Raw genomic sequence first — 57671 nt, forward strand, 5'->3', positions numbered from 1 at the left:
GCCGAGATGGCGCATCACCGCCGGGAGCATCAGCCCCTGCTCGCTGCGCGGCGCGACCTCGACGATGCCGAACAGCCGGCGCATGCGCTCATGATGCCGTTGCGCATCGCGCCCGGCATCCTCGTCGGCAAGGCGCCAGCGCTCGGTACGCGTGCGAATCTCCTGGAGATGCGATCTGGCATAGCCGACGAGGCACTGATCGCGTTCGTGGGTTGAGAGAAACAAGGGCTCCTCCGGGGCGGGAAGACCCAGCGTCCGGGCCATGGTGTCGGCAAGCAGGACATTGCCTTCCGCATCGACTTCACAAAGCGCGCACCCGAGATACAGGGAACTCATTTTACCCCTCCAACGCAACGAGTTACTCGTGCTGTCCACAAACTTATCCACAGGGTTAACGCACATCAACCAAAATATGCGGACGAGTCGTTCGAATTGTGGGGCGGGCCGTTGGATTGCAGAGCCGGGAAGGGCGGGCGAGGGCCTCCGACGCCTCAGGGAGAGCCCGGCCGTTAAAATGACGTTCATCGCAGAACCGGCATCGGCGACGGGGATCGGCTTGAACGGCGCGTGTGGGGCAACTAGAGGTGCGCCGAAAGCCCCCGCCCTTTCCCCGTTTAGGAGAGTTTCGCATGAACTTCGCTTCCAAGCTCGCGCTGGCCGCCGTGCTGTCGCTGGGCGCCACTGCGCTGACGGTGGCCCCTGCTGCCGCGCAGAAGAAGAAGGACGACAAGAACGCCCCGGCTGCGAACCAGCTTCAGGTCAGCGATGAATTCCGCAAGCCCGCCGCTGCCGCCGAAGCCGCGGTGAAGGCCAAGGACTGGGCGACCGCCGAACCGCAGATCACCGCTGCCGAAGCTGCGGCGAAGAATGACGACGAGAAATTCTTCGCAGCCTCGATGCGCCTGCAGCTCGAGCTCGGGCGCGGCAACGAGGCGGGCCAGATCGCGCCGCTGCAGGTGCTGGTGGCCAGCCCGCGCAGCGCGCCGGACGCAGTGGGCCCCTACAATGCGCGTCTGAACTTCCTGCTCGGCAAGGCCGCCGCGTCGCAGAAGAAGCATGCCGACGTCATCAACTACATGACCAAGGCGCGCCAGCTGGGCGAGAAGAACGTCGACATTCCGCTGATGCTGGCGAATTCCTACGCCGCCACCGGCAAGAATGCCGAGGCCGCCGCCGAAGCGCGCAATGCGATCGAATTTGCCAAATCGACGGGGCAGAAGGCGCCGGAGGCCTGGTATCAGTTCGCCATTCCGAAGGTGACCGCCACCGGCAATCGCGAGGCGACCTATGACTGGCTCGCTTATTATCTGAAGGACTATCCGGCAGTGAAGAACTGGCGCTGGGCGATCGAAGTGCTCGGCCAGGGCGCCAAGGGCTCGGATCGGGCCGCCAAGACCGAGCGCATCGACCTCTATCGTCTTCGCCGCATCACGAACTCGCTCGCCGATCGCGGCGACTATGCCGACTATGCCTATGCCGCCCAGTCCTCGGGCCTGCCCTGGGAAGCGATCTCGGTGATCGAGGAGGGGCGCAAGAACGGCAAGCTGCCGACGACCGACCCCGATGGCAACCGCACCTACACCGCGGCCCAGGCCGGTGTTAAGAGCAGCCCGTCGCTCGACGTCCTGGCCAAGCAGGGCGGTGCCGGCAATGCCGACGCGCTGCTCGCCGCCGGCGACAATGCGCGCGCGCTCGAGCTCTACGACGCTGCGCTGGCCAAGGGCGGTGCGGATGCCAATGAGATCAACCTGCACCGCGGCATCGCGCTGCAGCGTCTCGGCCGCAAGGAAGAGGCGAAGACGGCGTTCCAGGCGGTGAAGACCGGCCCGTACGTCAATGTCGCGCTGCTCTGGCAGGTCTCGCTCGAAACGCCGCCGCTCAGCTGAGCGCGGCTTCGCGCCGAACAGGGAAGGGGGCGGCAGCGATGCCGCCCCTTTTCGTATCAGGCGACCGGCACGCCGGGCAGCGCCTTGGAGGTTCGGATGGTGAGCGAGGTCTTCACATGCTCGACGTTCGGCGCCGGGGTGAGGCGCGTGGTCAGGATGTGCTGGAAGCTCTGCAGGTCGGGCGCGACGATCTTCAGGATGAAATCGATCTCGCCGTTGAGCATATGGCATTCGCGGACTTCGGGAATGTCGGCCATCATCTGTTCGAAGGCGCGCAGGTCTGCTTCCGCCTGGCTTTTCAGGCTCACCATGGCGAACACGGTAAGGTTGTAGCCCAGTGCGGCCGGATCGAGCGCGGCATGATAGCCGGTGATCGCTCCCTGCTGCTCCAGGGCCCGCACGCGCCTGAGGCAGGGAGGCGCCGTCAGCCCAACGCGTTCGGCAAGCTCGACATTGGTCATGCGGCCATTGTCCTGCAACAGGCCGAGGATCCGTACGTCGATATCGTCGAATCGCATTTATGTTCCTTCTATCTGTTGATTCGTTTCCGTGTGTTGCGTTTAGACATAATATTATTACGCCGCAACGCAATTGTCCCACAATGCGACGTGCCGAAATCGACAGTTCCGAACCGACGTTTCACGGGTTAAGGATTCCTTACGGCGCGTGTTGCTGCGCCGGGTAAAGGTGGGCACGCGTTGCGCTTCGACGATACATTGGAGACGGTGCTGGCCTCGGATCTGGGCACGCCTTATGGCGTCCAGTCCGCCTGGCGGCAGCTCGTCGACCTGATCGGTCGTCGCCGTGCCGTTGCGGGCAATCGTGCGATGGGCGTGCTCCGCACGATTCGCGAATCCGTGCCGCTGCCGGTGCGTGCCGCCAGCGCCCGCACCCTCGAGCATGCCGATCCGCCGCCGCCGCTCGTGCGCCTGTTCGCGCTCGACGAGCTGCAGGTGGCGCTGCCCGTGCTGCGCAGTGCGCGGATGAATTCGGCCGAGTGGATCCAGCTGCTGCCCGAACTCGCACCGGCTGCACGCGCGATATTGCGCAATCGGCGCGACCTCAGCCCGGCGGTGCGTCGCGCGCTGGAGAGTTTCGGCCCGATCGATTTCGTGCTGCCCGACGAGACGGTGAAGCAAGTCCCGGTCGAAACCGTGACCGCCGAGCCGGAAGTGATGGCCGAGGTGACGGCAATCGATTGGTCCGAGGTCGTCGACGCGCGCCCGGCCGAGCCGGTGCCGGCCGAGACTGAGGCGGTCGAGCATCTCGACCCAGCGAATGCGGACTCGCACGAATCCATGGCGGCAGCCGCGCCGGAGGCCGAGGGCAAGCCCCTGGTCTATTGGAGTTCCACCACTCCCCAGCGGTTGCCGGCGCACGAGGCGACCCTTGCCGCATTGCTGGGCCGGTTGCCCGTCGCCGCTCCAGTCGCCGAAGCGAGGGAGGGCTTGCCGGCCGAAGACCTCGATCCGGTCGACTCCGGGTTGGCGGAGCCGCAGGCCCATATCGGGCCCGTGCCGGTGCCCGAGCCCGAAGTCGCACCCGAAGCGGAGGCCCCTCCGCTGGTGGAGGACCTTTCCTTCGTCGCACTTGCCGGCCTGGCGCCGTCGATCACCGCTTCGGCGGCGCAAGTAGCTGAAGAGGCCGAAATTCCGATCCGCCCGGTCCAATCCGGGACAGACGAGTCAGCCGATTCCGCCGAAGCGATTGCGCTGCCGGAGGCAGGGGCGCAGGGTCCGGCCATGGAGTATAGCGATAGCCTGGTCGCAGAAGTGCGGCAGATTGCGGCAGAAGCCGCGGGCGACGACGACGGCACCTTCGAGATTGCCGACGTGGTGGCGCGGATCGACGCGTTCTGGCGCCATCGCGAGGAAACCGGCCCGCAGGACCCGCCCGCACCGCGCCCGGCCGACGACTTCCGTTTCGAGACCGATGCCAAGGGCATGATCCGCTGGGTCGACGGCGTCAGCCGTGCGCCGCTGATCGGCGTATCGCTCGATAGCCAGGCTGCTCCCGGCGTATCGGAGGCATCGCGCGTGGATGGTGTCGCCGCGGGGGCTTTCCGGCGCCGCGCCGGCTTCTCCAATGCCCGGCTTTCGGTGGAAGGCGAATCCGATGCTGCGGGGGACTGGCTGATCTCGGCCATCCCGGTCTTCGATCCCGGCAATGGCCGCTTCACCGGCTATCGCGGAACCGCGCGCCGGCCGCGAGTCGACGAACGCGCCGAGCCGGTGCGCACTGCGCCGGCGCCGGCGATGCCGGCCGATTCACTCCGCCAGCTCGTCCATGAACTGCGCACGCCGACCAATGCGATCGCGGGCTTTGCCGAGATGATCGAGGCGCAGATGCTCGGCCCCGTGGGCGATGCCTATCGCGACCGGGCCCAGGTGATCCGCTCCCAGGCGCGCGAACTGCTTGGCGCGATCGACGATCTCGATCTCGCCGCGCGGATCGACAGCGCGGCGCTTTCGCTCGTGCCCGGCCAGATCGCGTTGCGGCCGGTGCTCGCGACGATCGTCGACGACCTCGCGCCGCTTGCCGAATTGCGCGGCTCGGTGATCGCGCTGCCGATCGCCGATCTTTCGGTCACCGGCGATCGCCGCGCGGTCGAGCGATTGCTGGCGCGCCTCCTCGCAACGCTCGTTTCGGCCAGCGGGCACAGTGAACGGATCGGCGTACACATGGCGCTGGAGACTGCCGAGATGGTGTCGATCACCATCGATCGTCCCCAGGCCCTTGCCGACTATCCCGGCGATTCGGTGCTCGACATCGACGATGAGCGCGAGGACGCGACGCTGCTCGGCACCGGATTCGCGCTGCGGCTCGCCCGGAACCTCTCCCGCGAACTGGGCGGCACGCTCGTCATCGGCCGCGAAAGCTTGACTTTGCGGCTTCCGGCCGCCGTAAACGAGCAGGTGGGCCAGGCACATCTAAGCTGAAGTGGGGGGTGACGCTCCAGATCGCGGCGGTTACCGCGTGCCCGCGCCCGTTCCGGGTGCGCGCCTGCACTGGCCGGACGATTTCGGCACGCGCTTCACCATCTTCGTCGACACCGAGGAGGAGTTCGACTGGGGTGCGCCGCTCAGTTCCGATGCGGACGGGACCCGGCATATGGCCGCGCTGCCTGCGGTACATGCCCGCTTCGCCGCCGCGGGCGTGCCGCTCGCCTATCTGGTCGACTATCCGATCGCGACTTCGCCGCTCGCCATCGACGTGCTGCGCGAAGTCATGCAGGACGGGCGCTCGGCGATCGGTACCCAGCTCCATCCCTGGGTAAATCCCCCGCACCGGGAGGAAGTGAACGGATTCAACAGCTTCACGGGCAATCTCCCGATCGGCCTGCAGCGCGCCAAGCTGGCAGCGCTCACCGATGCCGTGGAGCGCGCCTTTGGGCGCCGTCCGCTCGTCTATCGCGCCGGCCGCTACGGGATCGGGCCGGAGACGCCGGCGCTGCTTGCCGAGCTCGGCTATCGGATCGATAGCTCGATGCGATCGGCCTATGATTATTCCGCGGAGGGCGGGCCCGATTTCCTTGCGGTGCCCAATCATGCGTTCCGCTTGGGCGAGCTGATCGAGCTGCCCTTCACCACGGTTTTCACCGGCCGCCTGCGGCGGGGCGGGGCGGGGCTGCATCGCAGCCTGGGCCGTTTCCCGCACGGGATCGGCATCGCGTCGCGCCTGGGTATGCTCTCGCGCGTGTCGCTCACACCCGAGGATATGCCGCTGGGCGAGGCCAGGGAGGCGATTCGCGTCGCGGTGGGCGAAGGGTTGCGGCTGCTCAACTTCGCCTTTCATTCGCCTTCGGTGGAGCCGGGCCACACGCCCTATGTGCGCACCGAGGCGGACCTGGCGGCATTCCTGCGCTGGTGGGACGAGGTGCTCGCCCTGCTCGACCGGCTGGGCGTGCGCGCCGCATCGGTTGATCAGATCGTCGCGGCGACTTGCGGCCCGGCCTGAGGTTCCGCTAGGGCCGGTTTGCTGGGGGCCTGTAGCTCAATTGGTTAGAGCTGGCCGCTCATAACGGCTAGGTTGCGGGTTCAAGTCCTGCCGGGCCCACCAGCGGCGGATCGCGGGCAATGGCGAAGCTATTGCCTTGTGTAGTTCGCAATCACGGCCTAGGGCCGCAATCCGCGTCGGGGAGTGGCGCAGCCCGGTAGCGCGCTTGCTTTGGGAGCAAGATGTCGCAGGTTCGAATCCTGTCTCCCCGACCATTTTCCGGTCCTCACCCCATATCGACTTCGATGGCGGCGCGTGCGGGCGCCGCGTCGGCCGTGCCGTCGAGCGCGCGTCGCAAGGCTTCGCGGTCGAGCCGGCCTTCCCAGCGCGCCACCACGATCGTCGCCACGGCGTTGCCGATGAAATTGGTGAGGCTGCGGCACTCGCTCATGAAGCGGTCGACGCCGAGGATCAGTGCCATGCCCGCCACGGGGATCGAGGGAACCACCATCAGGGTCGCGGCCAGTGTCGCGAAGCCCGCGCCGGTGACGCCCGCCGCGCCCTTGGACGTGAGCATGGCGGTGCCGAGCAGGATGAGTTGCTCGCCGAGCGAGAGGTGCACGCCGGTTGCCTGGGCGATGAACAGCGCAGCGAGCGTCATGTAGATGTTGGTGCCGTCGAGGTTGAACGAATAGCCGGCCGGCACCACCACGCCGACCACTTCCTTGTCGCAACCGGCGCGTTCCAGCTTGTCGATCAGCGCGGGGAGGGCGGCTTCGGAGGAGGAGGCGCCAAGGACGAGCAGCAGCTCGGCCTTTATGTAGCGGAGCAGCTTGAAGATCGAGAAGCCGGCCAGCCAGCCTACGATCCCGAGCACGCCGAGCACGAACAATGCCGAGGTGAAATAGAAGGTGCCGACGAGCCAGGCGAGATCCCGCAGCGATTCCACGCCATATTTGCCGATGGTGAAGGCCATCGCGCCGAACGCGCCCACGGGCGCCGCGCGCATCAGGATGGCGACGATGCGGAACACCATTTCAGATGCCTGTTCGAGCAGGTCGACCAGCGGGCGGGCGCGCTCGCCGATGCTGGCAAGCGCAATGCCGCACAGGATGGCGACGAACAGGACCTGGAGGATCGACCCCGCCGTGAGCGCCGAGACCAGCGTGGTCGGGATGATCGCCATCACGAAGCCTGTGATGCTGGTCTCATGGGCCTGCTTCTCGAAGCCGGCGACCTTGGCTTCGCTCAGGCCATGCGGATCGATGTGCATGCCCGCCCCGGGCTGGACGACATGCGCGACGATCAGGCCCAGAATCAGCGCCAGGGTGGAGAAGAACAGGAAATAGGCGAAGGCCTTCACGACCACGCGTCCGAGCGAGCCCAATTCGCGGGCGCCGGCAATGCCCGTCACCAGGGTAAGGAAGATCACGGGCGCGATGATCATCTTGACGAGGTTGACGAAGGCGAGGCCCAGCCATTCGAGCGATGCGCCCCAGGCAGGCCAGATCGCGCCGACCAGCATGCCCGCCGCGATGCCGATCAGCACCTGCACATAGAGCATCTGCCACCAGCGCTGCGGCTTGCCGGCCTGGCTCGTTGCTACTGCGCCCATTCTTCCTTCCCCTCGATCCGACCGGGCATAGCGGAGCGCGCGATTGCCCCCAACAGGAAAGGGCGCCCCCTTTCGGGAGCGCCCTTCCTATTCCTCGGTCCGGCCGGATGGCCGGCGCCGAACGGAGATCAGTGCGCGTTCGCCGTGGCGGCGTCGGCCTTGTTCTCTTCCACGTTCGCGGCGTTCTCGAGGGTCGCCTCGGCGGCGGCGTTGGTGGTGTTGTCGGCAGCAGCTTCGTACGCAGCGGCATTCGCCTCGTGCGAGTCGGCAACGTTCTCGGCGGTGGTGTTGGTGGTGCCGCCGTTGCAAGCCGCGAGCGACATCAGGCCGGCGGTCGCAGCAACAATGAGGATCTTCTTCATGTGGTGCTCCTAAAGGAACTCAAACGTTTCGCAACCGGCCCGATTGCCGTCGCGAACCGCTGGCATAGCGGTCGTTGCGTATGCGTCAATCGCAAATTCACCCGATGGCAAAATTTAGGACATTTTTTTGCCCAAATCTTGCCCATTGGCGGCCATCAATGAGCGAGGCCGCCATAGGGTTCCCTCACTCGCCGCCGCCCTTGGCGATCGGCCCGATATCCTCGGGCGCGTTCGCCGTCACCGCGAGCATTGCCGTCCAGGCTGCCACATTCTGGCGGAGCTGTTCCGGATCGATCTTGTCCAGCGTGTCGTCGGGCGTGTGGTGATAGTCGAAATAGCGCAGGCCCGACTGGCTGAGATCGATCACGCCCACGCCGGTGTTGATGATCGGTCCGACATCGGTGCCGCCATGCGCCGTGCCGCGGCCGCGCGAGATGCCGAGCGGGGCGAGGACGGTCGCCAGGCGATCGGCGATCGGCTTGGCGCCTTCGGGCAGGTTCACTTCGAACTTCCAGACGCGATCGGCGCCGAAATCCGATTCCTGGGCGAGCACATGGCGCTCGTTCGCATGCGCCTTGGCATAGGCCGCGCCGCCAAAGCCGCCGACTTCCTCCGCACCGAACCACACGACGCGGATCGTGCGCTTCGGCTGGCCCGCATCCATGATCCGCTTGGCGGCGGCGGTGGTTATCGCCACGCCCGCGGCGTCGTCGATCGCGCCGGTGCCGAGATCCCAGCTGTCGAGATGGCCGCCCACCACGATGATCCCCGCCGAAGGGTCGCTCCCCGGCACTTCGGCGATGACGTTGCCCGATTCCGCCTCGCCCTTGAACTCGGGGGTGACCAGCAGCCTGAGCCGCACCGGGCCGCGCCGGAGCAGCCGCTCCAGCTGGTCGGCATCGGGCAGCGAAAGCGCCGCGGCGGCGATCGGCTTCACGTCCTTGGCCCAGTTGGTCACGCCGGTGTGCGGATTGCGGTGGTGATCGGTGCCGATCGAGCGGATCAGCACGGCGACCGCGCCCTTGCTGGCGGCAAGGTTCGGCCCGGCCCGGCGGGCGCCGCCGAAATAGCCATATTGCGAGCCGTCCTGCGTGGGCGTCATCGTATTGCCGATATAGACGATCCGGCCCTTCACGGCCTCGGCCGGCGCGGCCTGGAGATCCGCGAGCGTGGGGAAGAAGGCGATGTCCGCCTCGACGCCCTTGGGCCCGGTCGAGCCCGAATTGCCGAGAGCGGCGAGAACGAGCTTCTGCGCCGAGGGGCCGACCACTTCTGCGGTCTCCGCGCCGCGCACCCAGAGCGGCATCCGGAAGGTCTCGATGCGCACGTTCCGGAAGCCGAGCGCAGTGAGCTTCTTCACTGCCCAGGCCCGGGCGCGGGTTTCCGCTTCGGTCGCCGCGAGGCGCTGGCCGATCTCGGTGGTGAGGCCTTCGGTGATCTCCCAGGCGAAATCGTCCTTGAGAGCCGCATCGCGCAGGGCCGCCGGATCGTGCGCGGCGCCCTGGGCCAGGGCGGGAAGGGGCAGGGCGAGGGCGGCGACGGCCGCGAGCAGGATGCGCTTGGTCATGGCGGCGGACGCTAGCCGCAGCCGAAACGTTCGGCAATGCGGCGCGGGTTTCCGCTGCGTTTCCGCGGCCGCGCCAGGCCGTTCCGCGGAGGCGACGGCAGGGGAAGCCCAGCATTGCAGGCGCATGACCGCTGCGTTGCCATTTCCGCGTCCCGTCGCTACATCGCGCCCGAACTTCCTGCATATCCAGACCTGCGAACGGAGACCGCCACGTGGCCGCCCAATACGCCTTCGTCATGAAGGACATGACCAAGACCTTCCCCGGCGCTCCCAAGCCGGTGCTGAACAACATTAACCTGCAATTCTACCAGGGTGCCAAGATCGGCATCGTCGGCCCGAACGGCGCCGGCAAGTCGACGCTGATGAAGATCATGGCGGGCATCGACAAGGACTTCTCGGGCGAGGCCTGGCCGGGCGAGCACATCACTGTCGGCTATCTGCCGCAGGAGCCGCAGCTCGATCCGACCAAGAACGTGCTGGAGAACGTCAAGGACGGTGCGCGCGAGGTGGCCGACATGGTCGATCGCTTCAACGCGATCTCGGCCGAGATGGGCGATCCCAAGGACGACACCGATTTCGACGCGCTGATGGAGGAGATGGGCGACCTCCAGACCAAGATCGACGCGGTCGATGGCTGGACGCTCGACAACCAGCTCGAGATCGCGATGGAAGCGCTGCGCTGCCCGCCGTCGGATTGGGAAGTCGCCAACCTTTCGGGCGGTGAGAAGCGCCGCATCGCGCTCACCCGGCTGCTGATCCAGAAGCCGGACATCCTGCTGCTCGACGAACCGACCAACCATCTCGACGCCGAGAGCGTCGAGTGGCTGGAGAATCACCTCAAGGAATATGCCGGCGCGGTGCTGATGATCACCCACGACCGCTATTTCCTGGATAACGTCGTCGGCTGGATCCTCGAGATCGATCGCGGCAAGTATTTCCCGTACGAGGGCAATTACTCGACCTATCTGGAGAAGAAGGCCAAGCGCCTGGAGCAGGAGGACCGCGAGGAATCCGGCCGCCAGAAGGCGATCAAGGACGAGCTCGAATGGATCCGCCAGGGTCCGAAGGGTCGCCAGACCAAGTCGAAGGCGCGTATCGCCAAGTTCGACCAGCTCGTGGCGAGTCAGGAGAACCGCAAGCCGAGCGGCGCCCAGATCGTCATCCAGGTGCCCGAGCGCCTGGGCGGCAAGGTGATCGAAGTGGAGAACATCTCCAAGGCTTACGGCGACAAGCTGTTGTTCGAGAATCTCTCGTTCACGCTGCCGGCCGGCGGCATCGTCGGCGTGATCGGCCCGAACGGCGCCGGCAAGTCCACGCTGTTCAAGCTGATCACCGGCCAGGAGACTCCGGACGAAGGCACGATCGAGATGGGCACCACCGTCCGCCTCGGCTATGTCGACCAGAGCCGCGATCACCTGGACGACAAGAAGAACGTCTGGGAGGAAATCTCGGATGGGCTCGACTACATGAAGATCAACGGGCACGACCAGTCGACCCGCGCCTATGTGGGCGCTTTCAACTTCAAGGGCGCCGACCAGCAGAAGAATGTCGGCAAGCTCTCTGGCGGCGAGCGCAACCGCGTGAACATCGCCAAGATGCTGAAGCGCGGCGGCAACGTGCTGCTGCTCGACGAGCCGACCAACGACCTCGACGTGGAAACGCTGGGCGCGCTGGAAGAGGCGATCGAGAATTTCGCGGGCTGCGCCGTGGTGATCAGCCACGATCGCTTCTTCCTCGATCGTCTGGCCACCCACATCCTCGCCTTCGAAGGCAACAGCCATGTCGAATGGTTCGAGGGCAATTTCGAAGCCTATGAGGAAGACAAGCGCCGCCGCCTGGGCGACGCTGCCGATCGCCCGACCGCGCTGGCCTATAAGAAGCTGACGCGCTGATCGCATATGCGCGCCAGCCGGGCGCGGTGGCCGATGCCGCCGCGCCCGGCTGGCGTTCTGCCCGGCGATTTTCCCCGCCCGCCATGCCGCACTTCGATTCGGCTCTATAAATTTCGTAATTTACGAAGTTTTGGAGTTGAATGATGACGTTGAAGCAGAAGCTGCTCGCCGCGCTGACGATGCTGGGCATCGTCCTCGGTGCGCTGATCGCGGGTTTTTCCTGGTCCGCGACCGCCAGCCGCGCGGCGCTCCATACGGTGCTCGCCGATCGGGTGATCCCGCTCAAGGACCTGAAGCTGGTCGCCGACAATTATGCGGTGCGCATCACCGATGCCGCGCACAAGGCGCGCAACGGCAATATCAGCTTCGCCCGGGCGGCGGCCGATATCGGGAAGGGCAAGGCCGATGTCGATGCGGCATGGAAACGCTATGCCGCGACCGACGCCACCGCGGAAGAAGAGGCGCTGGCGAGTGAGGCCGAGGGGGTGATCGCCAGGGCGGATGGGGGAGTCGTCCGGCTGGAGGGCATCCTGCGCGCCGGCGACCGGGCTGCGCTCGACCGGTTCGTCACCAACGAGCTCTATGCGGATGTCGATCCCGTCTCCGAAAAGGTCGGCAAGCTGGTCGACATGCAGATCAGCGTCGCCGGCGACGTCACCACCAGGGCGCTGGGCCTGGCGAATGTCGCCACCACCGTGGTGATCCTGCTTGGCCTGGTCGCGCTCGCGGTGCTGGGGGGTGCCTTCTACATCGTCAGCCGCAAGGTCGTCGCGCCGATCAAGGGCCTTGCCGAGGTGATCCACGGCCTTGCGCGCCAGAACGGTACGGCCAAGGTTCCGCATCTCGACCAGCATGACGAGATCGGCGACATCGCCCGCTCGGTCGATGCATTTCTGGAGGCGGTGATCGCCAAGGAGCGCGATGCCGCCGCCGCGGCGGCGGAGACGCAGAGGATCGTCACCACCGCGCTGGAGCAGGGCCTGTCGGCGCTCGCCGATGGCGACCTGACCGGTGAGATCCATGCCGAATTCCCGGAAAGCTATGCGGCACTGAAGGCGAACTTCAACAGCGCGCTCGCGGCTCTGCGGGTCCTGATCGCCACGGTGAGCGAAGGCGCCACGGCGATCCAGACGGGCTCGCGAGAGATCGCCCAGGCGTCGGAGGACCTGGCACGCCGTACCGAAGGCAATGCCGCGAGCATCGAGGAGACTTCGGCTGCGCTCGCCCAGATGGACGAGCGGCTGCGCGGCACCGCCGAGGCGGCGAACCAGACGGTGCGCAGTGCCGACGACGCGATCCGGGTGGTCGGCGACGGTCGTGCGCTTGCCGAGCAGGCCGTCACCGCGATGGGCCGGGTCAGCGAGAGCGCGCGCGGCATCGATGACGTGATCGAGGGCCTCGACAAGATCGCGTTCCAGACCCGCGTGCTCGCGATGAACGCGGCGGTGGAAGCGGGTCGCGCCGGCGAAGCCGGGCGTGGCTTTGCGGTGGTCGCCGATCTGGTCTCGGCGCTCGCGATGCGGGCCGAGGAAGAGGCGAAGCGGGCCCGCGAACAACTGACGCTCACCCAGGACGAAGTGGGCACCGCCGTGGGAGCCGTACAGCGCATGGACAGCGCGCTGGAGGCGATCTCGGGCGGCGTCGGCGCGGTGCACCGGCTGCTCGACGCGATGGCGGCGGACAACCAGGCTCAGTCGACCGCGATCACCCAGATCGTGACCGCAGTGAACGAGATGGACCAGTCGACTCAGCAAAATGCCGCGATGGTGGAGGAAACTTCGGCTGCTTCGCGGAACCTTGCCGAGGAAGTGGGCAATCTCGCCGATCAGGCGGGCCGCTTCCGCACCGGTGGCGCGGCCGGCACGGCGCGCCGCGGCCGGGTCGTCGAACTCCGCGGGGTCGCTGCCTGAAGCGCCATCGGGGATCGCGCCCGACTCAGAAGCGGCGCGCGATCCCCAGATAGATTTCCAGATCCGGGCTGGCGGCATTGAGCCCGGCGACGGCGCCGACGTCGAGCTGGAGATCGCGCCGCGGCTGCCATGCGAGGGACAGGCTGGCCAGCGCCTGGGTGGCGTGCCCGGCGGGATCCTGGTCGCGCACCGCCTGCAACTCGAGCGCGCTGCTCAGCGAGGCGGTGAGGACGGTGCTCAGGCCGATCGCGCTGCCATAGGCGAGGTGGCGTCCGCGCCGGTCGCCGTCCACCGCCGCGTCGACTTCGGGAGTGAGCGACAGGCCGAGCCTGTCGGTGAGGCTGTAGCTGAGCGGCACGATCAGGCCGGCGCCCCAGTCACCGGCTCCGATCGTCGCGCCGCCCATGGGCAGGGTGGCATAGGGCATCACCGCCACGGCGAAGCCCGAGCCGTCGGGGTGGGAGAGGTTGCGGCGCACCGCCAGGGTGAGATCGCCGGTGCCGCTGGCATGCGTGACCGTGCCGCTCGCCCGGTCGCGCGTGCGCACCGCGCCCAGCGCGGTCCAGCCGAGTTGCACTTCCATGTCCTGGGTCATGCCATAGCGGACCAGCAGGTCGCCGAAGGTCCAGCTGTCGGTGCGCTGGGCGGAATCGCGTTCGAGCGACCAATCGATCGCGCCGCTCTCGATCACGAGATGTCCCCGGTCCACCGTGCAGGCGGGGGTATCGAGCCCCGGGCGGTCGGGGCAGAGCGGGCGCAGGTCCTGCGCCTGGGCGGTGCCGATCCCGGCGAGCGTCGCGGCGGCCAGAATGAACGCGTGCTTCATGACGGATACATAGACGGTCCCCGAACCGCGCGGTAGCGTTCGCGGCGAAGGGGGAGAGGCGATGCGCGCATGGATCCGGGAGCATGGCATCCGGCTGAGCGCGCTGGCGCTGGTGGGGCTGCTCTTCGCCTTGCCGGTGGCGGTGCTGATGTGGATGACCGCGGTGCCCGGCACATCGTGGCGGGGGGCGCTGCCACCGCCGACGCCGGAGGAACGCGACCTGGAGGGGCGGTTGCACGGTCATGTCGTCGCGATCGCCGGCAAGCCGCACAATGTCGGTCATCCAGAGGCCTATGCCGCCGCCGCGGCCTATATCGAGCGGACGCTTGCCGGGCAGGGTCATGCCGTTCTGCGTCAACCCTTCGATGATGGGCACGCGGTCAATCTCGAAGCGGTGATCGAGCCGGCTTCCCCCGGGGCGCCGACACTGGTGGTCGGGGCACATTACGACAGTGCATTCACGGCGCCGGGCGCCAACGACAATGGCAGCGGCACCGCGGCGCTGCTCGAACTGGGGCGGCTGCTCGGCGATCTGCGCGGCCGGGCGAATGTCCGCATCCGACTGGCCTTCTTCGCCAACGAGGAGCCGCCCTTCTTCAAGACCGACCGGATGGGCAGCCTGGTCTATGCGCTGGCGCTTGCGGAGAAGGGGCAGAAGCCCGATGCGATGTTCTCGCTGGAAACCATGGGCTTCTATCGCGACGAACGCGGCAGCCAGCACTACCCGTTTCCGCTCGCGCAGCTCTATCCGGACACGGGCAACTTCGTCGCCTTTGTCGGGCCCGTTTCGGCGCGGCCGCTGGTGCGGCGGGCGACGGGGGCGTTCCGCGCCGTTGCGCGCTTCCCGAGCGTCGGGGGCACCGCGCCGGGCTTCGTGCAGGGGATCGACTGGTCGGATCACTGGGCATTCGGCGAGATCGGCGTGCCCGCGCTGATGATAACCGACACCGCGCCGTTCCGCTATCCGCACTATCACACGCCGGAGGATACTCCCGACAAGATCGATTACGGACGGCTCGCCCGGGTCACCGCGGGGCTGGCGCGGATGCTGCGCGACTGGCGCTGACGCTTGCTTCGCCGGATGCGACATGGTGCATTGCATTGGTGATGCGGATGGAAAAGGGGCCCCGGTGACGAGATCGATCCTTCTGGCGGCCGCGTTGTTCGCGGCGGCACCGGCCGCGGCGCAGGCGCCGGCCCTCCAGTCCCAGGTCGAAGCGTTCGACGATTTCGCGACGGCGAGCACGGCCATGCCGCCCGCCGAGCGCGTGAAGGCATTCCGGGCGAAGTTCGATGCGCTGCTCCCGGGATTCTACGAACCGCGCTTCGGCGCCACCGAGGCGCAGTATGACGCGCGCGTCCAGAAGGCGCTGGAGGGCTATCCGGCGACGCGCGACAAGCTGCTGGCCGCAGCGCGCGACTTCACCGGGGCCTATGCGACGGCCAATGCGCGTTTTCGCAGCGTCTTTCCCGATTATGCGCCCACCATGCCGATCTACCTGATCCACTCGCTGGGCGAGATGGACGGCGGCACGCGCGAACTCCGTGGAAGGACGGTGGCGATCTTCGGGGCGGACATGATCGCCAGGATCCATGACGGCGGCACGATCGGGCCTTTCCTCGACCATGAGCTGTTCCATTTCCACCACGCAAGATATTTCCCGGATTGCCCGGCGCTATGGTGCTCGCTCTGGCAGGAAGGGCTGGCCGTCTATGTCGCGGCGCGGATGAACCCGGGAGCGGACGACCGGGCATTGCTGCTCACCTTCCCGCGCCCGATCCGCCCCGAGGTGGAGCCGAAGCTCGCCCAGGCGATGTGCCTGGTGCGCACCAAGCTGGGGTCGACCGACCAGCAGGACTATGCGACCTTCTTCTTCGGCAGGGGCGGAAAGGCGCAGGGCGGCTGGCCGCCGCGCTTTGGCTATTATCTGGGTTATGTGCTGGCCAGGCAGCTGGGCGACACGATGACGCTCGATGCGCTGGCCAGGCTGCCGCCGGAGCAGGTGAAGGCGAAGCTCGAGGCCGCGCTGGCGGCCTATCGCTGCTGACCGCGCCGGGTTGCCGGCACGGTCAGCGTTCGATCTCAGGCCTTTCTGGTCGCCGCGTCCGCGCTCCACGCGCCGCCGCCGGCGGCCGCGAGGTAGAGGAAGACGAAGCAATAGAGCATGATCGCCTCGCCCCCGTTCGCGGCGGGGAAGAAGCCGTTCGGGAAATGCGCGATGAAATAGCCGACCGCGCACATGCCCGACGCAATGAACGCCACCGGACGCGTGAACAGGCCGATCACCAGCAATGCGCCGCCGACCAGCTCGATCGTGCCCGCGGCATAGAGCATCGGGTTGAGCGGATAGGGAAAGGGCGGCAGGCCGAAGAACTTCGATACGCCGTGCTGCAGGAAACCGAGCCCGGCGACGATGCGCAGGACGCTCAGCAGCCGGGCCGACCAGCTTGCGGGAATGGGCATGGACATTTCTCCTCGCCGGACACGCCCCTGCGCGCCGTTTCGAGGCTGAAATGTTTCATCTCATGCCCATCCGGTCAACCGACGCCCCGGAAACCGATCGTTTCCAGGCGCGCGCTGCCCCGGCTCTCAGGCGGTGAAGCGCTTGGTGAAGCCCTTGGCGTGCTTGTCGCCTGCCGTCTGAAAGGCCTCGACATGATCGACCACCGCCATGGGCGGGCCTTCCCGCAAGGCTTCGGTGAGCGAGGTCAGCGCCTCGTCATCGCCCTCGGCAAGCAATTCCACCCGTCCGTCATTCAGGTTGCGAACCCAACCCCGCACGCCCAGTTGCTTGGCAAGGCGCACCGCCCAGTCGCGATAGCCGACGCGCTGCACGCGCCCCGACACATAGATACGCTGTGCCGTCATATGTCCCCACGCCCATTTTTTACCCGGCCGCATCCCTTCGGCCTGGATGCAACTCTATCAATTTGAAGATGCGAGGGAATCGGGCGAAGGCGCGGCTCGTCGCGCGCTAGGGGTAAGTGATCGCAATCACTTCATATTCGCGCTCCCCGCCGGGCAGCATCACCCGGCGGAGGTCACCGATCCCGGCGCCGCGCAACGCGCGCGCGATCGGGGCGTTCCAGCCGACCAGGCCCTTGCCGGCATCGGCCTCGTCGTCGCCGACCAGGGTGAGGATGCGGTGATTGTCGTCCTCGTCGGCAATGGTGACGGTGGCGCCGAAATAGGCGCGGCTCTTGTCCGCCTGCTGCGCCGGATCGACGACCTTGGCCGCCTTCATCCGCCTCGACAGCCAGCCCAGCCGCCGGTCGATCTCGCGCAGGCGCTTGCGGCCATAGATATAGTCGCCATTCTCCGAGCGATCGCCATTGCCGGCGGCCCAGGAGATGGTCTCGACCAGGGCGGGGCGCTCGGTGGCGAAGAGCGCGTCATATTCGGCCCGGAGCGCGGCATAGCCTGCCGGGGTGATATAGTTGGGGCGGTCCATTCCTAACCCGTAGCCCAAACCGTCATCCCCGCGAAGGCGGAGATCCGGCGTAACGGAACCCAGTCGTTGGCGACCTGGACCCCGCCTTGGCTGGATGGCGCGAGGCGGCGCAAGCGCCTCAGCCCGGCTTGTTCTTCCCCAGATACCAGCTCGTGTTCGCCGGCCCCTTCGAGCGCGAGCGCTCGGGGTTGAGCAGATCATAGACCACTGCGTTCTCGATCACCCGCTGCACGTAGTTCTTGGTCTCGAAGATCGGGATCTTCTCGATCCACTGGACGATGTCGCCGCCCGGCAGGCGCGGGTCGCCATTGGCGGCGATCCATTTGTTCACATTGCCGGGGCCGGCATTATAAGCGGCGATCGCCAGCGGATAACTGCCGTAGAGATTGTACATCCGCTGGAAATAGGTCGAGCCGAGCTGAATGTTGTAATCGGTATCGGAGTTCAGCGAGCCCGGATTGTAGCTCATGCCGAGCTTGGTCGAGACTTCGCGCGCGGTACCCGGCATCAGCTGCATCAGCCCGCGCGCGCCGGCATGGCTCACCGCATCGCGATCGAACTGGCTCTCCTGGCGGGCGATGGCGTGGACGATCGTCCAGTAATCCTGCTGCGATGCCGGCACCGCCACCGTCGGATAGCCCGCGGCGGTATAGTCGGACAGGCCGTTCTGCAGCGCGCTCTTGCCGACCAGCACGCCCAGGTCCGGGCGGCCGATCGCCCGGCTCAGCTCGGCGGCGAGGATGTGATCGGTATCGCTGGTCGCGTCATTGGCGATCTGGCGGATGAACAGGCCCTGGTCCTGGCGATTGCCCATCGTGCCGAGCAGCTGCGCGGCGCGGACCGTTTCCTTCTTGAAGAAGGCATCGCGGACCGCCGGGTCGGCGACCTTCGCGTTGAAATCGGGTGGGCGCTTCAGCGGCTGGCCCAGCCGTTCGGTGGCGAGCTGGCCGTAATACACGTCGGGGAAACCCGCTGCCTTGCCATAGAAACGCGTCGCTGCCGTCTGGTCGCCCGAAGCCTCGGCGGCGCGACCGGCCCAATAGAAGCCCTTGGACTGGGTGGTCGGCGTCTTGGAACCATGGCCGTAGCGATCGAACATCCCGACCGCATCGCGCGCCCGGCCGAGATTGTTGAGCGCCACCGAACCGGCCAGCCAGGTGAGGCTGGTATAGTCGTCGCGCTCGCCCAGAGGCTGTTCGCTGATGTCGGTGCCCGGCGGGAAGGCGTCATCGACCTGGCTGGCGATCTGATATGCCAGGCTGAACTGGCCGTCCGACTGGGCGCCCCGCGCGCCGGTGAGCAGCGCCTCGTACCATTTCTCGGCATCGCCGGGATAGGAGGCCAGCTGGCGCGGCTGGGCGAGATAGGATCGCATCGCCGGGCTCTGGCCGGTGTCGCGCAGCCATAGCGCACGATCGGCGATGAAGCCCGGATTGGCACGGCCGATGGCGAGGGCGGCGGCGCCCCTGGCATCGGCGTCCGGCGCCTTGGTGCGAAAGGCGATGCGGGCGTCGAACACCGGGCGCATGCCGGGGGAGACATAGGCGAGCTGGCGTTGCGCGGCAGTGAGCGCGCCGGCCCAGAGCAGCATGTCCATCCGCGCATCGTGATCCGCCGGCGTGAACGCGGAAGAGAAGCCGGCGAGCAGAGCCGTCTCGTCACGCGGGCGCAGGACGCCGTGGCGCCAGGCGCGGCGAGCCTGCTCCTCCGCTTCGGCGCGGCGGCCCGAGGCGGCGAGCGCCTCCGCATAGCGGGTGCGCCCGGCGGCGGTCAGCGGCGGGAAACGTTCGAAATACCGGATGACCAGGCCGGGCGCCCAGGTGCCGCTTTCCAGCACGGTCTCGGCGGCGGCGCGGCGGCTCTTCTCGCCGGGCCAGCCGGGATGGAGCAGCAGGAAATTGGCATAGTCGGAAAAGGGATAATTGTCCGACTGCTGGAGTCGCTTCCATTCCACCAGCGCATCGGCGAGCTGGTTGGCCTGGATATAGGGAGGCGGCACGCGGGGGACGCCGGCTTCCAGCGCCACCTTGTACCACTGGATCTGTTCCTGCGTGAGCTGCGAAGAGACGGCGAGCCCCGAAACGCCGGCAAACAGCAACGCACTTTTGAGTAGCGGAGCAAGCATACTGGACATGATACGCGTGTCGCCCCTATCTGCCAGCCCCGAATTGGGGAATTAAGGAAGATTCTGGGACCATGTTTTCGGGCTCCATTCCCGCGCTGGTGACGCCGTTCCGTGGCGGCAGCTTCGCGGAGGAAGATTATCGCGCGCTAGTTGAATGGCAGATTGCCGAAGGCTCTGCCGCGCTGGTGCCGTGCGGCACCACCGGCGAGGCGGCGACGATGCCGAAAGAGGAGCATTTCGAAGTCGTCCGCGTCTGCGCCGACCAGGCGAAGGGCCGCGTGCCCGTGCTCGCAGGTGCGGGCTCGAACGACACGCTGGTCGCGATCGAGAATGTGAAGGCCGCGCAGGATGCGGGCGCCGATGCGGCGCTGATGGTACCGCCCTATTACAATCGGCCCAGCCAGGAAGGCATCTTCCGCCATTTCGAGGCCGTGGCCGAAGCGACCGACCTGCCGATCGTGCTCTACAATGTGCCGGGCCGCACGGTGACCGACATCCAGCCCGCGACGATGGCGCGGATCGTCAAGGCGTTTCCGGGCAAGTTCCTCGGCGTCAAGGACGCGACGGGTGCGCTCGCCCGCGTGACCGAGCAGCGCGCCGGCTGCGGGCATGACTTCATCCAGCTTTCCGGCAACGACGAGACCGCGCTCGCCTTCAACGCGATGGGCGGCACCGGCTGCATCTCGGTAACGGCGAACGTCGCGCCACGGCTCTGTGCGGAATTCCAGGCGGCCTGGGCGGGGGGGGATACCGCGCGGGCGCTCGCATTGCACGACCGGCTCTATCCCCTTCACATCGCGATGTTCACCGATGCCTCGCCGGGTCCGGTGAAATATGCGTTGACGCGGGTTCGTCCGGGTTTTCCCGAAGAGCTGCGCCTGCCGATGACTCCGGCGGGCGAGGCGAGCCGCAAGGCAGTCGATGCGGCACTGGCGCGTGCCGGGCTGATCTAGGCTCCCCGCCTTTCCTGGGAAGTCAGGTCCGCTGCTCTCCGCCGGCATAATAGGTCGGCACATGGCCGCGGATCCAGGCATTCTCGCGGAACCATTTGGTGACGATGTATTTCGTCCCCTCGAGCACGCGCATGCCCTCGTGCAGCGTGTCGTAGTTCGGCGTGCCGTCCTCCATCATGTTGTTCCAGATCAGCATCAGCCCCTTTCTGGGCTTGAACCGCACGCCGGCGCGCGGGAACCAGGTCGCCCCGCCTTCGTCGACTTCGTTGAGATAGATCATCGCGGTCCAGGTGCGCTGGCCGCCATATTCGACCATCTTGTCCCAATATTCCGCGCCTTCGTGGAAATAGTCGCAATGCGCGCGGAACTGCTGGCCGGGCGTGTAGCGCTGGCCCTGCATCGTCTCGGCATTCGCCGGCGGCAGGCCGAGCACATTGGCGATGCGGTCGTCGATCGGCCAGATTTCCTCGGACCAGCGGTCCAGATCGGTCGAGCTGCTGGTGCGGAACTCGGGATCCTCGTGCATCGCGAGCAGCGTGGAAGGGCGTGCCGCCGCCTCGATCAGGGCGACGAGCATGTCGCATTCGGCTTCGCTCAGGAAATCGGGATAGGTGAACATCTGCGCATTTTCCACCTTGGCGCGCCTGATGTGCGGGTTGTTCTCCAGCTTCGCCACCACCTCGCGGCCGATGCGCGCGCGATTGGGGGAGGGCGTTCCCGATACTCTGCCGATATTCTTGCTCACGACGGCCAATTTGCGCCTGCGGGGCTCGCGGTCAATAGGCCCGGGCGCCGGTGGGGGTCCAGGGGCGTTCGCGGAACCATTTGGTGATGATGTACTTGGTGCCGCCGAGCACTGGCCGCGCCTCGTGCAGCGTCGCGTCGTTCGGGCTGCCGTCGGCGGCCAGGTTGTTCCAGGCGATCAGCAGGCCGCGGGTGGGGGTGAGGCGGATGCCGGCGCGGGGGAACCACGTCTCGCCGCCCTCCTCGACGTCATTGAGGTAGATCATCGCGGTCCAGATGCGCTGGCCGCCCTGTGCCTTCATCTCGGGCCAATAGTCCACATCGTCGCGAAACCAGTCGCAATGGGCGCGGAACTGCTGGCCCATGGCGTAGCGCTGCCCCTGGATGGGCTCGCCGTGATCGAGGGGAATGCCCAGCAGATCGGCGAGGCGCGCGTCGAGCCGGCGGATCTCCGGATCCTGCCGTTCGAGATCGCAGGTATAGCTCGTGCGCAGGCCGGGCTCCTGATATTGCGCGAGCACCACCGAGGGTTTCGCATCGGCGTCGATCATCCGGATCAGCGCCTTGCACTCGGTGCGGCTGAGGAAATTGGGCAGGTGATAGAGCTGGAGCGCATCGAGCCCGGCGTGGTGGACCAGCGGATTCGCCTCGAGCCGGGCGGTGGCGCGGCGGCCGGTTTCGGCGCGGACGGGATCGGGGGCCATGGGGCTCGTCATCGCCGCCAGCATGCGGGGGCTGGAGCCAAAAGCAAGAGGCCCGGCCCTGATGGGCCGAGCCTCCCGTTTCTGGTAAGATGCGGGCTTGCTTACCAGAAGATGTCGTAGATGGTGTCGACCACCTCGCCGGTCTCGACGTCCACCAGCAGCGCGTCGTTATAGTAGCGCACCCAGCGATACGGGCCGTATACTTCCGGCAGGCGATAATAATACGGATCGTTGATCCAGTATTGCGACGAGAACAGGATCGAGTTCAGCGTGTAGCCGATGGTGAAGCGGCGATAGCCATAGCCCCAGCCCGACGGCGCATAATAGCGCGGCAGGCGGTAGATGCCGCGGTTGCTGTTGCGATAGTCGCGCCAATCGTAGCGGCGGTCGTTGCGCCAGCCATTGTTCCAGCGGCCGCGATCGTTGCCGTGCCAGCCGCCACGGTTCCAGCCGCCGCGGGGATTGTTGTCCCAGCGGTTGCGGTCGTTCCAGCCGCGATCATTGTTGCGGTTCCAGTCGTTGCCGCGGCGATCGTTGTTCCAGTTGCGGTCGCGGTTCCCATTGGGATTGCCGCGGTCCCACTGGCCGCCGCGATTGCCGTCGCGGTTCCAGTCGCGACGGTCGTTGCCGCCGCGATTGCCGTCCCAGCGCTGCTGCGGACGATCCTGGGGCGGGGAAACCTGGCCGCCGCCGGGCTGCTGCGGACGGTCGCCGCCACGATTCCAGCCGCCACGGTTCCAGCCGTTGGGAGGCGTATTGCCGCCGCCGTTCCATTCGGGGCGCGGCTGCGTGGGTTGCGCGGGCTGCTGCGGCTGGCCCGGGGACTGGCGCCAGCCGCCACGGTCGCCGCCGCGATCCCCGCGATCCCCGCGATCGCCGCGGTCGCCGCGATCCTGGGCCGGCTGCGCGGCGCCCGCATTGCCGCCGGAACGGTCGCCGCCGCCCCAGCGATGCCCGCGTTCCTGCGCCAGTGCCGGCGGGACCAGGGCTGTTGCGGCGATGATCGCCGCGAGCAAGGTCTTCTTCATCTGAATGTCTCCGCTGGGACCGGCAACGCGCCGGGCTTTCGGGGGTATCCCCTCCTTAGGCCCCGGCAACTGACGCGACTCTGAATTCGCCTGTCAGCATATTGAAAGCATTTGAAACAATTCAGGGTCCGGCCTGGGGGGCGCCCGGCGCGTCATGCCCGGCCTCGGGCACGGCGACGTCGCCACGGGCGATGCGAGCGGCGTTCTGGATCGCCTCCGCCAGTCGCGGATAGATGCCGCAGCGGCAGATATTGGGGATGGCGTCCTTGATGTCCTGTTCGCTGGGGTTCCTGTTGCCGCGCAGCAGCACCGCGGCCGCCATCACCACCCCCGGGATGCAATAGCCGCATTGCGGCACGTTCGCCGCGATCAGCGCCTGCTGCACCGGATGGCTGCGATCCCTGGACAGGCCCTCGATCGTGGTGACGAACGTGCCCTCGAGCGCGCCGATCGTCTCCTGGCATGCCAGGCGCGCCGTGCCGTCGACATCGACCGTGCAGGCGCCGCAATCGCCGGTGCCGCAGCCATATTTGGTGCCGGTGAGGTTCGAGGCGTCGCGCAGCGCCCAGAGCAGGGGCGTGCGCGGATCCATCTTGTAGGCGACCGGCTGGTTGTTGACGGTGAAGCGAGTCATGCCGGGGGTGTAGCGGGAAACGCGCCGTTTCCGAAACCGCCATTGCGCCGGGATGCCCCGGGGCCGACATCGGCGGCATGACACTTCCCGCACTCTTCATTCCGCACGGCGGCGGCCCCTGCTTCTTCATGGACCCGGATGGCGGCCCGCCCGATCCGATGTGGCGGCCGATGCAGGCCTATCTCGCCGGGCTGATCGGCTCGCTGCCCGAGCGGCCCGAGGCGATCCTGCTGGTCTCGGGGCATTGGGAAGAGGAGGTCGTCACCGTCCATGCCGGCAATGGGCAGCCGCTGCTGTTCGACTATCATGGCTTCCCGGAACATACCTATCGCCTGCGCTGGGATGCGCCGGGCTCCCCGCAAGTGGCGGAGCGCGTGAAGGCGCTGCTCGAAGGCGCCGGCTTCCCCGTCGGAGAGGAGCGCGAACGCGGCTGGGATCACGGCGTCTTCATCCCGATGATGGTGGCGGTACCCGGAGCGGATATCCCGCTCGTCCAGCTGTCGCTGCGCAAGGATCTCGATCCGGCCGACCACATCGCGCTGGGCAGGGCGCTTGCCCCGCTGCGCGATGCGGGCGTGCTGATCGTCGGTTCGGGGATGAGCTTCCACAATCTGCGCGCCCGCGGGCCGCAGGTGACGCCCTATGCCGATATGTGGGACGAAGCGCTGACCGAGGCAGTGACGGACCCCGATCCGGCAAGGCGCGCCGCACGGGTGGCGGCCTGGGACAGGCTGCCCCACGCCCGTTTCGCCCATCCGCGCGAGGAGCATCTCCTGCCGCTGATGGTCGCGCTGGGCGCGGGCGGGGAGGGGCCGGCGGTGCGCGACTATCGCGATCACGTGCTGGGATGGACGGTAAGCGGCTATCGGTTCGGATAAGCGTCAGGTCCGTTCCCGATACGCTATCGTCCCCCCGGCAAAGGGCCGGGGGAGGACGTTCGGGGTCGCGGAGTGCCGGCCCCTATTCCCGCCAGCTCTTGTCGGTCCGGTCCACCAGCCGCACCATCGCCGCGAAATCGGCCGCGCCGGGCCCGCCGGGAACCTGGGCCATGTGGAGGTCGCGTTGATGGACGGCGACGACTTCGTCCGGGACCGTGATCGGCGCGCCCATGCTGGCGGTGGCGATCTGGATCTCGCAGGCGCGCTGGAGCGACCAGTGCTTGATGAACGCCTCCGGCACCGTCCTGCCCATCACCAGGATGCCGTGATTGCGGAGCAGCATCACGCGCTTGTCGCCCAGGTGCGCGAGCAGCCGCTCGCCTTCCTCGTCACGCACCGTCACACCCTCGAAATCGTGATAGGCGATCTGGCCGGCGAAGTTGCAGGCATAGAAATTGGTGGGGCGCAAACCCCCTTCGACGCTGGCGACCGCCATGCCCGCCGTGGTGTGGGTATGCGCGATGCAGTGCGCATCGGGCAGGTGGCGGTGGAACAGCGCGTGCTGGACGAAGCCGGCGCGGTTCACCGGATAGGGCGAGTCGTCGAGCTTGTTGCCGTCGATGTCGATCTTGACGAGGTTCGACGCCTTCACTTCGCTGAAGTGCAGCCCGAACGGGTTGATGAGGAAGGCGCCTTCCTCGCCCGGCACCTTGAGCGTGATGTGGTTGTAGATCATCTCGGACCAGCCGAGCATGTCGAATACGCGGTAGCAGGCGGCGAGCTGCTGGCGAGCCTCCCACTCGGCTTCGGTCATGGTGGAATTGCGCAGCGCGGTGGCCATCATACCTCTCCCAAGGCTTTTTCGTGGATCGGGTATGCCATGGTTCGGGGGGAAGGAGCAATGATTCCCGCCCCGGCAAGCGTGTGCGGAACCTCAGCGAAAGCCATAGGGCACCACGCTGCGCCGGTCCGGATCGATCGCGATCGCCGAGGCGGCGGGCGGGAAGGCGCGTTGGTCGCAATCCGGGCGGGGGCAGATGCGGCAACTGGTACCGATCGGCGTGGCCGCGCCGCCGGGCCTGAGATCGTCGGCATAGACGAAGTCCGCAGCATGCAACTCCTCGCAACCCAGGGCCACGGCATAGCGGCGCGGGGGGCGGGCATAGCTGCCCGAGGGCTTCACCAGACCCTTGGCCATCGAGACGTAGCGCGTGCCGTCGGGCATCTCGGCATGCTGGACGAGGATGCGGTCCGGGATCGCCACCGCTTCGTGCACCATCCAGAGCGGGCAGGCGCCGCCAAGTGCCGCGAACTGGAGGCGCGTGGCGGAATGGCGCTTGGTGACGTTGCCGGCCATGTCGACCCGGCAGAAAAAGAAGGGCAGCCCCTGTGCGCCCGGGCGCTGGAGCGTCGAGAGCCGGTGGCAGGCCTGCTCGAAGCTTGCGCCAAAGCGCTGGCGCAGACGATCGATGTCGTGGCGGACCTCGCGCGCGGTGTCCCTGAATGCGCCGTACGGCATCAGCAGCGCGCCGGCGGCATAATTGGCCAGCCCGATGCTCAGCAGCTCGCGCGAAGCCGGGGAGGCGAGGCCGGAATCCTCCACAACCTGCCGCATCTCGTTCTCGAACTCGTAGCGGACCAGCCGGTGGGCGAGAAGGAAGGCCCGGCTTTCCGGCGGGAGCGCGCTGTTGACCGCAAGGCGGCGTGCGCGGGGATCGAAACGGCTCAGTTCGCTGCCGTCGCCATCCTCCGCCACGACCTGCACGCCATGCCAGCGCAGGCGATCCTCGAGGCCCCGGTTCGGCCGGTGGGGATCGAGATCGGCGGCGAGCGTTTCCGCCGACCGGTCGATCGCATCGATATAATTGCCCTCGGCCTGGAACCAGTCGCGGACCTCCTCCCAGGGGAGCGGGGCGGCGTCGGTCGAGCCGCTGTCATAGCGGTCGTCGAGCACGCGGAGCTGCTCCTGGCTGCGCCGCCAGGCTTCGTGCAGCGCGACCATGCGTTTCGCGAGCAAGGGTTGCTGCTCGATGCCGCGGCGCACATCGGCCTCGCCCATGCGCTCTGCCGGGACGCCGGCATCGGTGGCGGCATCGATCGTGCGGAGCAAAGAAGCGCTCTCATCGACGTCGCCGAACGCCTCGAGCGGAAATTCGCGGCTGAGGGCGACGAGGACGATGTCGGTGATCGGGCGGTCGTTATTCTCGATCTGCGAGAGATAGGAGACGGAGATACCGAGCCGCCCCGCCATCGCCGCCTGGCTCAGCCCCGTGCGCCGACGCAGCTCGCGCAGGCGGAACCCTTCGAACAGGCGCCGGCGGGGAGGGGTCACATCCGCTTCCCGGCAGGGAGGGGTGGCGAGGGAGCGGGACGAAGCGATCTGCGCATATCCGCACTATATCTGCAAACCAGCTGCTCGCAACTTCGCAACATTGCATTTGCGGTCGCCGCATGTCCGGATGCAGAAGCCGCCGCTATCCAATGGGGAACCGCATGTCGTCGACGATCGAGGAACTGGAACGCCGCCGCACCGCCGCCCGCCTGGGCGGGGGGCAGAAGCGGATCGACGCGCAGCACGCCAAGGGCAAGCTCACCGCGCGCGAGCGGATCGAAGTGCTGCTCGACCAGGGCTCGTTCGAAGAGCTCGACATGTATGTCGAGCATAATTGCGTCGACTTCGGCATGCAGGACCAGATCGTCCCCGGTGACGGCGTCGTCACCGGATCGGGCACGATCAACGGCCGCCTCGTCTTCGTGTTCAGCCAGGACTTCACCGTGTTCGGCGGCTCGCTCAGCGAACGACACGCGCAGAAGATCTGCAAGATCATGGACATGGCGATTAAGGTCGGCGCCCCCGTGATCGGGCTGAACGACAGCGGCGGCGCGCGCATCCAGGAAGGTGTCGCATCGCTCGGCGGCTATGCCGAGGTGTTCCAGCGCAACGTGCTGGCATCGGGCGTGGTGCCGCAGCTCTCGCTGATCATGGGCCCGTGCGCCGGCGGCGCGGTCTATTCCCCCGCGATGACCGACTTCATCTTCATGGTGAAGGACTCGTCGTACATGTTCGTCACCGGCCCGGATGTAGTGAAGACCGTTACCAACGAGATCGTCACGCAGGAGGAACTGGGTGGTGCGGTGACGCATACCACGAAGTCGGGGGTCGCCGATGTGGCCTTCGACAACGACATCGAGGCGCTGCTCGCGGCCCGCGACTTCGTGGACTTCCTTCCCGCCTCGAACCGCGAGGAAGTGCCCGAGCGGCCGTGCGACGATCCCTGGGATCGCGCGGAACCGAGCCTCGACACCCTGATCCCGCCGAGCGCGAACCAGCCGTACGACATGCACGAGCTGATCCGGAAGACGCTCGACGAGGGCGAATTCTTCGAGTTGCAGCCGAGCCATGCCGGCAACATCCTGATCGGCTTCGGCCGGATCGAGGGGCGCACGGTGGGCGTGGTGGCGAACCAGCCGATGGTGCTGGCCGGATGCCTCGACATCAACTCGTCCAAGAAGGGCGCGCGCTTCGTGCGCTTCTGCGACGCGTTCGAGATCCCGATCGTTACCTTTGTCGACGTGCCGGGCTTCCTGCCGGGCGTCGGCCAGGAGCATTCGGGCATCATCAAGCACGGCGCCAAGCTGCTCTTCGCCTATGCCGAGGCGACGGTGCCCAAGATCACCGTGATCACCCGCAAGGCCTATGGTGGCGCCTATGACGTGATGGCGTCGAAGCACCTGCGCGGCGACTTGAACTATGCCTGGCCGACCGCCGAGATCGCGGTGATGGGAGCCAAGGGCGCGGTGGAGATCATCTTCCGGGGCAAGACGCCCGAGGAGATCGCCGAGCGCACTGCGGAGTACGAGGCACGCTTCGCCAACCCGTTCGTGGCGGCGAGCAAGGGCTTTGTCGACGAGGTTATCATGCCGCATTCCACGCGGCGGCGCGTGGCGCTGGGGCTCCGCAAGCTGCGCAACAAGCAGCTCGAGAACCCGTGGAAGAAGCATGACAATATTCCGCTGTGAGATCGGACATGGTGAGCGCTGCCATCACGGGAATTATCGGTTTCGCCGGCGTCTTAATCGGCGCACTGCTTCAGAGATTTTGGCAGCACCGCAAGTTCCTCAGTGACAGCAAGTATGAAGCTTACATTCTGTTCTTGAAGAGCTTGGCGGGTTCTGGGGCTACGAAGCCCGATTCCGAGGCTCGCTGGCTGGCAGTGTCGGGAATGATCGAAGCCAAGAGCAGGATCGCGCTGTTTGGTTCTGTGGACGTCGTGGCTGCTTTGGGCCGCTTCTCGGCGGATCACCAACGGGTGAACAGCGAAAATTTCGATGAGCTTGCCCGAATAATAACACTGATGAGAACGGATGTTGGTGCTGGGAAAATACCGGATCTCGATTCCCACATTCGAGGGCTGCTCTTCGATGTTCGGAGGTGAATGATGAAACTCGGCCGCCTCAACCATGTGGGCATCGCGACGCCCTCGATTGCCGCGTCGATCGCCTTTTACCGCGACGTGATGGGCGCGCAGGTGATCCGCGAGCCCTTCGATCTGCCCGCGCAGGGCGTGAAGGTCTGCTTCGTCGACACGCCGAACAGCCAGATCGAACTGATCGAGCCGCTGGGCGAGAATTCGCCGATCCACGGCTTCTTGGCGAAGAACCCGGCGGGCGGGCAGCATCACCTGTGCTACGAAGTGCCCGACATCCACGAAGCCAAGGCCTGGTTCGAGGCGAAGGGCGCCAAGGTGCTCGGCGAGCCGCGCATCGGCGCGCACGGCACGCCGATCTTCTTCGTCCACCCCAGGGACATGGGCGGGGTGCTGACCGAGATCATGGAGACGCCGAAAGGGGAAGGGCATTGAGCACCCCTTTCTTCGTCATCCCCGCGAAGGTGGGGATTCAGAGCCAAACGGGACGTAGCTTTGTTACCCTGGGCCCCCGCCTTCGCGGGGATGACGATGAGTTTTTGCGATGACGGATAAACCCAATCTGCCCGGCTGGCAGGCCCTCGCGGCCAAGGAGGTCAAGGGCAAGGACCTGACCTGGCACACGCCCGAGGGCATCGACGTCAAGCCGCTCTACACGGCGGAAGACACCGCGCATCTCGATCCGGGCCTGCCGGGCTTCGCGCCGTTCACCCGCGGCGTACGGGCCTCGATGTATGCCGGGCGGCCCTGGACGATCCGCCAATATGCCGGCTTCTCGACCGCCGAGGAATCCAACGCCTTCTACCGCCGCAACCTCGCGGCCGGGCAGAAGGGGCTGAGCGTCGCCTTCGACCTCGCCACGCATCGCGGCTATGACAGCGACCATCCGCGCGTCACCGGCGATGTGGGCAAGGCCGGCGTGGCGATCGACAGCGTCGAGGACATGAAGATCCTGTTCGACGGCATCCCGCTCGATCAGATGAGCGTCAGCATGACGATGAACGGCGCGGTGATCCCCGTGCTCGCCTTCTTCATCGTCGCGGGCGAGGAACAGGGCGTCGACAAGAGCCTGCTCGACGGGACCATCCAGAACGACATCCTCAAGGAGTTCATGGTCCGCAACACCTATATCTACCCGCCCGAACCGAGCATGCGGATCATTTCGGACATTTTCGCATATACCAGCGCGAACATGCCGAAATTCAACAGTATTTCGATTTCCGGCTACCATATGCAGGAGGCCGGGGCGACGCAGGTGCAGGAGCTCGCCTTCACCATCGCCGACGGCATGGAATATGTGAAGTACGGCGTCGCCAGCGGCCTGGATATCGACAAGTTCGCGGGGCGTTTGAGCTTCTTCTTCGCAATCGGCATGAACTTCTTCATGGAGATCGCGAAGCTGCGGGCAGCGCGCGTGCTCTGGCACCGGGTGATGACCCGGCTCGAGGCGAAGGACGAGCGCAGCAAGATGCTGCGCACGCACTGCCAGACCAGCGGCGTGTCGCTGACCGAGCAGGATCCCTATAACAACGTCATCCGCACCACGATCGAGGCGATGGCGGCGATGCTGGGCGGCACGCAGAGCCTGCACACCAACGCGCTCGACGAAGCGATCGCGCTGCCCACCGACTTCTCGGCCCGGATCGCGCGCAACACCCAGATCGTCATCCAGGAAGAGACCGGGATGACCAAGGTCGTCGATCCGCTGGGCGGCAGCTATTATATCGAGAGCCTCACCCAGGAGCTGGTCGACAAGGCCTGGGAGATCATCGAGCGGGTCGAGGCCGAGGGCGGCATGGCCAAGGCCGTGGCCGCGGGCTGGCCCAAGGCGATGATCGAGGAGGCGGCGGCGGCAACGGCGGCGCGGATCGACCGCGGCGAGCAGGTGATCGTCGGCGTCAACAAGTACCGCAAGGCCGAGGAAGAGCCGATCGACATCCTCGATGTCGACAACCACGCCGTGCGCGAGGCGCAGATCGCCCGGATCAGGCGGGTCAAGGCGGAACGCGACGAGGCGGCCTGCCAGAAGACGCTGTTCGCGCTTCAGCAAGGCGCCCGGACCAGCGGGAACCTGCTCGAGCTCGCCGTCGATGCGGCGCGCGCCCGCGCCACGCTGGGCGAGATCAGCGCGGCGATGGAAGCGGGCTTCGGCCGCTACGCCACCCAGCCGACGCCGGTGCAGGGCGTCTATGGCGGCGCCTATGCCGACGACGCGGTCTGGGCGCGGCTCAAGGACGGCGTGGACGCCACCGGGCGCCGGCTGGGCCGCAAGCCGCGCATGCTGGTCGCCAAGATGGGGCAGGACGGGCATGATCGCGGCGCCAATCTCGTCTCGTCGGCGTTCGGCGACCTGGGCTTCGAAGTGGTTCCAGGCCCGTTGTTCCAGACCCCGCGGGAAGCCGCCGCGCTGGCAATCGCGAGCGATGTCGACGTGGTCGGCGCCTCCAGCCTCGCCGCCGGGCACAAGACGCTGATCCCCGAGCTGATCCGCGAACTCCAGGATGCGGGCAGGGCGGATATCAAGGTGGTCGCCGGCGGGGTGATTCCGGCGCAGGATTACGAGTTCCTCCGCGAGGCGGGGGTGCAGGCGATCTTCGGGCCGGGCACCAACCTTGTCAAAGCCGCCGAAGAGGTGCTGAGGCTTCTCGGCCACAACATGCCGCCCGTGGAGGAAGCCGCAGAGTGATCCGCAGCGCTGCCCTGGTCCTGCTGGCGTTGTTCTGCCTGGTGCGCCCGGCCGCGGCGCAGGACGCGATGAGTCAAGACCCGATGGTCGAGGCGTCACGGGCTAAGGACAGGGCGGATCGCCGGGAGATCGATCGACGCGTGGCGGCGGGCGAAACCCCAGCCCGGATCATTGCGGCCAAGGCGGCGGCGGGGGACTATCTCGGGCGCTGCCCGGACACGGCTTATGTGGTGAACGAGGATTGCCGTTTTTCCGAAGCGCTTGCGTTGTGGCGCGCGAAGGGTATGGCCAGCGCGCGGGTCGGTCGAGCGCTAGTGCAATGCGGGCAATATTCGCAGGTCGTATTCAATTTCTGCTCGGGTGCGCTGACCATTGCGGTCCAGCATGATCTGGATGCCGAAATCGCTACGATCCGCGCTAAACTGACTGCGGAGGACCGCGAAGAGCAGCGCGCCTGCGACAAGAATGAAGGGCCTTGCGCAATCGCTGGCCATCATGTGGAGGCGCTCGACGCGTTCCATACGACGTGGCTGGCCTATGTGGATGCGCGCTGCTTGTATGAAACGCAGTACTCTATGGGCGGATCGGGCTATGGCGGGTTCAACGCCGGATGCTGGCTGCAACTTGCCGCGGCGCACATGGAACAACTGGAGAAGCCGCTTGAAAGCTGAAGTGCGTACCGACTGGACCCGTGAAGAGATCGCCGCGCTGTTCGATCTGCCGTTCACCGAACTGGTATTCCGCGCCGCCGAGGTGCATCGCGCCAATCACGCCGCCAACGAAGTCCAGCTCTCGACGCTGCTCAGCATCAAGACCGGAGGCTGCCCGGAGGATTGCGGCTATTGCAGCCAGTCGGTCTCGGCCGAGACCGGGCTGAAGGCGACCAAGCTGATGGACGTGCGCCAGGTGCTCCAGGCGGCGGCGCAGGCCAAGGATCATGGTTCGTCGCGCTTCTGCATGGGGGCCGCCTGGCGCAACCCCAAGGATCGCGACATGCCCGCCATCGTGGAGATGGTGCAGGGCGTCCGCGCCATGGGCATGGAGACCTGCATGACGCTGGGGATGCTCAGCGAAAAGCAGGCGCGGATGCTCGCCGATGCCGGGCTCGATTACTACAACCACAATATCGATACGTCGCCCGAGCGCTATGCCGAGGTGATCACCACGCGCAGCTTCGAGGATCGGCTCGATACGCTCGAGCATGTCCGCGAGGCTGGGATCAACGTGTGCTGCGGCGGCATCGTCGGCATGGGCGAGACCCGGCCGGACCGCGTCGGCTTCATCCATGCGCTGGCCACGCTGCCGGTGCACCCGGGAAGCGTGCCGGTCAATGCGCTGGTGCCGATCAAGGGCACGGTGCTCGGCAACATGCTGGCGGACACGCCGCTGGCGCAGATCGACGATATCGAGTTCGTGCGAACCGTCGCGGTGGCGCGGATCACCATGCCGGAGAGCATGGTGCGGTTGAGCGCGGGCCGCGAGAGCATGAGCGATGCGACGCAGGCGCTGTGCTTCCTGGCTGGCGCCAATTCGATCTTCACCGGCGACAAGCTGCTCACCGCGGGCAATGCCGGCGACGACAAGGACGCTGCGCTGTTCGCGCGGCTGGGCGTGAAGCCGATGCAGGCAGAGGTGAAGGTGGAGCTGGAGGCGGCGGAGTGAACCCATGGCTCGGCCTGCTGGCCGGTTTGTTCATAATCGCGGCGTCGGCGCTCGGATTCTGGCTGGGCGTACGCATGATGCGGAGCGCCGGCTGGCATTTCGAGGCGCGAGGGTCTGGGCGAGACCGGGCCTTGCGCGCAATTCTTGCTTTGACCGCGGTCTGGACCGGCGCGTGGGTTGCCGGATTTCGCTTTGGCGAGCCGCTCGAATGGTTCACGCCGATCCTCGGCTCCGGCATCGTTCTGGTGGTGATCTTTTTCGGATTTAAGAGGGCCTGATGTTCAAGAAGATCCTGGTCGCCAATCGCGGCGAGATCGCGTGCCGCGTGATGCGCACCGCCAAGAAGATGGGGATCGCCACGGTGGCGGTCTATTCGGATGCTGATGCGCGCGCGCCGCACGTGCTGATGGCGGACGAGGCGGTGCGGCTCGGGCCGGCGCCGGCGGCGGAGAGCTATCTCAAGGCCGAGTTGATCCTGCTCGCCGCGCAGCAGACCGGGGCGGACTGCATCCATCCCGGCTATGGGTTCCTCTCCGAGCGCGAGAGCTTCGCCAGGGCCTGTGCCGAGGCCGGGATCGCCTTTGTCGGGCCCCCGCCCAAAGCCATTGCGGCAATGGGAGACAAGATCGAGTCCAAGAAGCTCGCCAAGGCGGCGGGCGTGAACGTCGTGCCGGGCTTTGTCGGGGTGATCGAGGATACCGAGCATGCCGTGCGCATCTCGAACGAGATCGGCTATCCGGTGATGATGAAGGCCTCGGCCGGCGGCGGCGGCAAGGGCATGCGGCTGGCCTGGAGCGAGACCGATGTGCGCGAAGGCTTCGAGGCGACGAAGCGCGAAGGCCTGGCGAGCTTCGGCGACGATCGGGTGTTCATCGAGAAATTCATCGAAAGCCCGCGCCATATCGAGATCCAGGTGCTGGGCGACCAGCATGGCAACATCGTCTATCTGGGCGAGCGCGAATGCTCGATCCAGCGCCGCCACCAGAAAGTGGTCGAGGAGGCGCCGTCGCCCTTCGTCTCGCCGGAGATGCGCAGGGCGATGGGGGAGCAGGCCGTCGCGCTGGCGCGGGCCGTGGGCTATTTCAGCGCCGGCACGGTCGAGCTGATCGTCTCGGGCGCCGACAAGAGCGGCGCGGGATTCTACTTCCTCGAGATGAACACGCGGCTCCAGGTGGAGCATCCCGTGACCGAGGCGGTGACCGGCATCGACCTGGTCGAACAGATGATCCGCGTCGCGGCCGGCGAGAAGCTGGCCTTCGCCCAAGACGATGTGAAGCTCACCGGCTGGGCGATCGAGAACCGCGTCTATGCCGAGGATCCCTATCGCGGCTTCCTGCCCTCCACGGGCCGGCTGGTGCGCTATCGTCCGCCGGCGAGCGAGGAGACGCCTTATGGCGGCCCGGGCACCCATGGCGACCATGGCTATGTCCGGGTCGATGACGGCGTGACCGAGGGCAGCGAGATCTCGATGTTCTACGATCCGATGATCGCCAAGCTGATCACCTGGGGCGAGACGCGCGACGAGGCGGCGGACCTGCAGGTGGCGGCGCTCGACCGGTTCCGGATCGACGGGATCGGCCACAATATCGATTTCCTCTCGGCGCTGATGCAGCATCCGCGCTTCCGCTCGGGCGCGATCACCACCGGGTTCATCGCGGAGGAATATCCCGAGGGCTTCCATGGTGCGCCCGCGTCGGATGCGCTGAAGCGCAGGCTGGCGGTGATCGCCGCGGCGATCGACTTGCAACGCGCCGAGCGGGCGGCCTGCATCTCCGGCCAGCTCGCGGCGCACCAGCCGATCCCGGGCGAACGGGTGGTGACGCTCGGCGGCGAACGGTTCGCGATCTCGGCCGATGCCGGCCGGCTTTTCCTCGACGGCGTGGAAGTGGCGTTCGACAGCGACTGGCGGCTCGGCGACATCCAGCTCGATGCCGAGATCGATGGCGCGGTGCTCAGCGTCGCGGTGGATCGCAAGGGCGCGGCATGGCGGCTGACGGCGCATGGCGCATCGCACCTGGTCGAAGTCCATCCGCCGCATGTCGCGCAATATCGGCACCATATGATCGAGAAGGTCCCGCCCGACATGAGCCGGTTCCTGCTCGCGCCGATGCCGGGTCTGCTCACGCGGCTCCATGTCGCGCCCGGCGACAAGGTGGAGGCCGGCCAGCCGCTTGCCGTGGTGGAAGCGATGAAGATGGAGAACATCCTGCGCGCCGAGCGGGCGGGGGTGGTGAAGGCGGCGAATTTCGGGCCCGGCGACAGCCTGGCCGTGGACGCGGCGATCCTCGAGTTCGAATGACGAGCCAACCGGGTCGGGCGACGCCGCGGAACCAAACGCAGCGCCGCCCTTGTCCGGGTTGGGCACAAAGACTCCTCCGGGATGGCGGGGTCTTAGCCGCCCGAAGGGTTGCAGCAGCCTTTGCTAAAGGCCCGGACGGCGACGAAATGCGGGCGGGACCGGGGGCGCGGCAATTTGGCTGCGACGAACATGCCGCTTCGCGCGACCGGCTCGTTCGGGCAGGGGCCTGCGGTGCGGCGCTATTCCGGTCCCGACATTGCCGTCCGCACCGCGCGGACGATCGCCTCGGCCATGATCGCGGACGTCTCGGCGCCTTCGCCTGCCGTGGCGCGGGACGGATAGCCGAAATAGGCCTGGGGCCCGCCGGCCTCGCTGAAGGTGCTGGCGCCGGCGGCGAATGCAGTGACGAGGCTGGCCGGATTGTCGGCGAGCGCGGCGCGCGCGGGCTCGTCCACCAGATCGGGCCGATCGGCGAGGACCAGGCTGGTCTCGAACTGGCCGGCATGGCAGGCGCCCGACACGAACTCCTCGGTCAGTTCCGCCGCCAGCGCGCGCCGGGTGAAATCGGGATAGGCCAGAGGAAGTCCCAGCGCCACGACTTCCGCGGCCAATCCCCGCAGCATCGCGACATTGGCCGGATCGAAATGGCTGTTCGCCAGCGCCAGGCAAGCGAAACCCTGTGCCTTGAGGCTGGCGGCAATATCCAGGATCGCCGCCCGCGCCGTGGCTTCGCCGATCGAGATGGTGCCGGGGAATTCGGCGGCATAATGGGCGGGGGCATAAGCGAGGGCGGGCAGCACGAAACCGTGCATGCCCTGGCCTTCGAGCAGCGCGGCCGCGCGCCGCGCCATGCCTTCGGAGATGATCACGTCGGTGCACAGCGGCAGATGCGGCCCATGTGCCTCCACGGCGCCGAGCGGCAGGATCGCCACCACCGGCACGCCGCTCGCCAGTGCCGCCCGCACGCGCGTCCAGGGTTGGTCGCCGAGCATCATCGCCAGATCTCCCGCAGCTTCTTGCGGTCCATCTTGTCGCGGTCGTTCCGGGGAAGGGGATCGGGCGAGAAGAAGACGCGGTGCGGCACCTTGTAATGGGCAAGGCGCGCCCGCGCAAAGCCCAGCAGATCCGCCTGCAGCGCCTCGCTCGCCGGCGCATCTTCCCGCGGCACGATGACTACCACCGGTTTCTCCAGGCCATTGGCATCGGCACGGCCGAACACACAGCATTCGAGCACGGCGGGGTGCTCGCTCAGGCATCCCTCCACTTCGAGCGGGCTGACATAGATGCCGCCGCTCTTGATCATGTCGTCGCCGCGGCCCTCATAATACCAATAGCCCTCGGGATCGCGCCGGAAGAGATCGCCGCTGACGATCGCGCCGCCGCCCAGGTGGCGCTTCGACTTGGCATAGTCGCCATGATAGTAGAGCGCTGCGGAATCCCCGCGGATGCGCAGCACTCCGATCTCGCCGCCGGCGATCGGCATGCCGGCATCGTCGAGCAGATCGGCCGCATAGCCGGGCACCAGCTTGCCGAGGCTGCCGGGGCGGATGTCGCCGGGGCGGTTGCTGATATAGATGTGGAAGCTCTCGGCGCTGCCGATCCCGTCGATGATCGGTACGCCGAAACGGGCATTCCAGCGCTCGTGGAGCTCGCGCGGCAATGCCTCGCCGGCGCTCCACATCATCCGGATGCTCGACAGGTCCGGCGCGCGCGCCTCCGCCTCCAGCATCTTGTTGATGAGCGTGGGCACGTTGGTGAGCACCGTCGGGCGATGGCGCTCGATCAGCGCGAAGAGATTGTCCGGCGTCGGCTGCTCGCGGAACAGGATCGCGGTGGCGCCCACCGCGAAGGGGAACATCAGGTTGGTGCCGGTGGCATAGCCGAAATAGAGCCGCGGGCCCGACAGGGTGATGTCGTTCTCCGTCATGCCGATGAAGCGCCTGGCATAGACTTCGGTGTTGTAGGCGAAGTGGAAATGGCAATGGACGGCACCCTTGCTCTGCCCGGTGGTGCCGCTGGTGAAGAGCCATACCGCCGGATCGTCCTTGCGCGTCGGCCAGGGCGGCGGCGCGGCGGGGGTGGAGGCGGCGATCCAGGCGTCGAAGCCGGGAAGGCCGGGCGCCTCGCCGACCAGGATCACCGCGTTCGGATCCCGGCAGTGGCGGGCCTGCGCGCGCGCCGCCTGGAATGCCTCCAGGCTCGTCTCGTCGATGAAGGCGAATTGCGGCTTCACATAGCCGAGATAATAGGAATAGTCGGCGGCCGGCAGCATGGGGTTGATCTGGGTGACGACCGCGCCCGCCTTGAGCGCGCCGAACCAGGCATAGACGAATTCGGGGCAGTCGCGCATGCACAACAGCACGCGCTGCTCGGGCAGCAGGCCCGATGCGAGGAGCCGCTCGGCGACCTGCGTCACCCTGGCGGCCACTTCGTCATAAGTGATCGCCTGGCCCTCGAACAGCAGGGCGGTCTTCGACCCGCGCCCGGCGGCTATGTTCGCGAACACGAAATAGTCGGCCATGTTGAAGCTGTCGGGAAAGACCGGTGTCTCGTCCGTCGTCACGCCTGTCGTCATTCTCTCCGCGTCCATCCTGTGGCCATCGTCATCGATGTGCCGGAACTGCCCGGATCATTGGGAAGCCGGCGGCTCTCGTCAATCGCGCTGACCTGGCATAGGATCGCGCCGTCACTTCCCGGCCGGCGCAACCTGCCTTTCTGGCAGGCAACGGCGGGGACACGTCTCGTTCATTCCGCGGCGTCCACAGGCGCCGCCAGTATCAACGGGAGTTTGAAATGATTTTCTCGCATCGGGCCGGTCGGGCCGCGATTGGCCTCCTTGCCCTGGCTTCGGCGGGCGCAACCGCCGCGGTGGCCGCACCCGCGCCGCAACGAGCCGGCACGGCCGCCCTGGCCGCCCATCATTGGGATCTGGTGGCATGGAGCGGGCGGAAGCTTCCGGAGGGGAGGCCGCTCCGGCTGGACTTCGACGCCGGCCGCCACAGCTTCTCCGCGGACACGGGATGCAATCGCGCCGGCGGTGCCTATCGGGTGAAGGGCCGGACGATCCGGTTCGGCGACGGCAAGGGCGGATTCGCAAGCACCCTGATGGCATGTCCCGAGCCCGGGATGGCGACCGAGCGCGCCTATGTCGCCATCCTCGGGGCCGTCCGCTCCTATCGGATCGACGGCGACCGCCTCGTCCTGCGGACCGCGAGGGGCGCCACGCTGACCTATCGCGCCGCGCACAAGCCGGCCGCCAACGCGCCGCGCAAGTTCCTCTACGTCTCGGCCGAGACCAAGCCGTGCATGGGCGTTGCGCCGATGACCTGCCTCCAGGTGCGCACCAAGGAAAGCGATCCCTGGCAGCTCCATTATGGCGGCATCGTCGGCTTCGAACCGCAGCCGGGGATCGAGTATCGCATCCGGATCATCGAGGAGAATCTCGCCAATCCGCCGGCGGATGCGTCCTCGATCCGCTGGACTCTCGATCAGGTGGTCGAGCAGCGGGTAATCAAGCGCCGATAGGGCATGGCCCGCACCCTTGCCTCGCCGGCGAGGGTGCGGTCATCGCGGCAGCGGCACGCCCGGGTCGGGCGCATGCCAGCCGCCGCCGATCGCCTGGACCAGCGAGACGGCGGCGACCTGCCGGTTGACGACGGCGAGGATATCCGTGTTGCGTGCCGCCAGCGCGGTGTTCTGCGCGACGATCACGCTCGAATAGGCGACGGTGCCCGCGCCATATTGGTTGCGCGCGATACGCTCGGCCGCATTGGCGGCGGTGGCGGCGGCCGCACGCTCGGTCGCGACGGTATCGAGCACGCGCACGGCGGCGAGCTGGTCCTCCACCTGCTGAAAGGCAGTGAGCACGGCCTGGCGATAGCTCGCCACCGTCTGGGCATATTGCGCGCGCGCCTGATCCACCTTGGCCGTACGCGCGCCGAAATCGAGCAGCGTCAGCGCGCCGGTGAGCCCCAGCGACCAGGCACTGCTCGCCACCCCGAACAACGCGCCCAGCGCCGAGGATTGCTGCCCGATCTGGCCGGTGAGCCCGATCGTCGGGAAGAAGGCGGCGCGCTGGACGCCGATATTGGCATTGGCCGCCGCCACGCCGCGCTCGGCCGAGGCGATGTCGGGCCGGCGTTCGAGCAGTTCGGCGGGCAGGATGGCGGGAACTTCGGGCACCGCGCGGTTCCAGGTCGCGGCCGGCGCGATCGAGAAGCTCGATGGATTTTCCCCCACCAGCACCGCGATCGCATGTTCGAGCAGCGCGCGCTGGCGCACCAGGTCGGCGGCATCGCCGCGTGCGTTGCGCAGGGCGGTCTCCGCCTGCAGCACGTCCGCGCGCGCTGATACGCCGGCATTGTAGAGGTTGGTCGTGATGGTCAGCGCGCGCTCATAGTCCACCACCGTGGCGTCGAGCGCGGCCTTCTGCGCCTCGATGCCGCGCAGCTGGACATAGTCGAGCGCCAGCTCGGCCTGGGCCGAGAGCGTGGCATTGGCGAGATCGGCTGCGCTCGCCTGCGCCTGTGCCCGCGCCTGCGACACGGTATTGCCGATCTTGCCCCAGAGGTCCGGCTCCCAGCTGGCCTGGAGGCCGAGCTGGATCGAGCCCGCGGGCTTGATGCTGCTGTTCGCCGCCAGGCCCCCGCTATCGTTCGCATTGGTTTGCAGGCTGACCGTGGGGAGCGCGGCGGCGCGCTGCTCGCGCACCAGCGCCCGGGCCGCGTCATAGGTGGCCTTGGCCGCCGCGAGATTCTGGTTGGAGACGATCACCCGCCGCTCGAGATCGTCGAGCACGGGATCGCCGAACATCGTCCACCATTCGCCCTTGGCCAGGGCATCCGAAGGGGTGGCGGGGCGCCAGCCCGGCGCTTCCTTGAAGCTGGCGGGGACGGTGGCGATGCCCGGCCGCGCATAGGGGGGGGCCAGGTTGCACCCGGAGAGCAGCGCCGCGGCGAGCGCGGGCATGGCGAGCAGGGGGCGGGTTCGGGTCATGCGGGCTCCAGTCCGGGCTCGTCCGGGCCATGGCGCGCGAGCAGGCGTTCGTGCGGGCTGCGGCGGCGGAACCGGTCGAGGGCGAGGAACACCACCGGCGTGGTGAACAGGGTGAGGAATTGCGCGGCGACCAGCCCGCCGACGATCGCGACGCCCAGCGGCTGGCGCAGCTCGGCCCCTTCGCCGAAGCCGATCGCCAGCGGCAGCGCGCCGAGCGCCGCCGCGAGCGTGGTCATCACGATCGGACGGAAGCGCTGCAGCGCCGCCTCGCGGATCGCGTCGACAGGGGCGAGGCCGCGGCCGCGCTCGGCGTCCAGCGCGAAGTCGATGATCAGGATCGCGTTCTTCTTGACGATGCCGATCAGCAGGATGATCGCGATAAGCCCGATCACGTCGAGCTGCATCCCCGCCAGCATCAGCGCCACGACGGCGCCGACGCCTGCCGAGGGAATGGTCGAGAGGATGGTGATCGGATGGATCGCGCTCTCGTAGAGGATGCCGAGCACCAGATAGATGGCGACGAGCGCGGCGAGGATCAGTAGCGGCATCGATCCCATGGACTGCTGGAGCAGCTGGGCATTGCCCGCAAAGCCGCCATGCACGGTGGCGGGCAGCCCGGCGCCGCGCTGGATGGCGATGAGTCGCTCCGCCGCCTGGCCGAGCGTGACGCCGTTGGGCAGGTTGAACGACACCGTGGCCGAAGGCTCGCCGCCCTGATGGTTCACCACCGCCGGCGTCGAATTGTTCTGCCAGCGCGCAATGGTGGAGATCGGCACGATGGTTGCGGGGGTGGTGTTCACTGCGTTGCCGGTCGAGGCGTCGCGGCCGGCGCCGGTGGTGGATACCGGCGCGGAGCCGGTCGCCGCCGCGCTGCTGCCTCCGGCAGGCACATAGGTGCCGTTCAGCGCCTCGGGCGAGGTGCTGAACTCGGGCGCGACGCCCAGCACGACATGATATTGGTTGAGCCCCGAATAGAGCGTCACTGCCTGGCGCTGGCCAAAGGCGTCGTACAGGGCGTTGTCGATCGCCTGGTTGGTGATCCCCAGCCGCGCCGCGGCGACGCGGTCGACCGTGAGATAGGTCTCCGACCCGCCGTCCTGCTGGTCGATATCGACATCGGTGAAGGTCTGGGGCTCGCGCTTCATCAGGTCGACGAGCTTGGTGCCCGCCGCGCGCAGCGTGACGGGGTCGTTGGCCTGCAGCGTGTACTGATAGCTGCTGTTCGCGCTGCGCCCGCCGGTCTGCAGGTCCTGCACGGGATTGAGGAAGGCCGTGACGCCGGTGATGCGGCCGAGCTGGGGGCGCAGCCGGTTGATCACGGTGCGAGCCGGATCGCGCTTGCCCTGCTTCAGCATGATGAACAGGAACGCGCCGCCCGTACGCGATCCGCCGGTAAAGGCCACGACATCGGCCACCGCCGGATCGCGTTTCACCATGCCCACGATCTGAACGAGACGGGACTGCACCGCGGAAAAGGACATGCTCTGGTCGACATGCACGCCGCCCATCAGCGAGCCGGTATCCTGTTCGGGGAACAGGCCCTTGGGCGCCTGGACGATCAGCGCCACGTTGAGCGCCACCGTCGCGGCGAGCAGCGCCAGCGTGATGCCGCGATGCGCCAGGGCGCGGTCCAGCCCGTGGGAGTAGCGCGTGCGCACATGCTCGAAGCCGCGCTCGAACCATTGCGCGAAGCGCGGCGTGCGCTCCTCGCCGCGCAGCAGCAGCGCGGCGAGCATCGGGGTGGCGGTGAGCGAGATCACCAGGCTGATCGCGACCGCCACCGACATGGTCACCGCGAACTCGCGGAACAGCCGCCCGACCACCCCGCCCATGAACAGCAGCGGGATGAACACCGCGATCAGGCTCGCCGAGATCGAGAGCACGGTGAAGCCGACTTCGCGGGCGCCGGTGAGCGCCGCCTGCACCGGCTTCATCCCGCGCTCGATATGGCGGGCGATGTTCTCCACGACGACGATGGCGTCGTCGACGACGAAGCCGGTCGCCACGGTGAGCGCCATCAGCGAGAGGTTGTTGAGCGAGAAGCCCAGCATGTAGATCACCGCCACCGTGCCGAGCAGTGAAGTGAGCACCGCCATGGCGGGCACCAGCGTGGCGCGCAGCGAGCGCAGGAACAGGCTCACCACTCCCACCACCAGCAGCGTGGCGATCAGCAAGGTGATCTCCACTTCGCGCAGCGAGGCGCGGATCGTGGTGGTACGATCGCTGGCCAGGTGCAGCTTCACATCGGCGGGGATCGATGCCTGGAGCCGGGGGAGGGCCGCCTTCACGGCGTTCACCGTCGCGACGATGTTGGCGCCCGGCTGGCGGGTGATCACCACCATCACCGCGCGCTGGCCGTTGAACAGGCCCATGGTGCGCACGTCCTCGGGCCCGTCATGGACATTGGCGATGTCCTCGAGCCGCACCAGCGTTCCGTTGCGGCTGGCGACGGGCAGGTCGCGGAAATCCTCGGCGCGCACGCCTGGGGTGTCGGCATAGATCTGCCAGGCCAGCCCGGCTCCCTCGATCAGGCCGCGCGGGCGGTTGGCGGCGCTGGCCGACAGGGCGGCGCGCACATCCTCCAGCGGGATGCCGTAGCGCGCCACCGCGAGCGGATTGACGTCGACCCGCACCGAAGGGAGCGCCGCGCCGCCCAGCTCGACATCGCCCACGCCCTCTACCTGGAGCAGCCGCTGCTGCACGATCGCCGAGACCGTGTCGAAGATCTCGGCCGGGCTGCGCCGGTCCGAAGTGAGCGCCAGGATCATGATCGGCGCGTCGGCGGGATTGACCTTGCGATAGGTGGGGTTGGTGCGCAGCGTCGAGGGCAGGTCGGCACGCGCCGCGTTGATCGCCGCCTGCACGTCGCGCGCGGCGCCGTCGATGTCGCGGCCAAGGTCGAACTGCAGCGTGATCCGCGTCGATCCGGTGGAGGAGGCGGACGTCATCTGCGTCACCCCCGCGATCGTGCCCAGCCGCTTCTCCAGCGGAGCGGCGACGCTGGAGGCCATGTTCGACGGGCTGGCGCCGCTCAGCGTGGCGGTGACGCTGATCGTCGGCAGGTCGATCTGCGGCAGGGGAGATACCGGGATCGAGAGCGTCGCCGCCACGCCGGCCAGCATCAGCCCCAGCGTCAGCAGCAGCGTGCCGACCGGCCGGCGGATGAAGGGGGCGGAGAGGTTCATGCCGCCGCCGGAGCCTCCGCAGGCGGCGGGCGCCGCCCGAAACGGGCTCCCAGCCGCTCGAATGCCAGGAAGATCACCGGCGTGGTGAACAGGGTGAGCAGCTGGCTGACGATCAGGCCGCCGGCGATGGCGAGGCCGAGCGGCTGGCGCAGCTCGGAGCCCATGCCGGATCCGAAGATCATCGGCAGCGCGGCGAACAGCGCAGCGAAGGTGGTCATCAGGATCGGGCGGAAGCGCAGCCGGGCCGCCTGGCGGATCGCGGCATCGGCCTCCATCCCTTCCTCGCGCTGGGCCCGGATCGCGAAGTCGATCATCATGATCGCGTTCTTCTTGACGATGCCGATCAGCAGCACGATGCCGATGATCCCGATCACGCCCAGCCCTTCGCCCGACAGGATCAGCGCGAGCAGCGCGCCGACTGCGGCGGCGGGCAGGGTGGAGAGGATGGTCAGCGGGTGGATGAAGCTCTCATAGAGCACGCCCAGCACGATATAGACGATCACCACCGCCGCCAGGATCAGCCAGAATTCGTTGCCGAGCGAGCTGCGGAACGCCTCCGCAGCGCCCTGGAAATGGGTATCGAGCGACGTGGGCACGCCGATCCTGGCCTCCACCCGCGCGACGGCGTCCACCGCGGCGCCCAGCGAGACGCCCGGCGCCGGATCGAAGCCGATCGTCGCGGCCGGGAACTGGCCGACACGGGTGATGAGCAGCGGCGCGGTGCCCTTGTCGAAGCGCGCCACGGTGCCGAGCGGGACCGAGCTGCCGCTCGATGTGGGGACATAGAGGCTGTTCAGCGCATCCGGCGAGGTGAGCATGCCCGGCTGGCTCTCCAGGATCACGCGATACTGGCTGGCGGCGGTGAAGATCGTCGAGACGATCCGCTGGCCGAACGCGTCGTAGAGTGCGCTGTCGATCGTCGAGGCGCTGATCCCCAGCCGCCCGGCGCTCTCGCGGTCGATGATGACCGTCACCGCGCGGCCCTGGTCGAGCACGTCGGACGTGACGTTGGCGAGCGCCGGCTCGCGGCGCAGAGCGGCGGTCAGCCGCTGCGCCCATTGGTTCACTTGCGCCTGGTTCGCACCCTGGAGCGCGAAGCGGTAGCGCGTCGGCCCGCCCTCCGAATCGATGGTGAGGTCCTGGACCGGACGGAAATAGACCTGCACGCCGGGAATGCCGCGGGCGCGCTCCGCCAGCCGCTCGAGCAGCGCGGCCTGGCTGCCGCGCTCGGACTGGGGCTTGAGGTTGATCAGCATCCGCCCCTGGTTGAGCGACGGATTGACGCCATCCACGCCGACATTGCCGCTCAGGCTGTCCACGTCCGGATCGCGCAGCACCGCGTCGGCCACCTGGGTCTGGATCGCCTGCATCCGTGCGAACGATGCTTCCTGCGGGCCGATCACCACGGCCTGGAGCTGGCCGGTATCCTGTTCGGGGAACAGCCCCTTCGGAATGGCGAAGGCGAGCAGGGCAGTGAGCGCCAGCGTGCCGGCGAAGAGCAGCAGCACCAGCCGCTGGCGCTCGAGTACCCAGGCGAGGCCGCGGGCATAGCCGTGCGCCACCCGGTCGAACGTCGCGAGCGACCAGCGGACCGGCGCGATCAGCCGCTCCTCCGATTCGCGCCGCAGCCAGCGGCCCGAGAGCATCGGCACCAGGGTGAGCGCGACGCCGGCCGAGATCACGATCGTCACCGACAATGTCACCGCGAATTCGCGGAAGAGCCGGCCGACCACGTCCCCCATGAACAGCAGCGGCACCAGCGCGGCGATCAGGCTGACGGTGAGCGAAACGATGGTGAAGCCGATCTCGCCTGATCCCTTGAGCGCGGCCTGGAGCGGCGTGTCGCCTTCCTCGATATGGCGCTGGATGTTCTCGATGACGACGATCGCGTCGTCGACGACGAAGCCCGCGGCGATCGTCATCGCCATCAGCGTGAGATTGTTGATCGAATAGCCGAGCTGATACATCGCGGCAAAGGCGCCGACGAGCGATAGCGGCACGGCGAGGCTGGCGACGAAGGTGGCGCGCGGGCTGCCCAGGAACAGGAACATCGCCAGCGTCACCAGCACGACCGCGAAGGCCAGCTCCATCTGCACGTCCGCCACCGAGGCACGGATGCCGGCGGTGCGATCGGTGAGCAGCGTCACATGGACGTCGGGCGGAAGCTGCGCCTCGAGCCCGGGCAAGGTCGCCTTGATCGCGTCCACCGTGGCGATCACGTTGGCGCCGGGCTGGCGCTGGACGTCGACGATCACCGCCGGCGTGCGGTTCATCCAGGCGGCGAGGCGCACATTCTCGGTGGAATCGACCACGTTGGCGACGTCGCTCAGCTTGACCGGCGCATTGTTGCGCCAGGAGACGATCAGGTCGCGATATTCCTGTGCGGTGCCGAGCTGGTCGTTGCCGTCGATCGACCAGGAGCGCGTGGGGCCGTCGAAGCTGCCCTTGGCGGCATTGGCGTTGGCGGCGGCGATTGCCGTGCGCAGCGTCTCGCTCGAGAGCCCGTACGATGCCAGCGCCTGGACATTGGCCTGGATGCGCACCGCGGGCCGCTGGCCGCCCGAGAGCGTGACCAGGCCGACCCCGCTCATCTGGGCGATCTTGGCGGCAAGGCGCTGGTCGGCCAGGTCCTCGATCTGGGCCAGGGTGCGGGTGCGCGAGGTGAGGCCGAGCGTCACGATCGGCGCGTCGGCGGGATTGACCTTGGCGTAGATGGGCGGGGCGGGCAGGTCCGATGGGAGCAGTGTGCCCGCCGCGTTGATCGCCGCCTGCACTTCCTGCTCCGCCACGTCGAGCGACAGGTCGAGCTTGAACTGGAGCGTGATGACCGAGGCGCCGGCGGAGGATTGCGACGACATCCGCGCCAGCCCCGCCATCTGGCCGAACTGGCGCTCGAGCGGACTGGTGACGGTGAGCGCCATCACGTCCGGGCTGGCGCCGGGATAGAGGGTGCGCACCTCGATCGTCGGGTAATCGACTTCGGGCAGCGCCGACAGCGGCAGCACCCGATAGGCGACCAGCCCGGCGAGCAGCACCGCCACCGCCAGCAGCGTGGTCGCCACCGGCCGCAGGATGAAGACGTGCCAGGGGCCCGCCCGCTCGACTGGGCCGGGCTGTTCGTCCGCGCTCACTGGTCCGCGCCGTGCCGGTGCCTGTGCCCGCCGCCGGGCTGGCCGGTGCCCCCGCTGCCGCCGCCAGCACCCTGCTTGCCCGGCAGCGAGACGCGGGCGCCGTCATCCAGGGTATCGGCGCCGTCGGTTACCACCGCCGCGCCTTGGGGGAGCCCGCTCGCCACGATGATGCTGGTGCCGTCGCTCGGCCCCAGCTTCACCAGGGTGAGCTTCACGGTGCGATCGGGCTGGATCACGAAGACGAAATCGCCATTCGCGCCGTGCCGCACCGAGTTGACGGGCACGGCGAGCCCCTGGTGCACGGTGCCGATCTCGGCCGAGACATTGACGAACTGGCTGGGGAAGAGCGCGCCGCCGCCATTGCCGAAGCGCGCCTTCGCCTTCACCGTGCCGCTGGTCGGGTCGATCTGGTTGTCGAGCGTCAGGAAGCGGCCCTGGGCGAGCGTGGTGGCCCCCGTGGAATCGGTGGCGCTGACGGGCATGTCGCCGCCGCTGGCCAGCCGCGCCTGCAGCGTCGCGATCTGGTTCTGCGGCAGGGAGAAGGTCACGTCGATCGGGTCGATCTGGGTGATCACTGCGAGCCCGGTGGTGTCCGAGGGCGTCACGTAATTGCCGATATCGACCTGGCGCAGGCCGATCCGTCCACTCACCGGCGCGCGGATCGAGGTATAGGCGAGGTTGAGCGCGGCCGTGCCGATCGCCGCGCGGTCGGCGCCGATCGTGCCGTCGAGCTGCTTGAGCGTCGCCGCCTGGGTCTCGACCTGCTGGCGTGCGATCGAATCCTGGGCAAGCAGTCCCTGGTAGCGCTTCAGATCGGTCGCCGCCATGTCGCGCTGGGCGAGGTCGCGGGCAAGGTTGGCGCGCGCCTGGGCCAGGGCGAGCTTGTAGGGGCGGGGGTCGATCTGGGCGATCAGCTGCCCCTTCGTCACCATCTGCCCTTCGGTGAAGTGCAGGCTGAACAGCGTGCCGGCGATCTGGGTGCGCACCGTGGCGGTGGTCAGCGGCTGGACGGTGCCGATCGCCGCCAGCCGGATCGGCATATCGATCCGCCCGACATGCGCGACGCCGACCGTGATCGGCTGGCCCGCGCCGCGGTGCCGCCCGCCCGAACTGCCTTCGCGGGAGGCGCTCCATCGCCAGGCAGCGAAAATGACCAGGAGAAGGACAAGGACGATGCCGATGGCGCGCCAGCGGGGCGAGGTCAGCTTGAAGCCTGTCACCAGCGCACCTTTCGTGCTGTCAGGTTGTTCCGGGGATATTAGACGCGCAATGCAACTGCGGGTCTAGGTGCAAATATGTATCAAAATTGGGAAGGTTCGGAAGCTGTTCGGATGTTGATTTTCCGGCAATTTCCTCCGGATCGGAACTATTCCGTCGGCGATTATGTCGCAATTTTTCTCGCGGCGCGGGGCGTGCATGCCATTTGCCGACACATGGGGCGCCCGGAGAAACCGAACGTGCCGGCCGGGCGGTGCGCAGGACGTAAATTACGCTATTCGCCATGACCCGCGCTCGCGTGGAAATTCGCGCGTTCGCGAGCGCCATGGCGAGCAGTGTCGACAGAAGGACCCCCGTGCGGCGCGACGATCGTCCGGGTGCTAACTATCCTGATAATACGGATTTTGCCGAGGTCGCGAATCGACGATAGTTTAATCCGCCTTGTAATAATCTGCCGCTTGCCGAGAGAAATTCTCGTGGAACCTCAATAGCGAGGTAAGGTAAATGGCGATCGATACTGGCAAGATTTTCGTTCCCGCCCGCCGGACTGCCCGTCTGTGCGTTGTGGCAAGCGCGCTGGTGGCTGCTCCGCCGGCATTTTCCTCCACGCAGGGTACGCTGGGCGCCACTTCGACGGGTTCGGTCAGCATCACCGCAAGCGTCGCGAACCGCGCGCAGATCACCGGCCTGACGGACATATCCTTCTCGGCCGTCGATCCGGCCACCGCCGCGACCAGCGCGCAGAGCGACTGCGTGTGGAGCAACACGGCGACCAAGGGATACAGCATCACCGCGACCGGCAGCGGCACCAGCGGGGCGTTCACGCTCGCCAACGGCTCGCTGACCGTGCCCTATTCGGTGCAATGGGCGGCGAGCACCGGGCAGACCAGCGGCAGCGCGCTGACCGCGGGAACCGCGCTCGGGGGGCTGACCACGACCGCCGCCAACCCGACCTGCAGCACCGGCGCAGCGACGACTTCGAGCCTCATCGTCTCGATCTCCGCGCCGAACCTGCAGGGGATGGAGGCGGGAGTCAGCTATACGGGCACGCTGACCCTGCTGGTGACGCCGCAATAGCCCCCGGGCGATCAGGAAGGGTTCGGCCATGCAGGGTCGCTCCCATTCCCGATCCACGGCGGCGGGGGTGCTCGCAACGCTCCTCCTGGCGGCGATGCCGGTGCCGGCCTTCGCCCAGAACGTGCAGATAACCCAGCTGAGCGACGTGTCGTTCGGCGCGATCACGAATGTCGGCATCGATCAGGTCCGGAGCCAGTCGGTGTGCGCCTATAGCGGGCTGCTGGGCGGCCGCTATTCGCTGACGGCGACCGGTTCCGGCGCCGGCGGCGCGTTCACGCTCTCCAACGGGGCGAGCGTGCTTCCCTATGAAGTCCAGTGGAACACCTCCGCCGGGCAGAGCTCGGGCACCAATCTCGTATCGGGCGCGGCACTGACCGGGCAGACGGTGCTGTTGAGCTGCCCGCTTCTTCAGGTCACCAATTCGAGCCTCATCATCATCCTGCGCGGTGCCGCGCTGACCACGGCCACCGCCGGGAATTATAGCGGCACGCTCACGATCATGCTCGCGGCGAACTGATGCGGATGCGCCGCGCGATCGGCGTTGCGCTGCTCTCGCTGCTTGCCGCGGCGGGCATCGGTGCCATTCCCTCGGCGGCGGCGCAGGGCAACCGGCAGGCCGGCGGCGTCGAGGGGCGCGCGCCCTCGCCGGCAGATCCGGCCAGGCCCGTGATGGTGACGGCCGCGATGCCGAGCGACTTCGCCGACCTCGCCCAGGCGCAGAGGCTCGTCGCCGATGTCTTCTTCGGCGGCGTCCGGATCGGGCAGTTCGACATCGAGGCGAAGCCCGGAGAGGTTCGCTTCGCCCGCCCCGAAAGCGTCGTCGCGGCGATACCGAATGTCGCCGATGCCGGGGCCGTCACGCATGCCCTGACCGGCGCGCTGGATGCGAACGCCCGGTTCCTGTGCGCGGACACGTCCAGCCCTTGCGAGACTCCGCACCCCGAAGCGGCCGCGATCGTGTTCGATCCGCGGCGCTTCCGCATCGACCTCTATCTGAACGCGAATCTGCTGGCGATCCGTGCGGCGACCGTCGATCGCTTCCTCCAGCCCTATAGCAAGGGCCTCTCGTTCGTCGACGTCGTGGGCGGCGCCATCGCGGGCGGCGACGGGCAGGCGGTCAATTACAACATCTATAACCGCGCGATCATCGGCGCTGGAAATACCCGCTTGATTTCAGAGGCTTCGGTTTCGTCGGGGCGGGGCCTCGACGTCGATACGCTCGCGGTTCAGCGCGACAGCCCCGGCACGCGGTACAGCGGGGGGCTGTTCTACGCGCCCGGCGCCGATCTGGTCGGGCGCAGGCGCATTCTCGGCGTCGGCATCGCTTCCCAGTTCGACACGCGTGCCGATCGGATGCAGCTGTTCGGCAGCCCGCTCGTCGTCTTCCTCGGCCAGCGATCGCGCGTGGATATCTATGTCGAGGGCCGCCTGGTGAGCTCCCAGAGCTTCGAGGCCGGCAACCAGACGCTCGACACCGCCGCACTTCCGGACGGCTCCTATCCGGTCGAGCTCCGCGTTCAGGAGGCGAGCGGGGCGACGCGCACCGAGCGGCGCTTCTTCACCAAGAGCACTGCCATCGCCCCGGTCGGGCATCTTGCCTTCTTCGCCAATGCGGGCCTGCTGGCCGTGGATCGCAAGGACAAGTGGCTGTCGGTCTCGCACGTGCCCCTGCTGACGGCGGGGCTGGCGGGGCGCGCCGGCCCCACCATCGCCTGGGACGCGACCGTGATGCTGACCGATCGCAAGGCGCTGAGCGAAGTCGGCGTGACCTATCTCGCGCCCAATTTCCAGACTCGCCTCGCGGTACTGGGCTCGAGCGCGGGCGACTATGGCATTGTCGGGCAGGCCGGTTCGACGACGGGCGGCGCGTTCGGCTATAATTTCGACCTGCGCTATGTTCACAGCCGCGATCGGGCACCGTTGATCCCGCTCGCCGACTATGTCTATGACAATTTCTCGTCGCCTAACCCTGTTATCCAAGGTTTTCAGGGGGCTAGCGCAAGCTTTGCCCAAGCGATCGGAAATATCTCCTACTATGTCGGCGGCGGGCAGATCGGCGTCAGCGCCTATCTGCGGCATGACGAAGGACGCCCCACATCCTATGCGATCGGCCCATCGGTGCGATGGACGGTATTGCGGCGACGGCAGTTCCAGCTGACCTTCAACGGCACATATGCCGCGACGAACCATGGGAAATCCGTGGCATTTAGCCTTCAGTTTCAAGTATTTCGTCCAAGATCCTCATTCAGTGTGCAAACTGGTTTCCAAACCGGCCTCGGCGAGCGGCAGCGGCGGCTCGACGATGTCGAGGAAGTGTCGGCCTCGATCCATCGCAGCGGCGTTCTGGGCGGCGAATTCGATGCAGCGGGCACCGTCCAGCATAGCGGCGACGGCACGGTGCTCCAGGCTTCCGCCAGCGAGCGCAATGCCACGGGCTTCGCCTCGGCGAGCGTGGTCCACCGGATCGGGGGCACGGGCAGCGCCAGCCAATATGCCCTGACCGCACAGACTTCGCTCGCCGCGGGCGGAGGGATCTTCCACATCGGCGCGCGCGACCAGAATGACAGCGTGATCAGCGTGCGGGTGCGCGGCACTGCCCGCAACGCGCGCTTCGTGGTGCTGGTCGATGACGCGCCCCGCGGCGAACTCGCCGCCGGCGAGCATCTGAACCTGGCGGTCACGCCCTATCGGCGTTACAAGGTCAGGATCCGTCCGGCCGGCAGCGAACTGGTCAGTTTCGACGCGCAGACCCGATCGGTCGACGTCTATCCGGGGACCGTCGCGGTGCTGGACTGGAAGGCGAACGCGGTCCTGGCGATGTTCGGGCGGCTGACCTGGCCCGATGGCAGCCCGGTCGCCAATGCCGATATCGTCACGGACGGGGCCATCGCCGCGAGCGACATGCGGGGCTATTTCCAGTTGCAGGCGCCGGGCGATGCGCAAATCGTCGTGCACGCAACCGACGGCCGGACATGCCGGGCGAAGCTCAGCGCGAAACCATCGCAGAACGAATATTCCGCAATCGGAGACGTCCCATGCAGACCCTGACGCGTTTTCTCACCAGCACGCGCATCCTTGCGGCCGCAGCGTCCATCGGGCTCCTCGCCCTGCCTGCCAGGGCGGGGATCGTGCTCAGCCAGGCCGTGGTCGATATCCTGCCCTCGGGTGCGATCGCGCAGGACATCGACATATGGAACGACGGGACCGAAGTCTCCTATGTGACGGTCGAGCCCGCCGAGATCGTGTCTCCCGGCCACCCGGGCGAAACCAGGACGCCGATCACCGATCCTGGCGCGGGCGGGTTGCTCGTCACCCCGCAACGGCTGATCCTCCAGCCAGGCGAGCACAAGCTCATCCGCATCGCGGCGATCGTGCCGCGCGGGGCGACGGACCGGATCTACCGCGTCGCCGTCAAGCCGGTCGCGGGGCCCGTCAGTGCGCCGGTCACCGCGCTGAAGCTGCTGATAGGCTATGACGTGCTCGTCATCTATCGTCCCGCGCAGCCGACGGTGAAAGTCGTCGGGGAGCGTAACGGCAACGTGCTGACCCTCCGCAATGCCGGCAACAGCAATGTCGAGATCTATGAAGGAAAGCAGTGCGATCCCGCGCGTCCGGCAGTGTGCGTGACGCTGCCTGCGAAGCGGCTCTATGCCGGGCAGGTCTGGCAGCAGACGCTGACCATGGCCGGTCCGGTCGACTATCGGATCGCGCAGGGGCCGCAGAGCATGCAGCAGCGGTTCTGAACGGGAACCCGGGGCGTGCAGGATGGCAGGCGCGGCATATTTCAGCCGCTGGTGACCCCTACGAGAATCGAACTCGTGTTTTCGCCGTGAGAGGGCGACGTCCTGACCGCTAGACGAAGGGGCCGTTAGCGCTGCGGAAGCGGGCAATTACGGGGCAGCTGCATGCCCGTCAAGCGCCTTCCGGGGGCAGGGGCAATTTTATTTCGCGATCGGTGGCCTCACCCCGCGACCGGCAGGCGCAGCGCGCCGTCCGGCTCGTAATGCACTTCGCTGTACGCCGTCACCGCGACCAGCGGCAGCCGGGCATAGAGGTGCGGGAACAGCTGGCCGCCACGCGAGGGCTCCCAGCGCACCGCATCGCCCATGGCCTCCAGATCGACGGCGGCAAGCCACAGGCCGGCCTGGCCGGCGAAATGCTTGCCCAGCGTCTCCTCCACCTGCGCAGCGGTGGAGAGGTGGATATAGCCGTCCGCCAGGTCGATGGGCGCGCCCTCGAACACGCCTTCATGCTCCAGGACGTGCATCTGATCCGCAGTAAGGATCTTGTAGGCGATATTGTCGGCCATGGCGTTTCCTGAGCCTTGCTGCGCCCCGGCAAAGGCCGGGACCCGGTCTCGACGCAGCGAGTGAGGTGCGTCAACCTCTCGAGCGACATTGCAACCGGACCCCGGCCTTCGCCGGGGCGCAGTCATGCCAATACGGTCCTACTGCCCGTCCTCGGGCCCTTGTGCGAGATCCTCGCCGGTGGTGCCGTCGGGGGTCGGGTCGCCGGCGATGGGGCCATCGCCCAGCTCCGCCTCGGCATCGCCTTCGCTTTCCTCGATCCGCGCGGCGGAGACGACATGCTCGTTGTCCGCGACGTTGAACAGGCGCACGCCGGCCGAGCCGCGGCCGATCACGCGCAGGTCGCCCAGCGACATGCGGATCATCTTGGCCTGGTCGGTGACCAGCATCAGCTGATGCCCCTTGCTCGCCGGGAAGCTTGCCACCACCGGGCCGTTGCGGCCGATATTGTCGATATTGGTAATGCCCTGGCCGCCGCGGCCGGTGCGCCGATACTCATAGGCCGAGCTCAGCTTGCCATAGCCATTGGCGCAGACGGTGAGGATGAACTGCTCGCGGTTCTTGAGCTCCTCGAAGCGATCGGCCGCCAGGTCGGGCTCGCCTTCCTTCTCGGCCTTCCACGGCGCGAAGCGGAGATAGGCCTCGCGCTCCTCGCTGGTGGTGCCGACGCGGTGGAGGATCGACAGCGAGATGACTTCGTCGCCCGTCGCCAGCTTCATGCCGCGCACGCCGGTGGAGTTGCGGCTCTGGAATTCGCGAACGTCGTCGGCGGCGAAGCGGATGGCCTTGCCCTGGCGGGTGGCGAGCAGCACGTCGTCGCCCTCGTCGAGCAGCGCCACGCCGATCAGCCGGTCATCGGCGTCCTCGCCTTCGAACTTCATCGCGATCTTGCCGTTCGAGGGCACGTTGTTGAACGCGTCCATCGAATTGCGGCGCGCCGAGCCCTTGGCGGTGGCGAACATCACATGGAGCTTGCCCCACTCGCTCTCATCCTCGGGCAGCGGCAGCACGGTGGAGATCGTCTCGCCCGCCGCCAGCGGCAGGATGTTGATCATCGGCCGCCCGCGCGTGGCCGGGCCGCCCTCGGGCAGCTTCCAGACCTTCATGCGATAGACCTTGCCCAGGGTCGAGAAGAACAGCACCGGCGTGTGCGTCGAGGTGACGAACAGCTCGGTAACGGCATCCTCGTCCTTGGTGGCCATGCCGGCGCGGCCCTTGCCGCCGCGATTCTGGGCGCGGAACGTGTCGAGGCTGGTGCGCTTGATGTAACCCTGCACGGTCACGGTGACGACCATGTCCTCGCGCTCGATCAGATCCTCGTCCTCGATGCCGTCGGCGGCCGGAGCGATCTCGGTGCGGCGCGGCGTGGCGTAGAGGGCGCGGACCGTGGTCAGCTCCTCCACCATCACTTCGTAGAGCTTGGCGCGGTTGCCCAGGATCTCGAGCAACTCGGCGATCGAATCGGCCAGTTCCTTCAGCTCGTCGCCGATCTCGTCGCGGCCGAGCGCGGTGAGGCGATGGAGGCGCAGGTCGAGGATCGCCCGGACCTGGGCGTCGCTCAGGCGATAGACGTCGCCGGTGATCTCGGTTTCCACCGCCTCGACCAGCTTGATGTACTGGGCGATCTCCGCGATCGGCCATTCGCGCGCGAGCAGCTTGTCGCGGGCATCGGCCGGGCTCGACGAACCGCGGATGATGCGGACGACTTCGTCGAGATTGGTGACCGCGATCACCAGGCCGAGCAAGATGTGGGCGCGCTCGCGGGCCTTGGCCAGCTCGAACTTCGAGCGGCGGGTGATGACCTCCTCGCGGAACTTGACGAAGGCCTGGATGATGTCCTGCAGGTTGAGCAGTTCCGGGCGGCCGCCGCGGATCGCCAGCATGTTGGCCGGGAAGCTCGACTGGGCGGGCGTATTCCGCCAGACCTGATTGAGCACGACCTCGGGCGTAGCGTCGCGCTTCAGGTCGATGACGATGCGAACGCCCTCGCGCGACGATTCGTCGCGGATGTCGCTGACGCCTTCGATGCGCTTGTCCTTGGCGGCTTCGGCGATCTTCTCGACCAGCGCGTTCTTGCCCTGCTGGTAGGGGATTTCGGTGAGCACGATCGAACGGCGGTCGCCGCGCTGCTCGAACTCGTGGCGCGAGCGCACGATGATCGAGCCGCGGCCCGTCTGATAGGCATTGCGGCAGCCCGAGCGGCCGAGGATCAGCGCGCCGGTCGGGAAGTCCGGGCCGGGGACGATCTCCATCAGCTCCTCGAGCGTGAGCAACTCGCGCTGGCCGAGCATGCTCTTGATGTGCTCGAGGCAGGCATCGACCACTTCGCCCAGATTGTGCGGCGGGATGTTGGTCGCCATGCCGACCGCGATGCCGCCGGCGCCGTTGACCAGCAGGTTGGGGAAGCGGGCGGGGAGGACCGCGGGCTCGCTCTCCGAACCGTCATAGTTCGGGACGAAGTCGACTGTGTCCTTCTCGATATCGTCGAGCAGCGCCGAGGCGACCTTGGCGAGGCGCGCTTCGGTATAGCGCATCGCGGCGGGCGGATCGGGGTCCATCGAGCCGAAATTGCCCTGGCCGTCGATCAGCGGCACCCGCATCGCCCAATCCTGGGCCATGCGCGCCATCGCGTCGTAGATCGAGCTGTCGCCGTGCGGGTGGTATTTACCCATCACGTCGCCGACCAGGCGGGCCGACTTGCGATAGGCGCGGCCGGCGACATAGCCGCCTTCCTGCGCGGCGTAGAGGATGCGGCGGTGGACCGGCTTCAGACCGTCGCGAACGTCCGGGAGCGCGCGCGCCACGATCACGCTCATCGCGTAATCGAGGTAGCTCGTCTTCATCTCGTCGACGATCGAGATCGGCGTAATGTCGGAGGGGTCGTCGGCGAGGATGGTCTCGTCGGTCAAAGGATCACGCTTTCGGGTTCTTGAGTGTGTCGTACGGCTCTAACGATGCCGATGCATCCTGCCAACCCCGCGCCCGCGCGCGCCCGCGTGAGGAGCGGAAACCCGTGGATAAGTCGCGCCCGAGGCGAAGGGGTTGACTCTAAGTCTACCTAGATAGATTTATTGTCCCATGGTTCGGAACCGTTCACTTTCGCCCGCAGCTCGCAACCTTCTCGCCATCCTGCTGGAGGCGGGGGAGAATTGGTCGCACGGCTATGCGCTGGGCCGGGCGGCCGGAATAAAATCGGGCACGCTCTATCCGCTGCTGATCCGGCTGGAGGGGCAGGGGCATCTCGAAGCGCAGTGGCAGCCGCCGAGCGAGCCAGGGCGGCCGGCGCGGCACGCTTACCGGCTCAGCGCGGACGGCCGGGCCTTTGCGCGCGAGCTGCTGCGCGGCGTGGCACCGGCGCTGGCGGGGAAGCCGGCATGATCCGCCTGCTGGCGATGGCGCTCGTCGACCTTGCCGCGGCGCTGCTGCCCGCGCGGCTTGGTCATTGGGGCGAGGCGATGCGACGCGAGACCGGAGAGATTGCGGCGTCGGCGGAAGCCCTCCGCTTCGCGTTCGGTTGTCTGCGGGGCGCGATCGGCGAGGCGATGCGGGTTCATGGAGGAGACGGGGCGATGTGGCGTGGAAGAGGGCGGGTGGGGTTTTGCGCGATCGGCGCGACCGGATTGGGGATCGCGTACATGGCGATCGGCGGTGCGCCGTTCGGCTATCCGCTGCGTAACCTCGCGGCGCTGCTGATCGGCTTCCTTGCTGTCGGGATCGTCATGCACCTGCCGCGCACGCGGCTGCTCGCGGCGGGACCGGTCCTGCTTGCGCTCGGGCTGTTCTTGCTCGCAGCCAGCCTGCTCGGCGTCTCGAACGAGGGTGCAACGCGCTGGATCTCGATCTACGGGCTCAGCATCCAGCCGAGCCTCGTCCTGGTGCCGGTGCTGGCGATCGGCTTCGCCGCCGTGCGGGACCGGCTTTCGACGCTGGGCGTAATCGCTGCGGCGGGCGCGCTGGCGCTGCAGCCCGACCGGGCGATGGCGGGCGCGCTCGCCGCCGGACTCGCCGCGCTGGCACTGGTCCGCCCCGAGCGGAAGGTTTGGCTGGCACTGCTGGCAGCCAGTGCCGGTTCGGTCGCCACGCTGCTCCAGCCAGACGTGCAGCCGGCCATGCCCTTTGTCGACCAGATCCTGTTCACTGCCTTCGCCGTCCACCCGCTCGCCGGGCTGATG

The 57671-nt window shown here is 67.4% G+C and carries 48 protein-coding genes and 3 tRNA genes (2 of these 51 running past the window's edge); 26 read left to right on the forward strand and 25 right to left on the reverse strand.

Annotated elements, in window-relative coordinates:
• On the reverse strand, nt 1-336 hold the 5' portion of the coding sequence (locus BGP17_RS18500) for a hypothetical protein (RefSeq protein WP_167298735.1). Its footprint begins 174 nt before the window's first position; the window shows 336 of its 510 coding nt (coding positions 1-336); the start codon lies at nt 334-336; its stop codon lies beyond the left edge, outside the window.
• Nucleotides 337-629: 293 nt separating this feature from the next.
• Here BGP17_RS18500 and BGP17_RS18505 point away from each other — a divergent pair, with 293 nt between their 5' ends.
• Nucleotides 630-1886: a hypothetical protein gene (locus tag BGP17_RS18505; protein ID WP_167298736.1), complete on the forward strand. Its 1257-nt coding sequence runs from the start codon at nt 630-632 to the stop codon at nt 1884-1886.
• Between the two features lie 56 nt (nt 1887-1942).
• On the opposite strand, the gene BGP17_RS18510 is transcribed toward BGP17_RS18505, so the two are convergent.
• Nucleotides 1943-2404 (reverse strand): Lrp/AsnC family transcriptional regulator, encoded by a 462-nt coding sequence (locus tag BGP17_RS18510; protein ID WP_086129504.1) that lies wholly within the window; start codon nt 2402-2404, stop codon nt 1943-1945.
• 180 nt (nt 2405-2584) lie between these two features.
• On the opposite strand from BGP17_RS18510, the gene BGP17_RS18515 reads away from it, so the two are divergent.
• From BGP17_RS18515 to BGP17_RS18530, 4 genes are all read left to right on the forward strand, one after another.
• Nucleotides 2585-4825: a sensor histidine kinase gene (locus BGP17_RS18515; RefSeq protein ID WP_286713075.1), complete on the forward strand. Its 2241-nt coding sequence runs from the start codon at nt 2585-2587 to the stop codon at nt 4823-4825.
• A gap of 37 nt (nt 4826-4862) precedes the next feature.
• Complete coding sequence (locus BGP17_RS18520; RefSeq protein ID WP_286713077.1) at nt 4863-5843, forward strand: polysaccharide deacetylase family protein; 981 nt, start codon at nt 4863-4865, stop codon at nt 5841-5843.
• Between the two features lie 25 nt (nt 5844-5868).
• Nucleotides 5869-5945 (forward strand) — tRNA-Ile (locus tag BGP17_RS18525).
• Nucleotides 5946-6020: 75 nt separating this feature from the next.
• Nucleotides 6021-6097 (forward strand) — tRNA-Pro (locus BGP17_RS18530).
• A gap of 11 nt (nt 6098-6108) precedes the next feature.
• On the opposite strand, the gene BGP17_RS18535 is transcribed toward BGP17_RS18530, so the two are convergent.
• The 3 genes from BGP17_RS18535 to BGP17_RS18545 form a co-directional block, all read right to left on the reverse strand.
• Nucleotides 6109-7437 (reverse strand): dicarboxylate/amino acid:cation symporter, encoded by a 1329-nt coding sequence (locus tag BGP17_RS18535; RefSeq protein WP_286713079.1) that lies wholly within the window; start codon nt 7435-7437, stop codon nt 6109-6111.
• A 128-nt stretch (nt 7438-7565) separates the two neighbouring features.
• Complete coding sequence (locus BGP17_RS18540; RefSeq protein ID WP_086129506.1) at nt 7566-7799, reverse strand: hypothetical protein; 234 nt, start codon at nt 7797-7799, stop codon at nt 7566-7568.
• A gap of 184 nt (nt 7800-7983) precedes the next feature.
• Nucleotides 7984-9366 carry a M20/M25/M40 family metallo-hydrolase gene (locus BGP17_RS18545; protein ID WP_286713081.1) on the reverse strand — a complete coding sequence of 461 codons (1383 nt, stop codon included), beginning with the start codon at nt 9364-9366 and terminating at the stop codon, nt 7984-7986.
• A 212-nt stretch (nt 9367-9578) separates the two neighbouring features.
• Between BGP17_RS18545 and ettA the strand changes: the two genes are divergently transcribed.
• Nucleotides 9579-11258 (forward strand): energy-dependent translational throttle protein EttA, encoded by a 1680-nt coding sequence (ettA, locus tag BGP17_RS18550; protein WP_137864789.1) that lies wholly within the window; start codon nt 9579-9581, stop codon nt 11256-11258.
• Between the two features lie 143 nt (nt 11259-11401).
• Complete coding sequence (locus BGP17_RS18555; protein ID WP_286713084.1) at nt 11402-13168, forward strand: methyl-accepting chemotaxis protein; 1767 nt, start codon at nt 11402-11404, stop codon at nt 13166-13168.
• 25 nt (nt 13169-13193) lie between these two features.
• Here BGP17_RS18555 and BGP17_RS18560 read toward each other — a convergent pair whose 3' ends face one another.
• Nucleotides 13194-13994, reverse strand: a complete 801-nt coding sequence (locus tag BGP17_RS18560) for a transporter (RefSeq protein ID WP_286713085.1) — start codon at nt 13992-13994, stop codon at nt 13194-13196.
• A 61-nt stretch (nt 13995-14055) separates the two neighbouring features.
• Here BGP17_RS18560 and BGP17_RS18565 point away from each other — a divergent pair, with 61 nt between their 5' ends.
• Nucleotides 14056-15060, forward strand: a complete 1005-nt coding sequence (locus BGP17_RS18565) for a M28 family peptidase (protein ID WP_286713087.1) — start codon at nt 14056-14058, stop codon at nt 15058-15060.
• Between the two features lie 64 nt (nt 15061-15124).
• Complete coding sequence (locus BGP17_RS18570; protein ID WP_286713089.1) at nt 15125-16042, forward strand: DUF2268 domain-containing putative Zn-dependent protease; 918 nt, start codon at nt 15125-15127, stop codon at nt 16040-16042.
• A gap of 35 nt (nt 16043-16077) precedes the next feature.
• On the opposite strand, the gene BGP17_RS18575 is transcribed toward BGP17_RS18570, so the two are convergent.
• The 4 genes from BGP17_RS18575 to BGP17_RS18590 form a co-directional block, all read right to left on the reverse strand.
• Entirely contained in the window at nt 16078-16458 is a 381-nt protein-coding gene (locus tag BGP17_RS18575; RefSeq protein ID WP_167298744.1) for a DoxX family protein, read from the reverse strand.
• Nucleotides 16459-16584: 126 nt separating this feature from the next.
• Nucleotides 16585-16863 carry an acylphosphatase gene (locus tag BGP17_RS18580; protein WP_137864784.1) on the reverse strand — a complete coding sequence of 93 codons (279 nt, stop codon included), beginning with the start codon at nt 16861-16863 and terminating at the stop codon, nt 16585-16587.
• Between the two features lie 106 nt (nt 16864-16969).
• Entirely contained in the window at nt 16970-17446 is a 477-nt protein-coding gene (greB, locus tag BGP17_RS18585; protein ID WP_167298745.1) for a transcription elongation factor GreB, read from the reverse strand.
• 118 nt (nt 17447-17564) lie between these two features.
• A complete protein-coding gene (locus BGP17_RS18590; protein ID WP_286713303.1) occupies nt 17565-19571 on the reverse strand; it encodes a lytic transglycosylase domain-containing protein in 2007 nt (668 codons plus the stop codon).
• 71 nt (nt 19572-19642) lie between these two features.
• On the opposite strand from BGP17_RS18590, the gene dapA reads away from it, so the two are divergent.
• Nucleotides 19643-20524: a 4-hydroxy-tetrahydrodipicolinate synthase gene (dapA, locus tag BGP17_RS18595; RefSeq protein WP_286713091.1), complete on the forward strand. Its 882-nt coding sequence runs from the start codon at nt 19643-19645 to the stop codon at nt 20522-20524.
• A gap of 22 nt (nt 20525-20546) precedes the next feature.
• Here the strand turns inward: dapA and BGP17_RS18600 are convergent, their stop codons facing one another.
• From BGP17_RS18600 to BGP17_RS18615, 4 genes are all read right to left on the reverse strand, one after another.
• On the reverse strand, nt 20547-21269 hold the full coding sequence (locus BGP17_RS18600) for a prolyl hydroxylase family protein (RefSeq protein WP_286713093.1): 723 nt from the start codon (nt 21267-21269) through the stop codon (nt 20547-20549).
• A 31-nt stretch (nt 21270-21300) separates the two neighbouring features.
• Complete coding sequence (locus tag BGP17_RS18605; RefSeq protein ID WP_286713094.1) at nt 21301-21984, reverse strand: prolyl hydroxylase family protein; 684 nt, start codon at nt 21982-21984, stop codon at nt 21301-21303.
• 89 nt (nt 21985-22073) lie between these two features.
• On the reverse strand, nt 22074-23000 hold the full coding sequence (locus BGP17_RS18610) for an RcnB family protein (RefSeq protein ID WP_286713096.1): 927 nt from the start codon (nt 22998-23000) through the stop codon (nt 22074-22076).
• A 121-nt stretch (nt 23001-23121) separates the two neighbouring features.
• Entirely contained in the window at nt 23122-23634 is a 513-nt protein-coding gene (locus BGP17_RS18615) for a (2Fe-2S)-binding protein (RefSeq protein WP_167298749.1), read from the reverse strand.
• Nucleotides 23635-23711: 77 nt separating this feature from the next.
• On the opposite strand from BGP17_RS18615, the gene BGP17_RS18620 reads away from it, so the two are divergent.
• On the forward strand, nt 23712-24512 hold the full coding sequence (locus BGP17_RS18620) for a DODA-type extradiol aromatic ring-opening family dioxygenase (RefSeq protein ID WP_286713098.1): 801 nt from the start codon (nt 23712-23714) through the stop codon (nt 24510-24512).
• A gap of 82 nt (nt 24513-24594) precedes the next feature.
• On the opposite strand, the gene BGP17_RS18625 is transcribed toward BGP17_RS18620, so the two are convergent.
• Nucleotides 24595-25353 carry a class II aldolase/adducin family protein gene (locus BGP17_RS18625; protein WP_286713100.1) on the reverse strand — a complete coding sequence of 253 codons (759 nt, stop codon included), beginning with the start codon at nt 25351-25353 and terminating at the stop codon, nt 24595-24597.
• Nucleotides 25354-25446: 93 nt separating this feature from the next.
• Nucleotides 25447-26844: a helix-turn-helix domain-containing protein gene (locus BGP17_RS18630; protein WP_286713102.1), complete on the reverse strand. Its 1398-nt coding sequence runs from the start codon at nt 26842-26844 to the stop codon at nt 25447-25449.
• A gap of 161 nt (nt 26845-27005) precedes the next feature.
• On the opposite strand from BGP17_RS18630, the gene BGP17_RS18635 reads away from it, so the two are divergent.
• The 8 genes from BGP17_RS18635 to BGP17_RS18670 all read left to right on the forward strand — a co-directional run bounded on the left by BGP17_RS18635 (nt 27006) and on the right by BGP17_RS18670 (nt 35586).
• Nucleotides 27006-28532: an acyl-CoA carboxylase subunit beta gene (locus BGP17_RS18635; protein ID WP_286713104.1), complete on the forward strand. Its 1527-nt coding sequence runs from the start codon at nt 27006-27008 to the stop codon at nt 28530-28532.
• Between the two features lie 8 nt (nt 28533-28540).
• Nucleotides 28541-28948, forward strand: a complete 408-nt coding sequence (locus BGP17_RS18640; protein WP_286713106.1) for a hypothetical protein — start codon at nt 28541-28543, stop codon at nt 28946-28948.
• Nucleotides 28949-28951: 3 nt separating this feature from the next.
• Nucleotides 28952-29374 (forward strand): methylmalonyl-CoA epimerase, encoded by a 423-nt coding sequence (gene mce / locus BGP17_RS18645; protein WP_286713108.1) that lies wholly within the window; start codon nt 28952-28954, stop codon nt 29372-29374.
• A gap of 109 nt (nt 29375-29483) precedes the next feature.
• Complete coding sequence (gene scpA / locus BGP17_RS18650) at nt 29484-31625, forward strand: methylmalonyl-CoA mutase (protein ID WP_286713110.1); 2142 nt, start codon at nt 29484-29486, stop codon at nt 31623-31625.
• Entirely contained in the window at nt 31622-32296 is a 675-nt protein-coding gene (locus BGP17_RS18655; protein WP_286713112.1) for a lysozyme inhibitor LprI family protein, read from the forward strand. Before scpA ends, BGP17_RS18655 begins: the two co-directional genes overlap by 4 nt.
• Nucleotides 32286-33287: a biotin synthase BioB gene (gene bioB / locus BGP17_RS18660; RefSeq protein ID WP_167298759.1), complete on the forward strand. Its 1002-nt coding sequence runs from the start codon at nt 32286-32288 to the stop codon at nt 33285-33287. The genes BGP17_RS18655 and bioB overlap by 11 nt, the downstream gene beginning before the upstream one ends.
• On the forward strand, nt 33284-33565 hold the full coding sequence (locus BGP17_RS18665) for a hypothetical protein (RefSeq protein WP_286713114.1): 282 nt from the start codon (nt 33284-33286) through the stop codon (nt 33563-33565). Before bioB ends, BGP17_RS18665 begins: the two co-directional genes overlap by 4 nt.
• Entirely contained in the window at nt 33565-35586 is a 2022-nt protein-coding gene (locus tag BGP17_RS18670) for an acetyl-CoA carboxylase biotin carboxylase subunit (protein WP_286713116.1), read from the forward strand. The genes BGP17_RS18665 and BGP17_RS18670 overlap by 1 nt, the downstream gene beginning before the upstream one ends.
• A 239-nt stretch (nt 35587-35825) precedes the next feature.
• Here BGP17_RS18670 and BGP17_RS18675 read toward each other — a convergent pair whose 3' ends face one another.
• Nucleotides 35826-36578, reverse strand: coding sequence for a creatininase family protein (locus tag BGP17_RS18675; RefSeq protein ID WP_286713118.1), 753 nt, complete (start codon nt 36576-36578; stop codon nt 35826-35828).
• On the reverse strand, nt 36578-38161 hold the full coding sequence (locus tag BGP17_RS18680) for a benzoate-CoA ligase family protein (protein WP_167298762.1): 1584 nt from the start codon (nt 38159-38161) through the stop codon (nt 36578-36580). Before BGP17_RS18680 ends, BGP17_RS18675 begins: the two co-directional genes overlap by 1 nt.
• A gap of 218 nt (nt 38162-38379) precedes the next feature.
• Between BGP17_RS18680 and BGP17_RS18685 the strand changes: the two genes are divergently transcribed.
• Nucleotides 38380-39111 carry an META and DUF4377 domain-containing protein gene (locus tag BGP17_RS18685; protein ID WP_286713121.1) on the forward strand — a complete coding sequence of 244 codons (732 nt, stop codon included), beginning with the start codon at nt 38380-38382 and terminating at the stop codon, nt 39109-39111.
• 39 nt (nt 39112-39150) lie between these two features.
• Here the strand turns inward: BGP17_RS18685 and BGP17_RS18690 are convergent, their stop codons facing one another.
• Genes BGP17_RS18690 through BGP17_RS18705 form a run of 4 tightly spaced genes read right to left on the reverse strand, consistent with a single transcriptional unit; the run spans nt 39151 to nt 48117 of the window.
• On the reverse strand, nt 39151-40581 hold the full coding sequence (locus BGP17_RS18690; protein ID WP_286713123.1) for an efflux transporter outer membrane subunit: 1431 nt from the start codon (nt 40579-40581) through the stop codon (nt 39151-39153).
• Complete coding sequence (locus BGP17_RS18695; RefSeq protein WP_286713125.1) at nt 40578-43766, reverse strand: efflux RND transporter permease subunit; 3189 nt, start codon at nt 43764-43766, stop codon at nt 40578-40580. Before BGP17_RS18695 ends, BGP17_RS18690 begins: the two co-directional genes overlap by 4 nt.
• Nucleotides 43763-46897 (reverse strand): efflux RND transporter permease subunit, encoded by a 3135-nt coding sequence (locus BGP17_RS18700; RefSeq protein WP_167298766.1) that lies wholly within the window; start codon nt 46895-46897, stop codon nt 43763-43765. Before BGP17_RS18700 ends, BGP17_RS18695 begins: the two co-directional genes overlap by 4 nt.
• Entirely contained in the window at nt 46894-48117 is a 1224-nt protein-coding gene (locus BGP17_RS18705) for an efflux RND transporter periplasmic adaptor subunit (protein ID WP_286713127.1), read from the reverse strand. The genes BGP17_RS18700 and BGP17_RS18705 overlap by 4 nt, the downstream gene beginning before the upstream one ends.
• A gap of 502 nt (nt 48118-48619) precedes the next feature.
• Here BGP17_RS18705 and BGP17_RS18710 point away from each other — a divergent pair.
• From BGP17_RS18710 to BGP17_RS18725, 4 genes are all read left to right on the forward strand, one after another.
• Nucleotides 48620-49192, forward strand: a complete 573-nt coding sequence (locus BGP17_RS18710; protein ID WP_167298767.1) for a hypothetical protein — start codon at nt 48620-48622, stop codon at nt 49190-49192.
• A 67-nt stretch (nt 49193-49259) separates the two neighbouring features.
• Nucleotides 49260-49709, forward strand: coding sequence for a hypothetical protein (locus BGP17_RS18715; protein ID WP_286713129.1), 450 nt, complete (start codon nt 49260-49262; stop codon nt 49707-49709).
• 5 nt (nt 49710-49714) lie between these two features.
• The gene (locus tag BGP17_RS18720; RefSeq protein ID WP_286713130.1) at nt 49715-52240 is read left to right on the forward strand and encodes a TcfC E-set like domain-containing protein; all 2526 of its coding nucleotides are present in this window, start codon (nt 49715-49717) and stop codon (nt 52238-52240) included.
• Entirely contained in the window at nt 52228-52935 is a 708-nt protein-coding gene (locus tag BGP17_RS18725; RefSeq protein WP_167298770.1) for a fimbrial biogenesis chaperone, read from the forward strand. The genes BGP17_RS18720 and BGP17_RS18725 overlap by 13 nt, the downstream gene beginning before the upstream one ends.
• Nucleotides 52936-52984: 49 nt before the next feature.
• Here BGP17_RS18725 and BGP17_RS18730 read toward each other — a convergent pair.
• The 3 genes from BGP17_RS18730 to gyrA all read right to left on the reverse strand — a co-directional run bounded on the left by BGP17_RS18730 (nt 52985) and on the right by gyrA (nt 56408).
• A tRNA-Glu gene (locus BGP17_RS18730) sits at nt 52985-53059 on the reverse strand.
• Between the two features lie 94 nt (nt 53060-53153).
• Entirely contained in the window at nt 53154-53501 is a 348-nt protein-coding gene (locus BGP17_RS18735) for a DUF952 domain-containing protein (RefSeq protein WP_286713131.1), read from the reverse strand.
• 138 nt (nt 53502-53639) lie between these two features.
• Entirely contained in the window at nt 53640-56408 is a 2769-nt protein-coding gene (gene gyrA, locus BGP17_RS18740) for a DNA gyrase subunit A (protein WP_167298772.1), read from the reverse strand.
• A gap of 169 nt (nt 56409-56577) precedes the next feature.
• Between gyrA and BGP17_RS18745 the strand changes: the two genes are divergently transcribed.
• Both BGP17_RS18745 and BGP17_RS18750 read left to right on the forward strand, forming a co-directional pair.
• On the forward strand, nt 56578-56877 hold the full coding sequence (locus tag BGP17_RS18745; protein WP_286713132.1) for a PadR family transcriptional regulator: 300 nt from the start codon (nt 56578-56580) through the stop codon (nt 56875-56877).
• Nucleotides 56874-57671: the 5' portion of an FtsW/RodA/SpoVE family cell cycle protein gene (locus BGP17_RS18750; protein ID WP_286713134.1), read on the forward strand. The gene runs 276 nt beyond the window's last position; the window shows 798 of its 1074 coding nt (coding positions 1-798); the start codon lies at nt 56874-56876; its stop codon lies off the right edge, out of view. The genes BGP17_RS18745 and BGP17_RS18750 overlap by 4 nt, the downstream gene beginning before the upstream one ends.

Source organism: Sphingomonas sp. 67-41, assembly GCF_001899725.1.
Classification (GTDB): Bacteria; Pseudomonadota; Alphaproteobacteria; order Sphingomonadales; family Sphingomonadaceae; genus Sphingomonas; species Sphingomonas leidyi.

What these genes read in the sequence shown, in the direction of transcription:
- BGP17_RS18505 (WP_167298736.1), top strand. Translation starts at nt 630, where the DNA reads ATGAACTTCGCTTCCAAGCTCGCGCTGGCCGCCGTGCTGTCGCTGGGC.
- BGP17_RS18510 (WP_086129504.1), bottom strand. Translation starts at nt 2,404, where the DNA reads ATGCGATTCGACGATATCGACGTACGGATCCTCGGCCTGTTGCAGGAC.
- BGP17_RS18535 (WP_286713079.1), bottom strand. Translation starts at nt 7,437, where the DNA reads ATGGGCGCAGTAGCAACGAGCCAGGCCGGCAAGCCGCAGCGCTGGTGG.
- BGP17_RS18540 (WP_086129506.1), bottom strand. Translation starts at nt 7,799, where the DNA reads ATGAAGAAGATCCTCATTGTTGCTGCGACCGCCGGCCTGATGTCGCTC.
- BGP17_RS18545 (WP_286713081.1), bottom strand. Translation starts at nt 9,366, where the DNA reads ATGACCAAGCGCATCCTGCTCGCGGCCGTCGCCGCCCTCGCCCTGCCC.
- BGP17_RS18555 (WP_286713084.1), top strand. Translation starts at nt 11,402, where the DNA reads ATGACGTTGAAGCAGAAGCTGCTCGCCGCGCTGACGATGCTGGGCATC.
- BGP17_RS18560 (WP_286713085.1), bottom strand. Translation starts at nt 13,994, where the DNA reads ATGAAGCACGCGTTCATTCTGGCCGCCGCGACGCTCGCCGGGATCGGC.
- BGP17_RS18565 (WP_286713087.1), top strand. Translation starts at nt 14,056, where the DNA reads ATGCGCGCATGGATCCGGGAGCATGGCATCCGGCTGAGCGCGCTGGCG.
- BGP17_RS18575 (WP_167298744.1), bottom strand. Translation starts at nt 16,458, where the DNA reads ATGCCCATTCCCGCAAGCTGGTCGGCCCGGCTGCTGAGCGTCCTGCGC.
- BGP17_RS18580 (WP_137864784.1), bottom strand. Translation starts at nt 16,863, where the DNA reads ATGACGGCACAGCGTATCTATGTGTCGGGGCGCGTGCAGCGCGTCGGC.
- greB (WP_167298745.1), bottom strand. Translation starts at nt 17,446, where the DNA reads ATGGACCGCCCCAACTATATCACCCCGGCAGGCTATGCCGCGCTCCGG.
- BGP17_RS18590 (WP_286713303.1), bottom strand. Translation starts at nt 19,571, where the DNA reads ATGCTTGCTCCGCTACTCAAAAGTGCGTTGCTGTTTGCCGGCGTTTCG.
- dapA (WP_286713091.1), top strand. Translation starts at nt 19,643, where the DNA reads ATGTTTTCGGGCTCCATTCCCGCGCTGGTGACGCCGTTCCGTGGCGGC.
- BGP17_RS18605 (WP_286713094.1), bottom strand. Translation starts at nt 21,984, where the DNA reads ATGACGAGCCCCATGGCCCCCGATCCCGTCCGCGCCGAAACCGGCCGC.
- BGP17_RS18610 (WP_286713096.1), bottom strand. Translation starts at nt 23,000, where the DNA reads ATGAAGAAGACCTTGCTCGCGGCGATCATCGCCGCAACAGCCCTGGTC.
- BGP17_RS18615 (WP_167298749.1), bottom strand. Translation starts at nt 23,634, where the DNA reads ATGACTCGCTTCACCGTCAACAACCAGCCGGTCGCCTACAAGATGGAT.
- BGP17_RS18620 (WP_286713098.1), top strand. Translation starts at nt 23,712, where the DNA reads ATGACACTTCCCGCACTCTTCATTCCGCACGGCGGCGGCCCCTGCTTC.
- BGP17_RS18625 (WP_286713100.1), bottom strand. Translation starts at nt 25,353, where the DNA reads ATGGCCACCGCGCTGCGCAATTCCACCATGACCGAAGCCGAGTGGGAG.
- BGP17_RS18635 (WP_286713104.1), top strand. Translation starts at nt 27,006, where the DNA reads ATGTCGTCGACGATCGAGGAACTGGAACGCCGCCGCACCGCCGCCCGC.
- BGP17_RS18640 (WP_286713106.1), top strand. Translation starts at nt 28,541, where the DNA reads ATGGTGAGCGCTGCCATCACGGGAATTATCGGTTTCGCCGGCGTCTTA.
- mce (WP_286713108.1), top strand. Translation starts at nt 28,952, where the DNA reads ATGAAACTCGGCCGCCTCAACCATGTGGGCATCGCGACGCCCTCGATT.
- scpA (WP_286713110.1), top strand. Translation starts at nt 29,484, where the DNA reads ATGACGGATAAACCCAATCTGCCCGGCTGGCAGGCCCTCGCGGCCAAG.
- BGP17_RS18670 (WP_286713116.1), top strand. Translation starts at nt 33,565, where the DNA reads ATGTTCAAGAAGATCCTGGTCGCCAATCGCGGCGAGATCGCGTGCCGC.
- BGP17_RS18675 (WP_286713118.1), bottom strand. Translation starts at nt 36,578, where the DNA reads ATGCTCGGCGACCAACCCTGGACGCGCGTGCGGGCGGCACTGGCGAGC.
- BGP17_RS18680 (WP_167298762.1), bottom strand. Translation starts at nt 38,161, where the DNA reads ATGACGACAGGCGTGACGACGGACGAGACACCGGTCTTTCCCGACAGC.
- BGP17_RS18685 (WP_286713121.1), top strand. Translation starts at nt 38,380, where the DNA reads ATGATTTTCTCGCATCGGGCCGGTCGGGCCGCGATTGGCCTCCTTGCC.
- BGP17_RS18690 (WP_286713123.1), bottom strand. Translation starts at nt 40,581, where the DNA reads ATGACCCGAACCCGCCCCCTGCTCGCCATGCCCGCGCTCGCCGCGGCG.
- BGP17_RS18695 (WP_286713125.1), bottom strand. Translation starts at nt 43,766, where the DNA reads ATGAACCTCTCCGCCCCCTTCATCCGCCGGCCGGTCGGCACGCTGCTG.
- BGP17_RS18710 (WP_167298767.1), top strand. Translation starts at nt 48,620, where the DNA reads ATGGCGATCGATACTGGCAAGATTTTCGTTCCCGCCCGCCGGACTGCC.
- BGP17_RS18720 (WP_286713130.1), top strand. Translation starts at nt 49,715, where the DNA reads ATGCGCCGCGCGATCGGCGTTGCGCTGCTCTCGCTGCTTGCCGCGGCG.
- BGP17_RS18725 (WP_167298770.1), top strand. Translation starts at nt 52,228, where the DNA reads ATGCAGACCCTGACGCGTTTTCTCACCAGCACGCGCATCCTTGCGGCC.
- BGP17_RS18735 (WP_286713131.1), bottom strand. Translation starts at nt 53,501, where the DNA reads ATGGCCGACAATATCGCCTACAAGATCCTTACTGCGGATCAGATGCAC.
- BGP17_RS18745 (WP_286713132.1), top strand. Translation starts at nt 56,578, where the DNA reads ATGGTTCGGAACCGTTCACTTTCGCCCGCAGCTCGCAACCTTCTCGCC.